This is a genomic window from Propioniciclava sp. LT294 (genome assembly GCF_059516005.1).
Map to the genome: position 1 here is coordinate 112,612 of NZ_JCAKNG010000005.1, position 54,826 is coordinate 167,437.

Genomic DNA, 54,826 nt, shown 5'->3' on the forward strand with positions numbered 1-54,826 from the left:
CGATGAGCACGCCGAGCTCGATGGACGGCTTGTCGAACGAGTACCCGGCCCGGATGGCGTCGTTGGCGTCGGTCATGGCACGAGGCTAGCGCCTAGACTGGGCCCGTGATCTTCAAGCGAGTCGGCGAGGACCGCCCCTACCCCGACCACGGGTACACCATGCGTCAATGGGCCCAGATCGCGCCGCAGCAGGTGCGGCTGGACCAGCTCGTCACCACCAAGCGCTGGCTCGACCTCGAAGCGCTGCTGGAGGAGGACTCGACCTTCTACGGTGACCTCTTCGCCCACGTCGTCTCCTGGCAGGGCGACCTCTACCTCGAGGACGGGCTCCACCGCACCCTCCGGGCGGCCCTGCAGCAGCGCCAGTCGGTGCACGCGCGGGTCCTGGACCTCCAGTAACCTGTCGCGGACACCTGAGGAGGGAGCCGGCATGGACGCACGCCACGTCATCCGTAGGCTGAAGACGCCGGTGACCCTCCTGATCCTGGTGCTGTTCGTCTTCCTCGCGGGCCGCTGGGGCCTCGACGCCGCCCGCGACCCCATCCCCCCGCGCCCCACGGAGCCGTGCGTCGTCAAGGAGGTCGGCCCGGTCCTCAAGCCCGAGCACGTCTACGTGATGGTCTACAACGGCTCCCAGCGCGACGGCGTCGCCAAGCGCCTGGGCTCGATCCTCTCGGCCGACGGGTTCAAGGTCTACAAGCGCGTCAACGCGGATCGCGACGACTACCCCACCTCGTTCGTCCGGGGCCACTCCGAGGACGCTCCCGAGGTCGTCCTCGTGCGCCAGGCCTTCGAGGGCATCGCGTTCGAGGCGGACGGCCGGGTCGACCGCTCCGTCGACGTGGTCATCGGCGCGCAGGCGCCGACCCCGCACCCGAACCCCGAGTTCGGCGTCCCGCTGCCCGACGGCAAGGCCTGCCTGCCGGCCCTGCGGATCGTCGACCTCGAGGGCTGACGAGCCTCCCGGGCAAACAGCGCTGCGGCGTGCGCGCGGGGCCGATCCACGGTGAGATGGAGCCATGAGCACCGCGTCCCTCAACAGCGCCCAACGGACCGACCACCTCGCCACCATGACCGACCCCGCCGGGGTGGACGTCCTCGTCATCGGCGGGGGCGTGACCGGTGCCGGCATCGCGTTGGACGCCGCCACCCGCGGCCTCACCACGGCGATCGTCGAGGCACAGGACTGGGCGTCCGGCACGTCGTCGCGCAGCTCCCGGCTGGTGCACGGCGGCCTGCGCTACCTGTACAACCTCGACTTCAAGCTCGTCGCCGAGGCACTGCATGAGCGCGGGCTGCTGCTCAGCAAGCTGGCCCCCCATCTCGTGAAGGCCCAGCCACTGCTGTGGCCCTTCAAGCAGCCGGTGATCGAGCGCGGTTACTCGACCCTGGGCGTCGGCCTGTACGACGCGATGGCGGTGATCGGGTCCAGGTTCCACTCGGCCGTCCCGATCCAGCGCCACCTGTCGAAGAAGCGGGCGTTGGCCGACTCGCCCTCGCTCGACCCGGCCTCCCTGGTGGGCGCGATGGTCTACCACGACGCCCGCGTGGACGATGCCCGGCTCGTCATCACCCTGGTCCGGACCGCCGTCGCGAACGGTGCCCTGGCGGCATCCCGGACGTCGGTCGTCCGCCTGACCAGGGACGACACCGGCCGGGTGGACGGCGCGGTCATCCGCGACCACGAGGCCGGCGCCGAGCACCGCGTCCGGACTCGCCACGTGATCGGGGCCACCGGTGTCTGGACCGAGGAGACCCAGGCCCTCGCCGGCGCACGCGGCGGCCTGAAGGTGCTGGCGTCCAAGGGCATCCACATCCTCGTGCCACGCGAGCGGATCAGGTCGAGGACCGGCATGTTCCTGCGCACCGAGAAGTCGGTCCTGTTCATCATCCCGTGGCCGCGGTACTGGCTGATCGGGACGACCGACACCGCGTGGCACGAGCAACTCCGCCACCCGGTGCCCACCCGCGACGACATCCGGTACCTGCTCGACCAGGCCAACAAGGTGTTCACGGACAAGCTCACCGAAGGCGACGTCATCGGCACCTGGGCGGGCCTGCGCCCGCTGTTGCAGCCCGGCACCCTCGACCCGTCGTCGTCCACGAAGGTCTCCCGGGAGCACACCGTCACCGAGGCCGCTCCCGGCCTGACGATGATCGCGGGCGGCAAGCTCACCACCTACCGCGTGATGGCCGCCGACGCGGTCGACTTCGCCCTCGGCAAGGAACGCGCCAAGGCGCAGCCGAGCATCACGCACGAGGTGCCCCTGCTCGGGGCGGACGGTTGGTCGGCCTCCCTGGCCCGGGCGGGTACGTTCGGCCAGCGCTACGGCTGGACGGACGCCAAGGTCGCCGAACTGCTCGAGCGGTACGGCTCGGGCCTGAACGACTTCTGCGCCGCGCTGATGGCCGAGCCGGACCTCAACACCCCGCTGGCGGGCGAGCCCGCCTACCTGCGCGGCGAGGTCGCCTGGTCCGTCCTGCACGAGGGCGCCCTGCACCTGGAGGACGTCCTGGTGAACCGAGTCCGGGTCAACGTCGAGCGCCCTGACCGGGGCGAGGCCGTCGTGGACGAGGTGGGCGACCTCGTGGCGTCCCTGCTGGGCTGGAGCGACGAGCGGACGACACGGGAGAAGGCGAACTACCGCGCCCGCATCGCGGCGGAGCTGGCCGCCCAGGAGACGACATCGGACGCCGAGGCGTCCACCGCGCGTCTGGCTGCGGGAGACCTGCTTCCCATGTGAACGAAATCCCGGGGGGCGAGGCCGATCCGGGTGCGCCGGTGCCATGATGGAGCCGTCAGTTCCTCCAGCGAAGAAGGGATCCACCATGGACCACGTGGCAGACGTCGCCCAGTACACCGACTCGGTCGATGAGACCGTCGTCAAGGCCATGGAGAAGGCTTACCGCCTTGTCCTCAGCAACGCCGATACCGCCAGCGTGGCCTACAGCGACCCCGAGGAACTGGAGACCGTCAAGAAGAACTTCCTGATCAAGAAGCTGGGCCTGACCGAGGCGGACGGGCTGGACGAGGGCATCGCCGCGGTCGGCGACAAGCTGAAGGGGGTCCGCCGGAAGTCGCGCCTGACGGTCTACTACCTGCTGGCCGAGCACTTCGGGAAGCTCGACGCGCTGAAGTGACGCGGGCGGCCTGACACCGGCCCACCAAGCGAGAACCGGACCCACGAGGGTGGGTCCGGTTCACTCGGCGGTGGCGGTGGGATTTGAACCCACGGATGGGAGACCCATCACGCGCTTTCGAGGCGCGCTCCTTCGGCCGCTCGGACACGCCACCGTCTGTCAGCTTATCGTGGCGTGTGCCCCCGAATCCAATCGGGCTCAGGGTGTGAGCCGGTGCCCGGCGAAGAAGGCGCGCAACAGGTCGGCGCTCTCGTCGGCCAGCACGCCCCCGATGACCTCGACGCGGTGGTTCAGGCGCGGGTCACGCACGATGTCGAAGACGGACGCCACGGCCCCCGCCTTCGCGTCCAGGGCGCCGTAGACGAGGCGGCCCACGCGGGCGTTGACGATGGCGCCGGCGCACATGGCGCAGGGCTCGAGGGTGACCACCAGGGTGCAGTCCTCGAAGGACCAGCCGCGGTCGGTGCGCGACCGTCCGGCGGCCGCACGGCGCAGGACGAGCGCCTCGGCGTGTGCCGTGGGGTCCCCGGTGAGTTCGCGCTCGTTGCCGGCGGCCGCCAGGAGCGTGTCGTCGGGCCCCAGCAGCACGGCCCCGATGGGGACGTCCCCGTGGGCCGCGGCCGCGGCCCCCTCGGCGAGGGCACGGCGCATGGCCGGGAGCCAGCGCGTCCCACCGGTCACGGACGGCTCACAGGCCGAAGCCGCGGGCCACCTTGTCGTAGACGCTCGCGAAGCCGAGCTTCTCGACGATGGCCTCGATCGACTCGAGCGGGTCGGCCTCCTCATCCGACGTGAGGGACTCCAGCTCCATCTCGGAGAAACCGGCGTCGGCGAAGAGGTCGAAGTCACCCACGGGCTCGGAGTCGTCCTCTTCGTCGGGGAGGTCGAGACCGAGGAAGTCGACGGCGTCGCGGGCGATCGGCCAGTCCAGCGACGCGGAGATGTCGGAGAGCAGCAGTTCGATCTTGCGGCCGCGCACCCGGACGATGACGAAGAAGTCGGAGTCGATGCTGACGACGCCCACGGCGCCGGCGTCCCCGGGGACGCGCCGCAACTCGTCGATCAGGCCGTCGAGGTCGTTGGCGAGTTCCTTGTCGAGCGCGATGGCGGCCGGCTCACCGTCCTCCCGGTACAACGCCGCGATGATGTCGATGTCGTCCTCGCCCGCGTCCTCGGGGTAGTCGTCCTCATCATCATCATCATCATCGTCGCCATCGTCATCGTCGTCATCATCGACGTCTTCTTCGTCGTCGTCGTAATCGCTCTCGTCGCGACGCGGGGCGAGGGCGGAGTAGTCGTTCTCCTCGGCCTCATCGATACCCGGCCGGTCGTCGCCGCGGTCAGCGAGCTCTGCGTCGAATTCGTCGTCACGTCCGGCCATGGTGGTCTCCCTTCCCCGGCCCCCATCGTGTCAGACTCCCGGGCAATCGGCACTCCCGTTGCGCCCACTGGCACGACTCGGAACGCGGAGACTCCCCCGCCTGCAAGAATGTCCCCGTGGAACTCATCGCCGTGGATCATCCGCTCGTCGCCCACAAGGTCCGCCTGTTGCGGGACGTCGAGACCGACTCCCCCACCTTCCGTCGCCTGGTCGACGAGCTGGTCACGCTCCTCTCGTACGAGGCGACCCGCGAGGTGCGCATCGAGGAGGTCGCGGTCACCACGCCGGTCACCACCACGACCGGGGCCCGCCTGTCCCACCCGCTCCCCCTCGTCGTCCCCATCCTGAGGGCCGGTCTGGGGATGCTCGACGGCATGATGCGCGTGATGCCGACCGCCGAGGTCGGGTTCGTGGGCATGGTCCGCGACGAGGAGACCCTGGAGCCGTTCACGTATGCGGAACGGCTCCCGCACGACCTGTCCGGACGCCAGTGCTACGTCCTCGACCCCATGCTGGCCACCGGCGGCTCGCTGGGCGGCACGGTCAAGTTCCTCGTGGATCGGGGTGCCGACCACATCACCTGCATCTGCCTGCTCGCCGCACCCGAGGGCATCGAACGCATGCGCGCACTGGTCGACCCCATCGGCGTCCCGTGCACCCTCGTGGTTGCCGCGGTGGACGAGAAGCTCAACGAGCACGGCTACATCGTGCCGGGCCTCGGTGACGCCGGCGACCGCCTCTACGGGCTGGCTGACTGACCGGCCCACGGCCCGGCCAGGTCGCGGCGCCTCTCCGCCTCCCGGCCGGCCAGGGCCAGGCCCAGTAGGGTCGCACCCACGCTGCCCAGGATCCCGGCGATCAGGCCGGGGCCGACCCACCAACCGCCCTTGCCCAGCGGGCGCACCACGGTCACCGTCGCCGCCCCGGCCGCCGCGCCCACCGCGATGGCGAGTCGTGCCGCACGGCCGGCACCGTGCGTCCGGGAACCGGCGGCCGCCGCACCCAGGGCAGCCGCCCCCAGCGACACCGCCAGGTCGGTGGCGGCGGCCCGGTCCTTGCCGATCCAGGCGTCCGGGCGCCCGGCCAGGTCCCAGTGGTTGGGGAGCCGGTCGGGCAACGAACGCCCACGGACCACGTAGTGCGCGACCACCGCACTCGCCAGCAGGGTCGGCACCGCCGCCCCGAGCACGAACGCGTCGTGCGGGGTGTTGGCGAAGGGCTCGCCCTCGGCGTCCGGCTCGTCGGATCCCTCGGGAGAGACCGGGCCGAGGTCGGCCGCCGCGGACGTTCCGGGCTTGAGCCGGTCGAGTGAGGAGATCATCGGGAGGACTCCTTGATCAGGTCGTCGAGCGTGTCGCGGACGGAAGCCCAGGCCGCGAGCTGGTCGGCGTGGGCGGACTGTCCGGCCGGGGTGAGGCGGTAGTACTTGCGGGGAGGGCCGATGGGCGACTCCTCCCACGAGGACGCGATGAGCCCGGCCTTGAGGAGGCGGGACAGGAGCGGGTACACCGTGCCGCCGGTGAGGGCGAGCGCGGGGCGGGATGCCAGCTCGTCCACGACCTGCGAGCCGTAGCGCTCCCCCCGAGCCAGCAGGCCGAGCACCGCGAGCTCCACCACGCCGCGGCGGATCTGGGCGGTTCGGTCGCCTGCCATGTGTACATGGTACCACCCAGTACCTTGTAGCGCATGGCTGCTGGTGTTGCCGCGGCTGCGTTCGGCACGCCTGCGCGCCGGAGCGGAGCCGCCCTTGGCTGCGGGCCGACGCCCTGACAGGATCGAGGCATGCATTCGCGTCTGGCGGAGATCTTCCCGCCCCTGGGCCTGCGCATCACGTGCGGGCCGCTGGAGCTGCGCGGCATCGGCGACGTCGAGATGCTCGCGCTGCTCAAGGTGGTCCAGGGTGGGATCCACTCCCCCGAGCGCATGCCCTTCCTGTTCCCCTGGACGGACGCCTCCGACGAGGACCTCCCGCTCAACTACCTGCAGTGGTGGGCGCGCGGCATGGCCACGTGGACCACCGAGGCCTGGGCACTCGATCTGTGCGTCCTGTGGGAGGGCGAGGTCGTCGGCGTCCAGGGCGTCGCGACCCAGGACTTCCTGACCTTCCGCTACGGCGAGACGGGCTCCTGGCTGGGAACCGCGTTCCAGGGCCGTGGGATCGGGACATTGATGCGCCGGGCGTTGTGCGCGTTCCTCTTCGACCACCTGGACTTCGAGTTCATCACCTCGTCGGCGTTCGACGACAACCCCCTGTCCCTGCGGGTCAGCGAGAAGCTCGGCTACCGCGAGAACGGCGTCGACTGGAAGCAGCCGCGCGGGGAGCGGGTGATCTCGCGCCGGCTGCTCCTGTTGCCGGAGGACTTCGTGCGCGGCGACCCCATCAGCGTCGAGGGCGCCGCATCCATGCGCCGGTTCATCGGCCTCGACACCCCAGCCCCACACTGATCCGACTCCACTGGATCGGCGGGGTCAGCCGATGAGCGAGCGGGCCACGTTGGGGTAGTTCGTGATCACGGCGTCCACCCCGAGGCGGACCATGCGCTTGATGTCGTCCGGCTCGTTGACCGTCCAGACATGGACGCCGAGACCGTGATCGTGGCTCTTCTCGACGACCTTGCGGCGGGTGGCCGCCACGGACGGGTGCAGCGCCGAGGCGCCCAGCCTGCCAGCGTACTGCCAGGGCTTCCAGAGGGGTTCGGAGTAGAGCGCCCCCAGCGTGAGCGGCGTGCCGAGGCGGACGAGGTGGCGGATCGAGTAGTGGTTGAACGTCGAGATCACCACCCGGGACGCCATGTCGAACGCGTCGACCAGGGCCAGGACACGCTCCTCAAGACCCTGGTAGGCCATGCGCGAGTTCTTCAACTCGACGTTGACCACCGTGTCGAGGTCGCGCACGAGCTCGAACACCTCACCCAGGGTCGGGATGCGCGTGCCGGCGAACTTCTCGAACCCGTGGCCGGCGTCGAGGCGGCGGAGGTCCTCGAGACTGTGGTCGGCGACCCAGCCGGTGCCGTTGGTCGTCCGCTCCAGCGTCTCGTCGTGGATGACGACCACCTCGTCGTCGCGCGTCAGCTGGACGTCGAGCTCGAACGCGTCGGCGCCCTGCTGCAGGGCGAGCTCGAAGGCGGGGATGGTGTTCTCCGGCGCGTAGCCGCTCGCGCCACGGTGGGCCCAGACCTCGGTCATGGCGAGCATCGTGGCAGGGCCAGTCAACGAAACGGTTAACGGTCCGGCCCACAAGCACTGAACTGTGAACGAGCCCACCCTCACCCTCGTGGGAGCGGGGGGACGATAGTTTCCCCCTCGTGAGAGAAGCCACTCCGATCGATGCCATCGCCGAGGACCACACGCGCGCGCTGATCGATCTCAGTCCCCTGCTCGGAACCATGCTGGGCGTCCCCGGCCGCGACCACCTGTCCGACGACCTGTCGCCGGCCGGCCACCAGGCCCTGGCCGACCTGGACCGGAGCACCCTGGCGCGACTCGACGCCGCCCCCGTGTCGGACGCCACGGACGAGGTCACCCTCGCCGCGATGCGCGACCGGCTGGGGCTGGAGTTGGAGTCCTTCGAAGCGGGCGACCACCTGCGGAACCTCGACAACATCGCGTCACCGATCCAGAACCTGCGGAACGTGTTCGACCTGATGCCCACGGCCACCGCCGAGCAGTGGGCTGACATCGCCGGACGCATGGCAGCGCTGGCGTCCTCGATCGACGGGTACATCGAGACCCTGCGCTCCGGTGTCGTCGCCGGCAACACCCCCGCGATCCGCCAGGTGGAGCTGGCCGTCGCCGAGACCCGCGGCCTCGCCGACGAGGGCACCTCCTTCTTCACCACCTTCGCCCGCGGCGCCCGGCCGCACGGCGCGGCCCCCACCGGCGCGTTGGCCTCCGACCTCGCCCGGGGCGCCGCCGCGGCCCGCGAGGCCCATGGCCGCCTGGCGGAGTTCCTCCGCGACGAACTCGCGCCGGCTGCCCGTCGGGAGGACGCCGCCGGCCGGGACCTCTACCAGCGCATGTCACGGCGGTTCGTGGGAGCCACCATCGACCTGGACGAGACCTACGAGTGGGGCGTCGAGGAACTCGCACGGATCACCGCCGAGCAGGAGTCCCTGGCCCGCGCGATCGCGGGGCCGGGCGCAGGCGTCGCCGACGCCGTCCGCGTCCTGGACGAGGATCCTGCACGCACGCTCCACGGGACCGACGCCCTGCGCGCCTGGATGCAGACCACCGCTGACGAGGCCGTGACGGCGCTCAACGGCGTCCACTTCGACATCCCCCAGAAACTGCGGACCATCGAGGCGATGATCGCCCCGACGCAGTCCGGCGGCATCTACTACACGGGGCCGACCGATGACTTCAGCCGTCCGGGCCGGATGTGGTGGAGCGTCCCCCCGGGCGTCACCACGTTCAACACCTGGCGCGAGAAGACGACCGTCTACCACGAGGGCGTCCCCGGCCACCACTTGCAGATCGGGCAGGCCGTGCACAACGCGGACCAGCTCAACTGGTGGCGGCGCCAGATCTGCTGGCTGTCCGGACACGGCGAGGGCTGGGCGCTCTACTCGGAGCGCTTGATGGAGGAGTTCGGTTTCCTCGAGGATCCGGGCGACCGCTTCGGGATGCTCGACGCCCAACGCCTGCGGGCGACCCGCGTGGTGCTGGACCTCGGCGTCCACCTCGGCAAGCCCGCCTTCGACCGCTACGGCGGCGGCACCTGGGATCACGACAAGGCCTGGCAGTTGCTGGTCGACAACGTGAACATGGAGGAGGGTTTCCTCCGCTTCGAGTTGCACCGCTACCTCGGTTGGCCGGGACAGGCGCCCTCCTACAAGGTGGGGCAGCGGATCTGGGAGCAGATCCGGGCCGACGTGGCCACGGCCGCGAAGGCGCGCGGCGAGCAGTTCTCGCTCAAGGAGTTCCACTCCGGGGCGCTGAACCTCGGCTCACTGCCCCTGGACGTCCTGCGGAGTGCCTTGGTCGGCTGACTGCTTCGGACTCACTCCGGGCGTAGCGCCCCCTGGACCACATGGCGCTACGCGCGATACCTCAGGGTGAAGGACGTCTGGATCGGTTGCCTCTGGCCGCCCACGTGGACGACGTCGGCGCCTTCGACGGTGAGCTGACTGGCGTGGTGGCGGAGTGCCCGCTGGAGCAACACCAGGTGTTGGGGGGTGTCGATGCGCTCGCCGGGTTCGGTGTCGGGGTCGGATGCGACCTCCCAGAAGGGAACGCCCAATGCGGCCGCCGCGGCACGGCTCGGCTCATGGAGGGCGACGTGGTCCGGGTGGCCGTAGCCACCGTGCGAGTCGTAGCCCACGACGGCGTCCGCGTGGACCGCGCGGGCATACGCGACGATGTCGGCGGCCACTTCGGCGGGGGGCGCGTTGGTCAGGGAGTCCGGCCCGGCCTGGTCGCCCGGTCCCGCGACGGTCTGTACCTCATCGAGCCACCGCATGCCGGAGTCGGTGTAGCGACGCGGCGCCAGCGCCTCGGCGCGGGCGGGCGGCTCGCCCAGGAAGCCGTGCTCACGCACCCCCAGGACGCGGCAGGCCGCGGCGACTTCGCCCTCGCGGTGGACCGTGAGCTCGGGCGTCCCGACCAGGGGGGACAGCGGGCCGTCCACCACCTCGCCCTGCTCGCCGCGCGTGGCGGTGAGAACCGCCACCCGGACGCCCCGGGCCGTGAGTTCGGCGATCAGGCCGCCTGTGGCCAGCGTCTCGTCGTCGGGGTGCGCGTGGACGAGGAGGACGCCAGCCCGGTCGAAGATCGAGTCAGCCATGGCGCCACCTTACGGCCACGGCTCTTCGTGCGCCGCCCCACCGGCTGAGCCGGGGCCCGTCACCGGTGCTGCTGGGTACGTGCTAGGCAGCGGGGTCGGGTTCCAGCGCCTCACCCAGCAGCCGCACGGCCTCGGAGTCCGCCAGGCCAAGGGCTCGAATCCGGCTCAGGTAGTCACGGGCGGCCGCGGCGCCTTCCCGGCGAGCGGAGGCATCGGTGCCGACGATGAAGGAGCCGAGACGTCCGCGGGTCTCGAGGATGCCGGCGGCCTCGAGCTCGCGGTAGGCACGGGCGACGGTGTTGGGGGCGACGCCGAGTTCGGCGGCGAGGTGACGGACGGGCGGCAGGCGGTGGTTGGCGGGCAGCTCACCGGAGGTCCGCTGCTCGATGATCTGCTTCTTGACCTGCTCGTACGGCGGGGTCGGGAGACCCGGGTCGACGATCAGCACGCGGCACCTCCCTGGGGACGCCGATACTGTAGCAATACAAACCCGCGCCGCGCGATAGATTGGTCCCGTGAACCAGCCTCTCCTCTTCGAGCCCCTCCGCCTGCGCGAGCTGACCGTCCGCAACCGCGCTTGGGTGCCTCCGATGTGCCAATACTCCGTGGACGCCCAGGACGGCGTCCCGAACGCGTGGCACAGCGTGCACTACGGCAGCTTCGCCATCGGCGGGTTCGGGCTCATCATCGCCGAGGCGACCGGCGTCAGCCCCGAGGGCCGGATCTCCCCGTTCGACACCGGCCTCTGGAACGACGAGCAGGTTCAGGCGTGGGCCCCGATCGTGGACTTCGCCCATGCCCAGGGCGCGGCGATGTCCGTCCAGCTGGGCCATGCCGGCCGCAAGGCCAGCACGAACCGCTGGTGGCCGGGTCACCCCGACCGCGTGCTGCCCCCCGAGGAGGGCGGCTGGCGTCCGGTCGGCCCCGTCGACGAGGCGGCCGCCGACGCCCTGACCGAACCGGAGATCGAGGCGGTCATCGAGGCGTTCGCCCAAGCCGCGCGCCGCGCGGACGCCGCGGGTTTCGACGCCGTCGAGATCCATGCCGCGCACGGCTACCTGCTGCACCAGTTCTACTCGCCGCTGTCCAACACCCGCACCGACGCCTGGGGTGGCGACCACGCGGGCCGGACGCGCCTCGTCCGCCGGGTCGCCGAGGCCGTGCGCGCGTCGTTCCCGCAGAACAAGCCCGTGCTCATCCGCCTGTCCGCGACCGACTGGGTGGAGGGCGGATGGACGATCGAGGACTCGGTCCGGCTGTGCAGCGACCTGCGCGAGCTCGGCGTCGACCTGGTCGACGTGTCCTCGGGCGGCGTGGCCCCGGCCCGCATCCCGGCCGGACCCGGCTACCAGGTCGACTTCGCGCAACGCATCCGCGTGGCCACGGGGCTGCCGACCGCGGCCGTGGGCCTCATCACCGACCCCACCCACGCCGAGGCGATCATCGCGAACGGTCGCGCGGACGCCGTGCTGCTCGGCCGGGCGGCGATGCGCGAACCCAACTGGCCCCTGCGCGCGGCGCACGCCCTCGGCGTCCGGCCCGAGGACGCGCCCTACGCGCCGGCCCGCTGGCGCAGCCACTACGGCAGCTGAGCCCGGCGTGCAGCGGAGTCAGTTGTCGTGGAACAGGTCTCGGGTGTAGACCTTGTCGGCCACGTCGGCGAGTTCCGCGTGCATCCGGTTGGCGACGATCAGGTCGGCGCGCGCCTTGAACTCGTCGAGGTCGCGGACGACCTCGGAGCGGAAGAACTCGTCGTCGGCCAGCAGCGGCTCGTAGAGGATCACCGGAACGCCCTTGGCCTTGATCCGCTTCATGATCCCCTGCACCGAGGACTCGCGGAAGTTGTCCGAGCCGGCCTTCATCGCCAGGCGATGGATGCCCACCACCTTGGGCCGACGCTTGAGGATGTCGAAGGCGATGAAGTCCTTCCGGGTGGCGTTGGAGTCCACCACGGCCCGGATCAGGTTCTGGGGCACGAACCGGTAGTTCGCGAGCAACTGCTGGGTGTCCTTGGGCAGGCAGTAGCCGCCGTACCCGAACGACGGGTTGTTGTAGTGGCTGCCGATGCGGGGGTCCAGCCCGACGCCCTCGACGATCTGGCGGGTGTCGAGCCCGTGCTGCAGGGCGTAGGAGTCGAGTTCGTTGAAGTACGCCACGCGCAGCGCCAGGTACGTGTTGGAGAACAGCTTGATGGCCTCCGCCTCGGACGCCCCGGTGAACAGGACACGCACGTCCGGCTCCAGCGACCCCTCGGCGAGCAGCGCCGCGAACCGTTCGGCATCCGGGCCCGGGTCGGCCACGATGATGCGGCTGGGGTGCAGGTTGTCGTGCAGGGCCCTGCCCTCACGCAGGAACTCCGGGGAGAAGAGGATCGTCCGGCCGGGGTGCCGCTCCCGGATCCCCTCGGTGAACCCCACCGGGACCGTCGACTTGATCACGACCACGGCGTCCGGGTTGACCGCCGACGCCTCGACCACGGACTCGACCGTGGAGGTGTCGAAGTAGTCCAGCTCCGTGTCGTAGTTGGTCGGGGTGGCGATGATGATGAAGTCCGCACCCGCGTACGCCTCGGCCGGATCGGTCGTGGCCCGCAGGGAGAGGTCGCCGCGCGCGAGGAAGGAGCTGATGTCGGCATCCTCGATCGGGGACCGGCCGGCGTTGACCTGGGCCGCCCGGTCCGGGTTGACCTCCAGGGCCACCACGTCGTGGCGTTGCGCGAGCAGGACGGCGGACGCCATGCCGACATAGCCGAGCCCGATGACGGTGATGCGGGAGCGATTCATGGGAAACACACTAGGGATCGCGCATGAGCGGAAGGTGAACGATCCACGATGCCGGGGTCATTGATTACTCTCGGCCCATGAGTCACCACGATTCCGGCAGGAGAGCCACATGATCGACCCCCGCAAGCTGGGCGCGTTCGTGGTGGTCGCGGAGGAACTCCACTTCGGACGCGCTGCCGACCGGCTCATCGTGGCCCAGCCCGCCCTCTCCCAGACGATCAAGGCCCTCGAGGCGGACGTGGGCGTCCGGCTGTTCGACCGTTCCACCCGCCGCGTGGAACTGACGCCGGCGGGGGCGCGGTTCCTCGACCGCGCCCGTACGATCCTGAAGACGATCGATGAGGCGCTGGACGAGGCCCGGCGCATCGACTCGGGCGAGGAGGGGGCGCTGCGCCTGGGCTTCATCGGGTCCGCCAGCTTCGGGCTCATGCCGGCGCTGGCGCGCGCCCTCGGCGAGGAACTGCCGCGCCTGCAACTCGACCTCACCGGCGACCTCCTCAGCAGTCAAGTGGCGATGCGGCTGGCGGACGGATCCCTGGATGTCGGGATCCTGCGCCCGGTTGAGCTGGCCCCGGGCCTGCGAAGCCGCGTGCTGCGCTCCGAGCCCCTCGTCGCCGCGCTCCCGACGGGCCACGCCGCGAGCGCACCGGTCGCCCTGGCCGACCTCGCCGGGGAACCGTTCGTCGCCTACCCCGCCTCGACGTCCGCCATGGCCACGGCCTTGGCCGAGGCGTGCCGGGCCGCGGGCTTCACCCCGAGGATCCGCGCGGAGGTGCGGGAGACGGCCACGTTGGTCGCCTTCGTCGCCTCGGGCCTGGGCGTCGCGCTGGTGCCCCAAGGGGTCGCACACCTGCGGATCCCGGGGGTGGAGTACGTGCCGTTGGCCGACGAGACGACGATCGACCTCCTCGCCGCGTGGCCGTCGGACGCCCCGGCCGCGGCAGACCGCGTCGTCGCGCGGCTCACCCAGCTGGCCGCGGACCAGGCCTGACGGGATCCGGGACGGCCGGATCGATCAGAGCACCCCACCGAAGACCTGCACCAGCAGGATCTTCACGATGATGCCGAGGGCGAACAGCGCGGCGTAGCCGTTCTCGATCCGCTCGTCGTCGAGCCGGGACGTCGCGTAGGTCAACACGGCGGGCTGGCCGACGAAGCCGGCGAGCCCACCGGCGGTCCGCGGGGCGCTCAGGCCCAGCACACGCCCTCCGATCGCGAACGCGGCCGCGCTGATGCCGACCACCGCGACGCCGACGGCGCCGGCACGCAGGCCGGTCGGGGAGAACGCGGACGCGGCGAAGGCCGGTCCGGACGCCAGCCCGACGGCCGCGAGGAACAACAGCAGGCCCAACTGCCGAATGGTCAGGTTCGCCGACAGCGGGACCTCCCAGTTCAGTGGACCGGTCCGGTGCAGGGCGCCGAGCACCATGCCGACGACGAGGGGGCCGGCCGCCGAACCCAGCGAGAAGTGGGCACCGCCGCCGAGCGGGATGGACACCGCACCCAGCAGCAGGCCCAGCGACAGCCCCAGGCCGAGGGCCAGCGCGTCCACCTCGGACACCTTGCGCTCGGAGTCCCCGAGGTGGCGGGCCACGGCGTCCATCTCGGAGCGCGGAACGACGGCCAGCACGCGGTCGCCGAGTTGCAGGACGAGGTCGTCCCGCGCGAGCAGGTCGGTGTCGCCCCGCAGCACACGCGTCAGGACCCCGCCGTGGCGACTGGGCAGGTTGAGGGAGGCGACCGTCCGGCCGGCGACCGAGGGGTCGGAGACGAGGAAACGGCGGAAGTCCACGTCCTGGCGGTCGTCGGTCAGCGTGCCCTCCGAGGCTTGCCCGAGGAAGGCGACCGCGGCGTCCACCGCCGCCGGGGCACCGACGACCAGGACGAGGTCGTCCGGCTGGAGGAGCTCGCCGGGGGCGAGCACACGCGTCCGGCCGCCGCGGACGAGGTAGCTCATCTTGATGGTCTCGTCGGACCACCCCGGCACCTCGCGCAGGGACGCCTCCCGCTCGACATGGGTCGACGTGGCGACGATGCCCTCCGCGGCGGCACTGCGGGGGTCCTTGGCCTCGGGCCAGGTGCGGGTGACCAGCGCCCCCACGGCGATGATGGCGAGCACGACGCCCACCGGGTACCCGATCGAGTAGCCGACGGCGGCGTTGGGGCTGCCGGTGCTGGCGGTGGCCGCCGCCAACGCGGGCGTCGACGTGAGCGCGCCGGCGAAGGTGCCGGCGATGAAGCCGGCGTCCAGGCCGAGGCCCGTTCCGACGGCGACGGCCGTGGCGAAGGCGAGGAGTGCCGTCACCACGGCGAGCGACAGCAGGGGCAACTGCCGGCGCAGGTCGGCGAAGAACGTCTCGCCGGCGGCCAGTCCGACCATGTAGACGAACAGCCCCAGGCCCAGTTGCTGGACGCCGGCAAGGCCCTGGCCCACACCCGGAACGACCGACCCCACCGCCAGTCCGACGAAGAGCGCGCCTGCGGCACCGAAGCGGATGGGGCCGAACGGGATCATCCCGACTGCCGCTCCCAGCGCGACGACGACCATGATCGCGAGCAGCGGCGAGCCGGCCAGCAGTTCCATGTTTCGACCCTATTCCACCGGGCGCCCCGGTGTCGGGCACAGAAATCCCCCGACACGGTTCCGATACCCCTGCCGGGTATGTAAACTACAGGGCGTCGTAGTGGCCCCTTCCTGGCCCACCACGCAGCCATCACCAAGGAGCCATCCATGCAGAAGCCCCTCATCGCCCTGTCCCTGGCCGCGCTGGTCACGCTGGCGGGGTGCGCGGCCCAACCGACCGCCCCGGCCTCCACCGCGCCCGCCGCCCCGGCGGCGTCCGCCCCCGCCGCCGGGGCCCAGAGCGACGTGCTCGCCACGGTCGGCCTCGCCGGCCTGACCGGAAGGCAGATCGTCGACAAGCTCGACCAGGATCCGGCCGCCCGCCCGCTGAAGATGAAGGCCTCCGTCCGCCCCGACCACGTCGTGATCGGGAGCGAGGCGGGCGAGGTCAACGTCCCGATCGAGGGCGAGAACTCGTTCTACCTGTCCATCGCGCCGTACGCCACCCAGACCCACGAGTGCCACTTCCACAGCCTCGCCTCCTGCCGGGGCGAGATGAAGTCCGCGCCCGTGCACGTGAAGATCGTCGACTCCGCGGGCAAGGTCCTGGTCGACGAGGACGTCACCACCTACGCGAACGGCTTCGTCGGCTTCTGGCTGCCCAAGGGCATCAAGGGCACCGTCACCGCGACGGCCGATGGCAAGACGGGTTCGGTCCCGTTCGCCACCGGCCCCGAGGACGCCACCTGCCTGACGACCCTGCAGGTGAGCTGACCCCTTCCCGGCTCAGCGCGCCCGGTGGTTCTCGATCGACTCGATGATCGCCGGGCGCAGCTGGGCCGGAGTGATGACGCGGTCGACCGACCCCACCTCCACCGCACGGTGGATGTTGTGCACCCCGTCGAACTCGGCCGCCACCTCGGAGATCTTCTCCGCGCGCACCGTCGCCCGGACATCGGCCAACTCCAGCTGGAGCGCGGCCTTCTCCTCGGGGGCGGCGTCACGAAGCCGGGTCTCCAGGGCTGCGACCCGCGCGTCGGAGGCCGTCCGCTTGTCGACGTCGCCCGAGAAGACGACCGCGGCGGCGGGCGCCCCGCCCAGCACGGACGCGAACGAACCCTCGATCGCGAGCACCGTCAGGTTCTCGTTCAGCTGCTTGGAGAACACCACGAACGCGCCACCGTGGTAGCGGGAGATCACGACGAACACGATCGGGCCGGAGAAGTTCACGATCGCCCGGCCGATCTCGGCGCCGTACTCCAGCTGGAGGTTGCGCATCGACTCCGGTGACCCGTCGAAGCCCGACAGGTTCGCCAGCACGACGAGGGGGCGGTTGCCCGAGGACGCGTTGATGGCGCGGGCGACCTTCTTCGACGAACGCGGGAACAGGGTGCCGGACGTGAACGTGTCGGGGCCGTCGGCGGGCGGGAACCCGGCCCGCGGGATCGCCTTCGACTCGATGCCCACCACACACACCGAGTGGCCGCCGATGCGGGCGTCCATGACGACGGCGGTCTCGGCGTCCCCCATGCCCGCCCAGCGCTCGACGCGCTCGTGGTCGGCATCGCACACCGCCGCGATGACGCTGCGGATGTCGAACGGCTTCTTCCGGTCCCGGTTGTGCTCGGCGGAGAAGATCTCGCCCACGGTCCTGAACGCCTCCCCGGCGTGCGGGTAGTCGGAGACGTCGCGGTCGACGGGGTCGGTGGTCGGCGCGCGCCGCGGCCCGTCCTCGCCCCGCGCACTGTAGGTCGCGTCGTAGTGCTGCATGAGCAGGTGCATGGCCGCACCCAGGTTCGGCGCCCAGTACTGGGCCTGGCCGTTCGGGCCCATGACGCGGTCGTAGCCCCCGATGCCGAAGTTGTCCTCGGCCGACACGCCGCCGGAGAAGTCCAGGGACTGCTTGCCGGTCAGCACCATGGCCGAGTCCGGCGTCATGATGAGGATGCCCTTGGTGTGCATCAGCATCGTGGCCTCGGCGTTCCAGTAGGGCTGGGCGCCGACGTTGATGCCGGCCACGACGATGTTGATCTCGCCGCCGGCCTGGGTGAACTCGACGATGCGGCGCAGGGCGGCACCGACCCAGTCCATGTTCTCGGTGCCCGACTCCATCGAGATCCGCGCGCCCGAGGACAGGGCGAACCACTCCACCGGGACGCCGGTCCGTTCGGCCAGGTCGATGGCCGCGATGATCCGGGAGCACTCCGGCTCGGCGACCGCGCCCAGGCCCTTCGTCGGGTCGCCCGACAGCACGATGCGGGTGACGCCCTCGGGATGCAGTGCGGTCGGTGTGGTGACGCGGGCGACGATGATGCCGGCCGTGTTGCGCCCCGGCTCGCGCGAGACCTCCACCAGCGTCCCGGACTCGTCGAGGTCGAGCTCCACCAGCGTCCCACCGCGTCCGGCCAGTGAGGCCGACAGCTCGTAGGGGTAGACGAGACCGCGCCGGCGGGCGCGCAGCACCTTGGTGGCGTAGTCGTCCAGCGGCTTCAGCGGCTCGGTCGGGGGCTCGGTGACCGTGGCCAGGACGCCGGCGCCCGGCGCCGCGTGGAACCGGATCGCCATCGGCACCGGGGCCTGTCCCGGACGCACGAAGCGGCCCTGGGTCAGCACCTCCTCGATGCCCGCGCCGTCCGACAGCGGGGTGATCTTGTGGCGCAGTTGCCCGATGTCGGCGATGTCGAGGTCGATCTCGGGCCACACGTGGACCCAGACGTGGTTCATGTCCAGCTTGGAGCCGGCCGACCCGCGCGCGGCGCGCGTCCGCCGGATCGCCTCGAGGCAGTTCTCCACGGCCCGCTCGGCGTGCGGCAGGGCGATCAGCTTGCCCTGGTCGTCGCGGACGGCCGCGAGCTGGCGCACCTGCGCCATCGCCACCAGCCGCCGGTCGGCGGGGTTGGATCGGGCGATGCACTCGAACAGCAGGACGTCGCGGGGCGCGGGGATGCGCGTGACCTCGAAGTCACGCAGGCGCCACAGGTCGAGCTGTCGGCCCGCCATCGGGTGCAACCCGCGGATCCGCTCGTCCTCCAGCAGCACCTCGTCGGCGAACCGGTAGCTGTGGTACTCGACGTCGCCGTCGGCGCGGCACACGCCCACCGCCACCCGGCGGACGCCGGAGTCCCAGCTCCACGACGACAGCACGTCGCCGAGTTCCTCGGGGTCGGGCTGCTCGTCGAACAGCACGTAGAGCTCCACCACCGCGTGGTCACCCGGACGTCGGCGTCCCAGCTCGCCGGCCACGACGCGAGCGAGCGGACCGTCGGGGCCCATCTCGTCCGCCCGGCCGATCGTGCTGATGAACCGGGTCGGAAGCGACTCCACCCGGTAGTCGGCGACCAGGACGGCGCGGCCCTCGACCGCGAAGCGCTGCACCCCCTGGAGGTGGTAGTCGCTGTAGTACTTGCGCAGCAGCACCTCGAGCATCGGCTCGTGCGGCGTGACGCCGGCGCCCAGGCGCCGGGCCAGGTTGTGGACCGTCCACTCCGGGATCGCGGCGAGCCGGTCGATGCGTTCGTCGTAGTCCGCCGGTTCGGGGTCGGACGCCAACGCGTCCACCTCGTCGGCCACCCCCGCCAGCACCGAGGCACGCTCGGCGTCCACCAGGGGCTGGTCGAACCAGCGGAACCGGACGGACCGCGCCAGGTCACCGACCGCCGGGAACCGCAGTTGGGTGGCGCGCACGAGGCGCTCCAGGTTGGCACGCGCCGACGCGCCACGGTCGGAGTCGGGGGCGGGCTCGTTGATCCAGCGGTCGAGGATGCCGAGGATCACCGACACGTCGCCGGCGACGCGCTTCTGGGCGAGGAAGATCCGGAAGACCGCCTCTTCCAGCTCCGGCGTCCGGTCGAGCGAGTTCACGCCGTAGTGGGCCAGGGCGGTGGTGAGCCGGTCGACGAAGGTCTGGGGCACACCGGCGCGGGTGGTGTCGAGCGTGGTCAGGTACCGGTGGAAGTGCTCGCGATCCGAGTGGACGCGCAGCTCGGTGTTGACCTGCTCGCCGACGGGCCGGTTGCGGCTCAGCTGCGCCAGGTCGGCGAACAGGGCGATGAGCTCGACCTCGCCGGTCAGGACGTCGCCGCCGGCGGCGCGCACCTCGTCGCGGGCAGCCAGGTACTCCTTCAGCGTGTTCCGGCTCGGGTCGACGTCGTAGCCCATCAGGGTCGCCGACAGGTCGCCGAGCAGGCGGTCCGCACGGAGATCCGGGCTCCCGTTCGCGGGGGGCGGGGGCAGTTCGACGGACGCCGCGTGCTCGGCCTCGGCCTCCTGGGCCCCGTCACCGACCGGCTCCAGCCGCAGGAGGGGGGCCATCGTCTCGACCTGGGAGCCGGTCATGACGTGGAGCTCCTTGACGCGCGCGGAGAACGGCGCCCCGATGACGGTCTCCATCTTCATCGACTCCAGGACGATGACCGGTGCGCCGGCCTCGACGGTGTCACCGACCGCGACGGGCGTGGCCACCACCAGCGCGGGCGCGGGGGAGCGCAGGACGCCGCCCTCGTCACGCGCGATGCGGTGCATCACGTCGTCGACCTCGATCAGGTGGACCGGGCCGTACGTCGCGCTGACCGTGCGGTACCGGGCGCCGTTGACCCAGAGCCGGCCGTGGACGTTGTCGAGCCGTCGCACCTCGGCCACGCAGGCCTGGCCGTCCACGACGACACGGAAGCGCTGCGGGGCGACGGCGAACGCCGTCACCGTGTGCACCACCCCGCGCAGCTTCAGGTCGACGGACACGCCCGAGCGGTGCTGCGTCTGGGGACGCCCGCCGCGAGCCGTCTCGTGGAGGCGCTCGGACTCGATCCGCGTCTCCTCCTCGTACGCCTCGATGGCGGCCGCCACGAGGGCGATGCCGGCGTGGGCGTCCGCCACGAGGCCGCCATCGGCGCGCGTCCGGTCGACCCACCCGGTGTCGGCCCACGGGGTGCCGGCGTCCGGGCCGATCACCTCGGGCTGCTCGAGCAGCTCCAGGATGAAGCTCTTGTTCGTGGCGCCACCCTCGATCACGACGGTGGTCTCGGCCAGCGCGCGGCGCAGGCGGGCCAGCGCGACCGACCGGTTGGGTCCGTAGGCGATGATCTTGGCGACCATCGAGTCGAAGTCGGCCGGGATCGTGTCGCCCTCGGAGAAGCCCGTGTCGACGCGGACGCCGGGACCGGCCGGCAGGTCCAGCCGCGCGATGCGTCCGGGGGCCGGCGCGAAGTCACGGTCGGGGTCCTCGGCGTTGAGGCGGGCCTCGATGGCGTGCCCCTCCTCGGTGGGCCGCGTCGCCGGGAGCTTCTCGCCGGCGGCGATGCGGAGCTGCGCCTTGACCAGGTCGTAGCCGGTGGCCACCTCGGTGATGGGGTGCTCCACCTGGAGGCGCGTGTTGACCTCCAGGAAGGCGAACTCCCGCTGCTGCGGCTGGTACAGGAACTCGACCGTCGCCGCGCCCCGGTACCCGACCATCCGCGCCAGCCGCTCGGCGCTCCGCGCCACCTCATCGACCTGCTCGTCGTTCAGCAGCGGGGAGCGGGACTCCTCGATGATCTTCTGGTTGCGGCGCTGGACCGTGCAGTCGCGGACGCCGAGCGCCCAGGCCGTCTCGCCGTCGCTGATGAGCTGGACCTCGACGTGGCGCGCCCCCGTGACGAGCTTCTCCAGGAACAACACACCCGAGCCGAATGCGCGCAGCGCCTCATCGGAGGTGCGCTGGTAGGCCTCGGTGAGGTCCCCGGCCGACTCGACCTTGCGGATGCCGCGCCCACCGCCGCCGGCGGTCGCCTTGAGCATGAGCGGGTAGCCGATGCGCTCGGCCGCCTCGAGCGCCTCCTCCAGCGTGTGGACGCCGCCGTTCGACCACGGCGCGACCGGGACCCCGGCATCCTCGGCCAGCAGCTTGCTGCCGATCTTGTCGCCCAGCTTGCGCATGGCCTCTCCGGAGGGGCCGATGAAGGTGATCCCGAGCTCGTCCATCCGGTCGGCGAAGGAGGCGTCCTCGGCCACGAAGCCCCAGCCGACCCACACGGCGTCCGCGCGGGCCTCGGTGAGGACCTCCGCCAGCAGGTCGTGGTTGAGGTAGGGGCGCTCGGACGCCGGGCCCAGCGGGAAGGCCTCGTCGGCCTCGCGGGCGAACATCGCCGAGCGCTCGCCGTCGGTGTACAACGCGATCGTCGTGATCGGCTCCATCCCCCGCCGCTCGGCGTTCATCTCCCGGACAGCATGGATGAGCCGCATGGCGGCCTCGCCCCGATTGACGATGGCGATGCGCTTGAACACGAGTACTCCTTAGGGCACGACGAGACATCCCGGAGGGGATGGGACGAATCTCCCACCTGTCGGCGAGCCGCGCACCCCGGCTCGGCACCTTTTCGGAGAAATGGCCCAAATCAACCGCGTCCCACCCAAGGAGGTGTGGTGAATCTTGTGGGTTCCCCACAAAGGGGCATCATGGAACCCATGCCTGCTCGCTACCTGATCCTCAATCCGTGTCAGGACGCCTGCGGCACCCTCACCACGGACCGCACCGTCGAGGGTGCCCCCGTCTACCTGTGCCCGGGCTGCGACTCGGAGTGGATCGAACTCCACGAACGCACCGAGCCCGCCGAGGATGCGAGGCCGGCCACCGACCAGTCGAGCAGGGCAGGGTCCATCGAGTAGTACAGCGCGTACCAGCGCCGGTAGGCGTCGACGAGCCACGCGTCCGTACCGAGCCGCTCGGCCAGCCGCGCCGACAACCAAGCGGCGTCCGCGCCGGCATCCGGGTAGTCGACCAGCTCCACGAAGCAGGCCGCGCCCACCTCGTCCATCACCGGGTCGGCCGCGAGCGCGTGCACGGACACGTCGATGACCCCCGTGATCCGTTCGCCGTCGGTCATCACGTTGCCGGGGAAGTAGTCGTTGTGGACGAACGCCGGCACGGCGTCCCGCCGGCCCAGGTCGGCCCACAGGCGGGCGAGGATCGCGTCCAGGTCGGGGAGGACGCCGCGCAGCAGGTTCCCCCCGAAGGCCATGCCGTACTCGGCGCGCTCCTGCAGCAGCTCGACGAGGGTGGCGCCGGCCGGGACCGCGTCCGGCACGAAGAGCGCCCGGAACCCCCCGGAGGCGATCGGGAGGCGCCGCAGGCATCCGGCCACGTCGAGGTACTCGGCGAGCACCGCCCGGCGACGGGCCTCCCGCTGGCCGCGGCCGAGCCAGCCGGCCAGCGACTCCCCCGGGACGCGCACGTCGACCGTCCAGTGCTGGCCGCCGGTGCGGCCCACCTCGAGCACCGCCGGCACGCGGACGCCGCGGTCCACGCCCGTCCAGCCGCGGACGAGGTCGACCACCGCGAGGTCGGGGGGCCCACCGAGGACGCGCAGCACGCGTTCGGCGTCCAGCGCGAAGACTCGCGACTCGCCGCCCGCTCCGATGAGCGCGTCCGTGCCGATGCCGAAGCGGTCCAGGATGGCGGCCTCGTCCGGGCCGGGCCGGCTCGGGGTGCCCAGGACGCTCACGGCATCGCCCGCCGGGGGAGCAGCTCGGCGTGGTGGTGGCCGTCCTCGTCCGACCCCACGACGGTCAGCGCGGCGACCGCCGTCGTGAGCGGCACGCTGAGGACCAGCCCGATGCCGGATCCGATCGTGCGAACGATCTCCTCGGCGAACGGCTCGGTCGAGAGCAACAGGTCCAGGGGCTGGCGGTACATGGCCAGCAGCACGAGGGTCGACAGGGCTGCACCCGCGTAGGCGAAGACGATGGTGTAGATCGTGGACGCGATGTGGTCGCGGCCGATGCGCATGCCCGAGGCGAACAGCTCCCACCGGGACAGGTGGGGGCCCGCCGCGCGGAGCTCCCAGACCGCCGACGACTGCGTGATGGTGGTGTCGTTGAGGACGCCCAGCCCCGCGATGACCAGGCTGCAGGTGAGCAGCGCCGTGAACGAGAGGCCATCCGCCTGTCCGGCGAGGGCGATGTTCTCATCCGTGGAAAGACCGCTCAGGCGGGCTCCCCACACGCCCACCGCCCCCAGCCCCGCGGTGGCGAGCAGGCTGATCAGGGTGCCGACGAACGCCGAGGTCGTCCGCATGGAGATGCCGTGCGCCAGGTACAGCACGGCGAACATGATCGCCGCCCCGCCCACGAGGGCAACGGCGACCGGCGGGCGCCCGGTGGCCAGGGCCGGGAGCATGAAGACGAAGAAGATGGCGCCGGCCACGACCAGCCCGAGCAGGCCGCGGACACCCTTCCACCCGGCCACGGCGATGACGACGGCCACGAACGCCAGGGCGAACCAGAACAGGGGCACGAGGCGATCGATCGTGATCAGGGCCCACGCCGGGCCCTCGGGCCCGCCCACGTCCGACACGAGCACCGTGTCCCCCGCGACCAGCCCGGACAGCGCCGACACGCCGATGAGCTCGACCACCACGAACTGCCCGGCCAGCGACCCACTGGTCACCTGCACGGTGGCCTCCTGGCACGCGTGCTGGATCGACGAGCTCTCCTCGACCGCCTGCTCCGCGCCGGGGCACGTGACCAGCGACACCACGCGCGCCGTCTCGATCGGGGCGACGGACGCCGTCATGCCCGGCGCCGGCTGGTTGAGGAGGGGACGCTCCCCCGGCCAGAGCAGCACGACCCCCACCACCGTGACCGCTGCGACGACGACCAGGAGGACCGTGCTGGTGATGCGGGCAACCCGCGAGATGCCGACGGCCGGTGGCGGCCCGTGGTGATGTCCTGCTCCCATGGGCACCTACCCTAGGCTGGCGGTGTGGGCGATCTGGTCATCCTCCCCGGCCCGGGGATTCCGTCCGGCCTCACGATCCCGTCGTCCGAACTGATCGAGCGGTTCGCGCGGTCCTCCGGCCCGGGCGGCCAGGGCGTCAACACGACGGACTCGCGGGTCCAGCTAGGCTTCGACATCGCCGCGTCCACCCTGCTGACGGACGCCCAGCGCCTCCGGCTCCTGAGGAATCTGGCCGGACGCCTCGTGGGCACCACCTTCACCATCGACGCCTCCGACCAGCGCTCGCAGTTCCTCAACCGGCGCGCGGCGCGCGAACGGATGGCGGACGCCCTGCGCACCGCACTGGCCCCGCCGCCCCCGCCGCGTCGGCGGACCCGCCCCACCCACGGGAGCGTGGAGCGCAGGCTGACGGCCAAGAGGCACCGGGCCGAGAAGAAGGCCTCACGGCGTTCCCACGAGGAGTGATTCTCTACTACTGTGTGTCGGAGCAAGTCGTCCTGGATCACCCACAGGAGGACCCCATGATCAACGACAGCTCTCCCACCGGGTCTCGCCTCCGTCGCCTGCGCCTCATCGGGCTGACCATGCCGCCCGTGTTCGTCGCTGCCCTGGTGTGCCTGCACCCGGCCGTGACCGCCCGCCTCGACAGCCAGGTGGCACACATCGTCCTGAGCTGTGTCCTGATCCTCAGCGCAGCCCTCTTCGGGTGGACCATGTACTGGTCGCTGGGCCGGGCCCACGAGGCGGCCGTGGACGCCGCGGTCGAGGCCGAGCACCTGTCTGCGGCCCTGCTGGAGCGGGATCGCATCGCCCGCGAACTCCACGACAGCCTCGCCCAGGTGCTGGGCGTCGCCCACCTCCGGCTCCGCTCGATCGAGGCCCGACCGGTGATCGCCGTGGACGAGCGCACGCGCGCCGAGGTGGCCGACCTCGCCGACCTGTGCCGGGAGGCTCACCGGGACGTCCGCGAGGCCATCCTCGCCCTGAAGGACGCACAACTTCCCCAGCGGTCGCTGCTGGAGCGCCTCGACGACTACGTGCGGCTCTTCTCCCGGACCAGCGGCGTCCCGACCACGCTGGAGTGGTGCGCCGACCGCGATCCCTGCTTGGCACCCGGTGCCGAGGTGCAGGTCATCCGTGTCATCCAGGAGGCCCTGACCAACGTCCGCAAGCACGCGGGCGCCCGGTCCGCGACCGTGCTGGTCAGCGCCGACGCCACCCACGTCGACTTCGTCGTGGCCGACGACGGCCACGGGTTCGTCCTCGCCGGAGCGAGACACGCCGACGGCTTCGGCCTCACCACGATGCGCGAGCGGACGGAGTCCGTGGGCGGACGCCTTCGCATCGAGTCCCGGACGGGTGAGGGCACCCGGGTGATCGTCCACCTGCCCCGCCCGGCCCCCGCGCCGAGCCGGCTCGAGGAGTTGACCGCGTGAGCCCGGCCGACAACGGCTCCCCGTGCGGACGCCCGGCCCGCATCCTCCTCGCCGACGACCTCGCCCTGTTCAGGCGGGCCATCGCCACACTGCTGGACGAACAGGACGACCTGGAGGTGGTCGGGCAGGCCGGCAACGGCGTGGAGGCGGTCGAGATGGCGCAGGCGCTCAGGCCCGATGTCATCCTACTGGACGTCGAGATGCCGGTCATGGACGGCATCACCGCCGCCGGGCGCCTGCGCGAGGTCGCCCCCGAAGCGCGCATCATCATGCTGACCGTCCTGGACGACGACGACACACTGATGTCGGCGATCCGGCTCGGGGTGCACGGCTACCTCCTCAAGGACCTCCATCCCGAGGAGCTCTACGCGATGGTCCGGGCCGCGGTCCGCAACGAGTCCCCCCTCGCCCCCTCCCTCGTCGGACGCCTCATGGCCGCCCTGCGGGGGAACGGCCACCAGGTGGCCGTCCCGAAGACCGATGACGCCGCGCTGTCGGCCCGTGAGCTGGAGGTCCTGCGCCGGGTGGCGGACGGCCTGTCCAACAAGGAGATCGGCTCCGCGCTGTCCATCACCGAGGGCACGGTGAAGAACCACGTGCACAACGCGCTGGCCAAGCTCGGGATGGACAACCGGATCCAGGCCGCCGCTTACATCGTCCGGCAAGGGCTGGCGACGCCCCGGGCCTGAGCGTTCCCCGCGCGGGCACGGCACGGCCGAACGGCACACCCACCACCGGCGGCTGTGCCCGGAATGTACCTCTCGACGGATGGGCAACCGTCCCGCTCGACGACAAGCTGGAGGAGACAGCGGACGACTGTCGTGCGCGCGAAGGGAGGGAGGAACCGTGGCCGATCGACGGACGGGTCTCATGGGCGTCCTCACGAGCTTCAGTGGCATCGCCATCACGATCGCGGGAGCGCTCATGGGCGTCCTGCTGGGCATCGCCATCTTCACGTTCGGCTACGCCGGCGGGTGGGCCTACCTGGGCAACGACCCGGCCACCTGCAACCAGTGCCACGCGATGAACGAGCAGTACCAGGGCTGGCTGAAGGGGAGCCATACCAACGTCGCCACCTGCAACGACTGCCACTCGCCGCACGACAACCTCGTCGCCAAGTACGTGAACAAGGCCGACAACGGCTTCTGGCACGCCCTGAAGTTCACCACGCGCGACTACCCCGAGAACATCAAGATCCGGGAGATGAACCGTCAGATCACGCAGGAAGCCTGCCTCTACTGCCACGGCGCCCTCGTCCAGGACATCTCCGAACCGCGCCAGTTCGCCACGACCGTCGGTGCCCACAGCACCAGGATCGACTGTCTCCAATGCCACGCCGAAGTCGGACACATGAGGTGATCGAGATGCAAACCGAGAAGAAGAAGGATCGCCAGCTGCTGGCGGCCGGGGTGTTCCTCATTGCAGGAGCCCTGGTCACGGTCGGCATCGCGTCGATGCTGATGAGCATCTTCGAGCGGCGGGCCGAGGGGGAGAACCCGTACTTCCGCGTGGCAGAGCTCTCCGAGAAGACCTACGACCCGGCGGTGTGGGGCCAGAACTTCCCCCTGCAGTACGCCGCTTGGTTGAAGACGGCCGAGATGCCCGCCGACGAGCAGGTGTCCCGGGTGCCCACCGCCGACGACCCGCGCACGGTGAAGTCCGCGAGCAAGCTCGCCCACGACCCGCGCCTGGTCACCATGTGGCAGGGCTACGCGTTCGCCGTCGAGTACAACGAGCCGCGCGGCCACGCCTACATGCTCGAGGACCAGCGCCTCGTCAAGCGCGTCAAGGACCCCTTCAAGCAGCCGGGCGCCTGCCTCAACTGCCATGCGTCCACCCCCGAGATCGTCGACGAGCTCGGCAAGGGCGACAAGGCCGCCGGCTGGGCCGCGATGAACAAGATGCCGTACGCCGAGGCCACCCAGTTCGCCAAGCACCCGGTCGCCTGCATCGACTGCCACGACCCCAAGACGATGCAACTGCGCGTGACGCGTCCGGCGTTCGAGGCGGGCATCAAGGAGTACAAGGCCGGCCAGGGCATCGCCGACTACGACGTCACCACGATGGCCACCCCGCAGGAGATGCGGAACTTCGTGTGTGCCCAGTGCCACGTCGAGTACTACTTCAAGGGCGATGAGAAGACCCTCACCTTCCCGTGGGACAAGGGCCTCACCGCAGACGACGCACTCGCCTACTACGACGAGATCGGGTTCAGCGACTTCACCCACAAGCTGACCGGCGCCAAGGTCGTCAAGGCCCAGCACCCCGACTTCGAGACGTTCGCCCAGGGCATCCACTACAAGTCCGGCGTGACGTGTGCCGACTGCCACATGCCCTACCAGCGCGAGGGCGCCGCGAAGGTGTCGAACCATCAGATCGCCAGCCCGATGCGCAGCGACGAGACGATCAACGCCTCCTGCCTCACCTGCCACCACGCCACGGAGCAGGCCATGCGTGACCGCGTCGAGGGCATCCACGACACCTACGAGCAGACCAAGGATGTCGCGTTCGACGCCCTCACGACGTTGATCTACGACATCGAGGCGGCCACGAAGGACGGCACGCCCACCGATCGCGTGGACGCAGCCCGCGGCTTCCAGCGCAAGGCCCAGTTCTTCCTGGACTTCGTCGTCTCCGAGAACAGCCGTGGCTTCCACGCCCCGGCGTACGCCAACCGCCTGCTGAACGACGCGACGGACAGCGCGCGTCGTGGGCAGATGGCCCTGCGCGGCGTGACCTACGCCCCGGCAGGACCTGCCGAGTCCGTCCCGGAGGGGACGTTCCCGGTGCCACTGGCCCCGAACAAGGTGGGCTGAGCGCCCGGTTCGGCGGCGGACGGGGATGGGGAGGGTGACCCCATCCCCGTCTCGCTTTTCCGCTGAGGCCGACGCCGGCCCCCCGGAACGGCTGTATCCCCCGGTCAGTACTGTGCCGGGGGATACAGCCGTTCCGGGCCGGATGTGCCCTCTTCATGCCCGAGGGAGGATGGTCCGCGACGGTCGGTGGCGGACAGAGTGGTGACCGTGGGTCGGACAATCACCCGGTCCCCCACGAGGAGTTTGCGATGAGCCCCGCCCGCACCGGCGACGACGGCACGTACTTGGACGTGTCGGCATGGACCGACGATCCCGTCGAGACCACCGAAACCACCCCGTCCCCACCCGCGACGCCCGTCGCCGCGCGCCGACGCAAGCCGTGGCTCTTCGGCGCGCTCGGCGTGCTGCTCGGGCTGGGCGTCGTCTGGGGTGTGTGGTCACTCGGCGAGGATCCGGCGACCCAGATGCCGGCCAACCACCCGCCGACGAACGCTCCCGCCGCCGCGGCCACCCCGACCCCGATCACCGACGCCCAGATGGCGGAGTTGAAGGCCAAGGTGGACGCCGACCCCACCAGCTTGGACGACCGGCTGATCTACGGCGTGGCGCTCTACAACGAGGCGCGCTACGCCGAGGCCGAGGAGCAGTGGCTCGCGGCGTCCGAGCTCGCCCCCACCGACCCGGGCCCCTGGTACAACCTCGGCTTCCTCTACCTGAGCACCGATCCGCCGTCGGACGAGAAGGCCGAGGCGGCCTGGCGCAAGGTGGTCGAGGTCGCCCCCGGCACGAGCATGGCGGCGACCGTCAGCCAGCACCTCGACCGCCTCGACACCGTCCTGCCCGGCGGTGCGGCCCCGTCCCCGTCGCCGACACCGAACGAGTGAGGCCGCGATGAGCATCGAGATCCGTCCGGAGGCGAGCCCGAGCGAGTCGGCCGCCCCGGAGCGGCACGACGGTCACGACCTCAGCGTCGTCGACCTGCTGCGCCGGCTGTACCAGCTGTTCCACAACAAGCGGTTCGGCCTGCTGCTGATCCTGGCCATGGCGGTGCTGACGCTGGTCGGCGTCCTGTTCCCCCAGGCACCCGGCGAGGTGCTGGCCGACCCGGCCGTCCGGGACGCCTGGCTGGACACCATGCGGCCCCGCTACCGCGGCTGGACCGACATCCTCGCCACGCTCGGCGTCTTCGCCGTGTTCGGGTCGATCGGCTTCAAGGCGGTCACGATCCTGCTGGCGCTGAGCATCATCGCGTGCACGACGCACCGGTTCCCGCAGTTGTGGGCCCAGGCGATGAGGCCGCACGTCCACGTCCGGGACCGCTTCTTCGACCACGCCCGCGTCAGCGCGACGACCGTCGTCCGTCTGGATGAGATCCGGACGTCCGCCCTGCTCAAGTCCGAGCTTCACAAGCTCCGCTTCCGCACGATGGCCGACACCGAGGGTAGGCCCCTGTACGCCGACCGCAACCGCTTCGCCCCGTTCGGCACCGTCGTGGCGCACGTCGCCTTCGTCGTGATCCTCGGCGGCGTGTTCGTGACGACGACCTTCGGCTTCCGCGCCGACGACCTGTCCGTCCCGGTCGGCAGCCGCATCGAGGTGGGCCGCGGCACCGACCTGGCCGTCGAGGCCCGCTCGTTCACCGATTCCTACAACCCGGACGGCAGCCCGTCCGACTACGTCAGCGACGTGGTCCTGTACGCCGGGGGCCGGCAGGTCGCCGAGCAGGTGCTGCGGGTGAACGCCCCGCTGCGCTGGGACGGCTGGTCCCTCAACCAGGCGAGCTTCGGCATCGCCGCCGATCTCCGCGTGACGGACGCCGCGGGCGCGGTCCTGCTCGACCGAGCCCTGCCCCTGGAGTACCAACTCGAGAGGCGGTACGCCTACGGCAAGGTCGAGGTGCCCGGAACCGACCTGCTCGTCTACCTGATCACGCCGGCGTCCGGCAAGGTCGTCCCTGACATCCCCGCCGGCAAGGCGCAGGTCGAGGTCTACCGCGGCGGGACGGACACCCCCGTGTTCACCACGACCATGACCCCGGGCGACCCGGTGCAGGGGGTCGACCTCACGTGGACCTTCGAGCGCGAGCGCCAGTACACCGGGCTCATGCTCAGTCGCGACCCGGGCGCCCCCATCGTGTGGATCGGCTGCGCGCTGCTGGCCATCGGGACGTGCTGGACCATGTTCCTCCGACACCAGCGCCTCTGGATCCGCCTGGAGGCGATCCCGCAGGGCACCCGCGTGACCCTCGCCTCCCCGGACCGGCTCGACTCGGTCTTCGCCCGCCAGGTCCACAGCTTCGTCGCCGGACTCGGTGACACCGACACCAGGAAGAAATAGCCATGCTGGAGCTCTCCCGCACCCTGTTCGCAGCGGCGACGGCCCTGCTCGCCCTCGCCCTGCTCATCAACGTGATCGTGGTCGCCACGCGGCATCGCGCCCCGGCCGGGGCCGTCAGGCCCGTCGCGGCCGGACGCGGTGGGTCCCACCCGGTCTCGCCGCTCAGCCCCGCCGCAGGGGAGGAGGACGACGCCGTCGCCCCGGCACGCGTCACCCCGACCCGCGGGGTCGCGTGGGCGGCTGACCGTGGCGTCGAGCTGGCACTGCTGGCCATGACCATCGCCCTGGTCGTCCGGTCCATCCACACCGGGCACGCGCCGTTCGCCAACCAGTACGAGTTCGCGTGCTCCTTCGCGTGGGGCATCACCGCCGCCTCCGTGTTCTTCCAGCGCCGCTACGGCATCCGCGCGCTGTCGCTGATGGTGCTGCCGCTGCCGTTGGCCATGCTGGGGTACGCCGCCACGGTCGGTTCCGAGGCATCCGCGTTGATGCCGGCCCTGCAGAACCACCTGCTGCTCACCGCCCACGTCGTCACCGCGGTCATCGCCTACGGCGCCGCCGGCGTCTCGGCCGGGGCCGCCGTGCTGTACCTGCTGCGCCCCCACCTCAGGTTCAACGGCCTGCCGGGCGAGGAGTTGCTCGAGGAGATCGGCTATCGCGCGATCGTCATCGCGTTCCCGATGCTCACGATCATGATCATCCTCGGTGCCGTCTGGGCCGACATCGCCTGGGGCCGCTACTGGAGCTGGGATCCGAAGGAGACCTCCGCGCTGGTGACCTGGCTCATCTACGGCGGCTACCTGCACGCCCGTGTCGTCCGCGACTGGCGCGGTGGGAAGGCTGCCGCGCTCCTGCTGCTCGGCTTCGCCGCCGTCCTGTTCACCTTCTTCGGCAACCTGTTCTTCGGCGGGCTGCACAGCTACGCGTGATCGGAGCCCACCACCCATGAGCGCACCCACCCAGGACCGCCCGTCCGTCGTCGAGGAACGGCCGGCCGGTTCACGCCTGCGGACCCTGCTGGCCATCGCTGCCGTCACCGCCGTCGTGGTCGGCGGCGGGTGGTGGCTGTCCCGGCCCACCACCTACGGCGGGTCGGACACCGTGACGTCGGTCAGCATCGCCGGTGCGACCGGCGCACCCCAGGTCGGCGCACTGGCGACGGACTTCACCGCGCCGACCACGGCGGGCCCCAGCGTGACCCTGTCGCACCTGCGTGGCAGGCCCGTGTGGTTGACCTTCGGCGCCACGTGGTGCGCGCCCTGTCGGGTCGAGGCGCCCGACATCCAAGCGGCCCACCTGGCCGGGACGCACGGCGTCCAGGTCGTCTCGGTGTACCTCGGCGAGGACGCCGAGGCCGTGGGCCGGTTCGCGGACGCGCTCGGCCTGACCTACGTCCACGTCCCGGACCCCGATCGTGCGTTGGCGTCGGCCTGGGGGGTGAGCGGGATCCCGGTGCACTACTTCATCGACTCGTCCGGCACGATCCGGGCCAGCCGGGTCGGCATCGTGGGTCCGGCCCAGATCGAGGGTGTCCTCGCGACGTTGACCTGAGGGATTCCCGACGGCTCGCCTGCGGCCTCCTGTGGAGCGGCCCGGCCCCGGGGTAGAACAGGTCCATGAGAGCGCTGACCGAGACGGAGGTCCGGGACAGCTTCGTGAACGCGACCGAGACCGAACTGGGTCGCCTCGACCTGCCCTGGTGGTTCGGGGCGACCCTGTGGGAGTCCCTGGACTACCTCGGTTGGGTCGACCCCGCACTCCCCGAACGCGGGTACCTCGTGGCCGAGACGTCCTTCGGCCTCGTCGGCGTGATCCTGCGCCTGCCGAAGAACCGTCCCCACGGGCGGCGCTCCCTGTGCAACCTGTGCTGGACCCAACACCCCGGGCAGGGCGCGCTCCTCATGGTCGCGCGGCGCGCCGGGCGGGCCGGCCTCAACCACAACACGGTCGGCACCTACATCTGCGCGGACCTGGGGTGCTCCCTCTACCTGCGCGGGCTGCGCCGCTCGTCCGGCGGCGGCCGGCTGCCCGAGACGCTCGATCAGGACGCCCGGATCCGCCGCCTCGCCGAGAACGTCGAGGACTTCCTGTCCCGCATCGTCGACAGCGACGCCCCGCGACTGGCCTAGGCTGGGCCACCATGGAGGACCAGCCCCGCCGCCCCCTGTTCGCGGTGGACACCCCGACGAAGTACATGCTCTGGGTGGCCGCGATCTTCATGCTGCCCATGGTGAACACGTGGCTGTTGTACGGCGGGACCATCACCAAGGAGGACATCACGTTGTCCGCCTACGCCAGCCTGCTGTTCCTCAACCCTCTCGTCGTGCTGGTCGCGGGCGCGCTGTACGCGTGGCGCCACGGATTCCACCCCCTGCTGCCCTGGCTGTTCGGGCTGGCGTTCATCCCGGCGGCGCTGGTCGTCTACAACGACACCGCCCTCCCCTACGCCATCCTCTACGCGGCTCTCGCCTACCTCGGCGAGGGCATCACCCTCCTGACGAAGCGCCTCGTCAGTCGTCGCTAGGGATTCGTACTTTCGGACGAGTGGAGTCGCACTTTCGGGCGATCCGCCGGCGCATGGGATGGCGTAACGTCCCGTCTGGAGCCACAGGCCCAACCCCACTGGCCCGATCACAGGAGACGTCCCATGAAGTCCGCACTGGCCGCCATCACCGCCGTGGTCGTGCTGTCCACCGGCATGGCCAACACCGTCCAGCCGATGGCCGACTTCCCGCCCTGGGTCTGCAGGCTCATCCCGATGCTCTGCAGCTGAACCACCTCGACGGCACCCCGCCACCCGCCCCCGAAAAAGCCCTGACGCCCCGGCCGAACACGGCCGGGGCGTCTCGGCTGGTGAGGGCGGGGCCACCTCGACTCGCACGAAGCGCCCCGCCCTCGGTGGCCGTCAGCGCCGGCGCCAACGGCCGGGGTCCGGCGGTGTCCTCTTCGCCCACGGGGGGAGGACGGTCAACAGACACCCGACGACGAACCCCGCCATCGCTCCCGCTCCCCCGAACGTGCGGGCGCCGCCCACCAGCAGTCCGACCGTGAGGCCGACGACCAGTCCGACCGCCAAGCAGGCCACGACCAGTGCGTCGGCTCGCAGCGTCACGCGTACTCCTAGCTGGAACAGGGGATTGGGGTGCTCCCTCACGCTAGCCGGGGGGGGCTGCCCAACGGATCGGGCAAAGGTGCGAAATCAGTGGGACGAAAGTACGAACCCCGGCCCTGCCCGAGCCGTGCCACACTTGCGCCATGACCGACCCAGCCCCCTCGGCCGGCCCATCGCGGGCCGGTGGTCGGCTGCCCGTCTGGGTGGGACGGGTCGGGAGCAGTGGCATCCCCGAGGCCATCTTCGGGTTGAGCGCCTTCGTGTACAACGAGGCCTTCCCCGACAGTGGCCGGACCCCCTTGAGCGGAGCACTCGAGTTCGCCATCTGCCTGTTCGCGGCCGTCACCGGCCGCTGGCCGCGGGTCGGAACCTTCGGTGCCGTCGCCTGCCTGGTCGGGCTGACGGTGCTGGCCGACTACCTCAGCATCACCGTCTTCGTCATGTGGATCCCCATCGTGTCGAACGGAGCACACGGCCGCACGATCCTGCGCGACGTCGCCGCCACGGCGTTCCTCGTCCTGATGCTGGTCAAGACGATGCCCACCAACGAGACGGTGAGTGACCACGTCCAGACGGTCATCCTCTGGCTCCTGCTCGTCGGCGTGCCCTGGGCGACCGGTCGGATCGTCAACCGGCTGCGCGAGGAGGGGCGGCAGCAGGCCCGACTGCGCACCCATGCGCTGCGCTCCCAGCGGCGCAGCATCGCCCGCGACCTCCACGACACGGTCTCCTACGCGACGACGACGATGATCATGCGGGCGGAACAGATCAAGCTCCGGTCGACCGGCGACCCCCAACTCATCGAGGACCTGGACTTCATCATCGCGACGGGGCGCCGCTCGGTGCGGGAGCTCCGCGGCATGATGGAGACCCTCCGGCGCAATGATCCGGAGCTGGACCTGGAGGCCGAGGCCCCGTGGCGCCTCGTCACCGTCGGGGACGTGATCTCCGAGCGCAGGGCGGAGCTGGCCGCCCACGGGCTCCGGCTCGACGTCAGCTCCGACGCCGATCTGGACTCGCTGCCCAACTCCGTCCGCGAGGCCTTGGCCAAGCTCATCGTCGAGGCGACGTCGAACATGGTGAAGCACGCGGGCCGGGGGCCGTGCCGTCTCATCATCGAGGTGGGCGACGACACCGTCGAGGCCGTCTTCACCAACCCGATCCGACCGGGTTCCGTGCAGGCGGGCGATGCGGCCGGTCTCGGGCTCGTGGGGGCGCTGGAACGGGTGGAGGCCCTGGGCGGTGAGCTCGAGGCCACCACCGCGTCGGGCACGTGGATCCTCCGGGCCCAACTGCCGCTGGGGGGATAATGGGGCCCATGACCCCAGCCGTGACCGTGGCGATCGTGGACGATGACGCACTCGTCCGAGCAGCCCTCGGCGCCTACCTGGCCGCGACCGACGACTTCGTGGTCCGCCACGAGATCAGCAACGGCGCCGAGGCGGTGACCACGATCACGCGCGATCCGGTCGACATCGTCATCATGGACGTCCGCATGCCGAAGCTGGACGGCATCCAGGCGACCGCCGCCCTGCGCAGCACCCTGCCGGACGTCAAGATCCTCGTCATCACGTCCTTCGACGAGGACGGGGCCGTCCGCGATGCCCTCCGTGCGGGGGCGAACGGCTTCCTGCTCAAGGACACCTCACCCCAGGGTCTGGTCGACGCCCTCCGCGCGGTCATGCAGGGGACGGCGGTGGTCTCGCCGGGTCCCATCACCAGCCTCCTGCTCAACGACAAGGCCCCCACGCGTCCGCTGTCGCCCCCCGAACTCGGGTTGAGCCCCCGCGAGCTGCAGATCCTGCGCCTGCTGTGCGCGGCGTACAGCAACACCGAGATCGCCGGGGAGCTGTTCGTCAGCGAGTCCACGGTCAAGACGCACGTGTCGGCGATCATGTTGAAGATGGGCGTCCAGTCGCGCCTGAAAGCCGTGGTGCGCGCCTACGAGTGGGGGCTCGTCGACCGCGCCTGACTGGGGCAGGATGGAGCCATGGACCTCCACCCGAACGTCGCCCCACTCGAAGCCCTCCTCGGCTCGTGGCGCGGGCTTGGCCGGGGCGAGTACCCGACCATCACCAGCTTCGAGTACGCCGACGAGTGGGTGTTCAGCCACTCCGGCAAGCCCTTCATCGCCTTCGTGCAGCGGACGCGCTCGCCGGCCGGCCAGCCGATGCACACCGAGTCGGGCTACCTGCGCGCCATCGGCGAGGCCGCCGTCGAGATCGTGACCGCCATCCCGACCGGACAGGTCGAGATGGGCGGCGGCCGCGCGGTGTCCGAGAACGGCATCCTCACCGTCACCACGGACGCGAGCGTCACCAGGACGCCGACCGCGAAGCAGGTCGATCGCATCACCCGCAGCTTCACCGTCCGCGGCGACACCCTCGAGATCGAGATGTGGATGGCAGCCGTCGGCCTGGGGTTGACCCACCACCTGTCCTCCCGCCTCGAGCGCGCCGACGACGCACGCTGATGCCAACGGCGGGGCGATGGGGCCGACCTGCCAGAATGAAGGAGTGAACGCCGACCAACCCGGCACCTTCGCCGGTGTCCTGACTGCCGCCATCCAGGCCCGTGGGCTCTCCCTGGAACGCATCCGCGCGCGCCTCGACGCCGCGAACGTCCCGGTGAGCATCGCCACCTTGAGCTACTGGCAGTCGGGGCGTTCCCTGCCCACCCGATCGCGCAGCTACCACACGCTGGTCGAGCTGGAGCGGATCCTCAACCTCGAGCCGGGGCACCTGACCCAGCACACGCACACCGCGGACGGCCGCACCCGTCGCGAGCTGTTCGAGTGGCAGAACGTCATTCCCTCCCGCGACCTGGCCACCCAGGTCATCGAGGACCTCGGCATCGACATGCAGGGGCAGCTCACGCGCGTGACCATGCACGACCTCCTCGACGTGGACGCCGACCGCGCCGAGGCCTCCCTCGAGGTCCGCGTCGTGTGGCGGGCCGAACGCCATGGCCTGCACCGCTGGGCGGTCGTCAACGAGTCGGACGCGGAGTCCGAGGAGACCCAGTCGATCGAGCCGCTCTTCGGGTGCACCCTGGGTGAGGTCATCGGCGTCCCCGAGCGGAGGCTGCTCGTCGCCGAGATGCTCGCCCCACGACCGATGCAGCGCGGTGAGCTGTTCACGTCCGACTACCGCCTCACGTTCGGACCCTCCTCCGAGCCCGCGTACCGTCTCGAGCGGGCGGTCTCCGATCCGGTCAAGGTGCTCTCGTTGGGCGTCCGGTTCGATCCCCACATCCTGCCCCGGCACGTGTTCGCCAGCTTCCGCGCGACCATCGAGGAGGAGGAACCGCGCGAGACGATCCCGGTCGAACTCGCCCGCAACGAGGCCCAGTTCGTCTGGGCCGAGGCCAAGCCCGGCGTCTACTCCCTGTCCTGGGAATGGGACTGACCGGTCTCCACGCCATCGCCGACGCCCTGGACGTCGACGTGGCGGCCCGGACCGAGCGCGAGCCCTAGGCTGCCCGCATGCTCCCCTACGACCACCTGTCCGAGCCCGGCAAGCGCCAACCCGTCTTCGCCCGACGCGGCGCCGTGTCCACCTCGCAGCCCTTGGCCGCCTCCGCGGGCCTGAGGATCCTGCAGGCCGGCGGCAACGCCCTCGACGCCGCGATCGCGACCGCCGCGTGCCTCACCGTCCTCGAGCCGTGTTCGAACGGCCTCGGGTCCGACGCCTTCGCGCTCATCTGGGCCGACGGGCGCCTGTACGGGTTGAACGGCTCCGGCCGCGCACCCGCTGCCCTCTCGGCCGAGGTCCTGCGCGAGCGCGGTCACACCACGATGCCCGAGCACGGGTGGGACGCCGTGACCGTCCCGGGCATGGTGCGAGCCTGGGCGGACGCCCACGAACGGTTCGGACGCCTGCCGTTCGCCGAGGTGCTGGCCCCGGCCATCGAGTACGCCGAGGGTGGCGCCCCGGTGTCCGGCATCGTCGCCTGGGGCTGGGGCCGCGGCGTCCGGGCGGTGGAGCAGCGCCTCGCATCTCGCCCGGACCCGGCCCAGGACCACTTCCTGCCCCTGTTCGGGCCGGCGCCGACGGTGGGCGAAGTACGCGCCCTGCCGGACATGGCCGAGACCCTCCGCGCGATCGCCGGGACGCGGGGCGAGGCGTTCTACACCGGGTCGCCGGCGGAGCGCACGGTCGCCTTCGCGGCCGCGACGGGTGGGTGGTTGTCCGCGGACGACCTCGCGAACCACACCAGCCAGTGGGTCGAGCCGATCCGGGCGCGCTACCGCGACCACGAGGTGTGGGAGATCCCTCCGAACGGGCAGGGCATCGCGGCCCTCGTCGCACTCAACATCCTCGACGGCTTCAGCCCCGAGGAGGTGTCCGACTGGCACACCCAGATCGAGGCGGTGAAGCTCGCGCTGGCCGACACCCACGCGCTGGTCGCCGACCCCGACCGGGTGGACGTGCCGACCGAGCCCCTCCTGTCCGCCGAGCACGCCGCCCGGCGTCGGGGACTCATCGGCGAGCGGGCGCTCGACCCGGTGGCGGTCGACCCCCGGGCGTCCGACACCGTCTACCTGTGTGCCGCCGACGACGAGGGGATGATGGTCAGCTTCATCCAGTCGAACTTCGCGGGGTTCGGCTCGGGTGTCGTCGTGCCCGGGACCGGCATCTCGCTCCAGAACCGCGGCTGGGGCTTCTCGCTCGAACCGGGGCACCCCAACGAGCTGGCGCCGGGCAAGCGCCCGTTCCACACGATCATCCCCGGCTTCCTGACCCGCGGCGGGGACCCGGTCGGCCCGTTCGGCGTGATGGGCGGCCACATGCAAGCGCAGGGCCACGTGCAACTCACCCTGCACACCGTCGACGGCCGGCTCGACCCGCAGTCCGCGCTCGAGCGGCCCCGCTGGTTCTGGGACGCCACGACCGGCCAGGTGCTGGTCGAGGAGACCGCCGACCCGGCCGCCGTCGCCGCCCTGCGAGCCCGCGGCCACGACGTCGAGATCGCCCCGCACCGCGGCGTGTTCGGACGCGGTCAGGCCATCTGGCGGATCGACGGGGGCTACGTGGCCGGGAGCGAGCCACGAGCCGACGGCGTCCCGATGGCTTGGTGAGTCAGACCCCCGGCACCGGACGCAGCAGCAGGGGACGCAGCGCCGGCACGGTCTCGACGACGGCCACCGACGGCTCGGCACGCAGCGCGTCCGGCACACCGGCGCCCCACGTGACACCGATGGCGGCCATGCCGGCCGCCCGCGCGGCCGCCAGGTCGACCACCGCATCGCCGACGTAGACCGCCTCGGACGGCGTCGCGCCGATGCGCTCGGCGGCCAGCAGGAGGGGGTCGGCGGCGGGCTTGTGGGCTGCGGTGTCCTCCATGGCCACCAGGACCGGCAGGTGCTCGTGCAGACCCAGGATCCGGGTGAGGCGCTCCGCGCTGTCGCGCCGGCGGGAGGTGGCGATGCCCATCCGAGCGCCGGCGGCGGCGAGCTCACCCACCAGCTCGTCGATGCCGGCGTAGGGCTCGAGGTACTCCTCGGCGTGGTCGGCCTGCCACGCGGAGTACGCCGCCATCAGGCCCGGGGCGGCGTCCGCCCCCGCGAGCTCGGTGAACATGTCGGGCAGGGTCCGGCCGATCCAGGACCGGATGGTGTCGTCGTCGGCGGGGGCGAGGCCGAAGGTCGCGATGGTGTGCCGGTACGAGGCGAGGATCAGCGGGATGGTGTTGGCGAGCGTGCCGTCGAAGTCGAACAGGACGGTGCTCCAGCGGAGATTGGTCACACCGACACCGTAGCGACAAGCCGTCAGAGCCAGTCGACCCAACCGCCGTGCGGGCTGCACCGCGCCACCGGCTCGCCGTCCAGCGCCAGCACGAAGTGAGGACGCCCATCGTCTCGGACCCGCCCGTACAGCGCCGGGACCACCTTGCCGCCCTCGAACGCCACCCAGGGGACTTCCGCGGCCATCAGCGCCGCCTGGACGGCCTCGCGTCCTTCCCGGTCGAGGTAGGCCAGCGTCGCGGAGTGCATGAGGACCGGTGTCGCGCCGAGCTCGGCCGCACGGGTGCGGGCCTGGTCGAGGAACGCGGGCAGGTCGGCCGGCAGCCGCCCCGCCCGGATGGTCGGCGGGTCGGCGGCCGCGAGGTCCAGCGCCGCACCGAGGCGCGCCTCACGGGCCTCCTCCCCCGGCCAGACCAGCGAGCGCAGCCACCGGGCGTCCTCCGGGTCGTCGGCCGTCAGCGGGTTGGCGTCCATGCCTTCGCGGTGGGCGATGTGCAGGTCGGCCGGAGAGGCGGGCGGCGTGCCGGTGGTGGCGCAGTCCAGGACCGGGGCGTCCGGGGCGGCGGCGGAGCCGGCGACGGGGGACCCGCCGTCGAAGCGGTAGCGGTAGCGGTCGGGCAGGAGGACCAGGCCGGCAGACGCGCCCACCTCGAACAACGCGACCGGTTGCGGGAGCGACGCCAGCAGCGGCGCGAGGACCGCACACCGTCCGGGCTCGTTGGTCTGCGTGGCCCGGGTCAGGATCGTCCGCTCCACCGCGGGCCAGTGCCGGTCGAGCCAGGCGACGAGATCGGGCCCACCGACCAGGGGTCCGTCGTGGAAGCGCAGCGCGCCGAGGAAGAGATTCGGCTGCCGCTTGGCACCGGGCAGCGCGTCGAGGCGGGCGGCGACGGCGGGGGTCCCGGCGACCCAGCGGCAGAGTGCGGCCCAGGTCGGCGAGGTCGGCTCGGCCTCGCCCGCGAACCAGCGGTACAGCTCCTCGATGGGCTTGCGCGCGTAGGCGTGGGCGTCCTTCACCGGGCACAGCCTAGAGTCGTCCGTTCGTGACAACTAAGGTGGCGCCATGACGCAGCCGGTCCCCGACCCTGACATCTGGCCCACCATTCGCGCAGAGGCGGAACGCGACATGCGCGCCGAACCCTGTCTGGGCGGATTCCTGCACGAGTCGGTCCTCCGCCACACCACGTTGATGGCGGCGCTGGGCAGTCTCTTGTCCCACAAGCTCTCCAATCCGGTGATGTCGCCCCTGACCCTGCTCGACCTGGCCGAGGAGGCGTTCGCGGGCGACCCGTGGATCGAGGAGTCCGTCGTGGCCGACCTGCAGGCCGTCGTCACCCGTGACCCGGCGACGCGCGGCTACAGCCAGCCGCTGCTCTACTTCAAGGGTTTCCACGCGATCCAGAGCTTCCGGATCGCCCACCACTTCTGGGTGAACGACCGGCAGCCGCTGGCCCTGTGGCTGCAGAGCCGCATCTCGGAGGTGTTCGCGGTCGACATCCACCCCGGGGCGCGGATCGGGCGGGGCATCATGTTCGACCACGCCACCTCGGTGGTGATCGGCGAGACCGCCGTGATCGAGGACGACTTCTCGATGCTCCACGAGGTGACCCTCGGCGGAACGGGCAAGGTCGGCGGGGACCGCCATCCGAAGATCGGCAGGGGCGTGATGATCGGCGCCGGCGCGAAGGTGCTGGGCAACATCCACATCGGTGAGGGCGCCAAGATCGGAGCGGGTTCGGTCGTGCTGGAGGACGTTCCTCCCCACACCACCGTCGCCGGCGTCCCCGCCAAGCCGATGAGCCGCACGAAGGAGCCGTTCCCGGCCCTGTCCATGAACCAGGACTTCACCCACGAGGAACCGGCATGACCGAACAGCCCGGCTCCGCACCCGAGCCGGCCGTCCCGGACGTGAAGGACTGGACGTGGGTGTTGGAGCGTCCCTGTCCCGAGTGCGGGTTCGACCCGTCGTCCGTCGTGCCGAGTTCCATCCCGCGCATCGTCACCGAGGTGGCCGCCCGCTTCGCGCTCGCCCTCGAGCGGCCGGACGCCGCCGTCCGGCCCGCGCCGCACACGTGGTCGACCATCGAGTACGGCCAGCACGTCGCCGACGTGCTGGAGGTCATGACGCACCGGCTGCGGCTGATCCTCGGCAGCGAAGGCGCCGGGGCATCGTTCGCCGACTGGGACCAGGACGCCGCCGCCGTCGAGAAGGAGTACTGGAGGGCCAACGCCCACGTGACGGCGATCCTGATCAAGGAACGTGCCGCGTCCGCGGCCAAGGCCTGGGCCGAGCCGTCCGGCGCGCAGTGGGGCTGGCCGGGGCTGCGCAGCAACGGGTCGCAGTTCACCGCGGCTTCCCTGGGGGGCTACCTCGTCCACGACCTCATGCACCACCTGCACGACGTGGACGCCTGACCCCGGTCACCCATGCTGCCGATCGCGCTCCCCTTCGAGCCGATGCTGGCGCGCGCCGTGCCGACCGTGCCGCGCCCGCGGCACCCGGGGGAGCTCAGCTACGAGCCCAAGTGGGACGGCTACCGCTGCATCGTCGCCCGCGACGGTGACCATGTCGACCTGTGGAGCCGCAGCCGCAAGCGGTTGACGGACTACTTCCCCGAGGTCGTCGCGGCGTGCCTGGCCCACCTGCCGCCCCAGGTGGTCCTGGACGCCGAACTGGTCGTCCGCACGGGTGAGCCCCGCGCCCAGCGCCTCGACTGGGAAGCGCTCAGCGTGCGGATCCACCCGAGCGCGAAGCGGGTGGCCCAACTCGCCGCCGAGACCCCCGCCGAGCTCGTGTGCTTCGACCTGCTCGCGATCGCCGACCTCGACCTGACCCCGCTCCCCCAGCGCGAACGGCGCGACGCGCTGGTGGCGTTGCTGTCCGGGTTGTCCGACGGGGCCCCGATCCACGTCACCCGGGCCACCGACGACCCGGACGAGGCGCAGGCCTGGTTCGATTCGTTCGAGGGAGCCGGCCTCGACGGCGTCGTCGCCAAGGCCACCGGCGCGCCGTACACCCCGGGGCACCGCACGATGATGAAGGTCAAACACGCCCGCACGGCCGAGGCGGTCGTGATCGGGTACGGCCTGTCCAAGTCCGGGTCGGGCGTGGGTTCGCTCCACGTGGGACTGTACGACGACGGCGTCCTGCTGCCGGTCGGCGGCATCGGCGCCTGGCCGGACGCCGTGCGCTCCCAGCTCGCCACCGTGCTCGCCCCGCTGGTCCTCACCGGGGACGAGGCCGGGGACGCTCCGCGCCCGAAGGACCTGACCCGAACGGGGCTCCGGGAGTTCGTGCCCGTCCGCCCGGAGCTGGTCGTCGAGGTGGCCTTCGACCAGATGGAGGGCAAGCGGTTCCGGCACGCGGTGCAGTTCGTGCGTTGGCGTCCGGACCGCGCCCCGGAGTCGTGCACCTTCGACCAGGTCGAGCGGGCGCCCGCCTACGACCTCGACGCGGTCCTCCGCGCCGACGGGTGACCCGGACGCAGGAGGGTCAGGCGTAGGGGGTCAGGTCGGACTCACCCCGGGCCATGGCCTGGAACAGGGCGGCGGACTTCTTCTTGTCCCACAGCACGCTCGAGCCGGCGCTCGTGTGGGCGTTCGGGTTGCCCACCGGCACCATGAGCGTGTCGCCCTGGCCCGTCGCCATGCGGACACCGCCCTGGGCCAGGCCGAGGAACTCCCCCGGTCCCGTGCCCCGGCCGACGGTGATGCCACGCGACAGGGACCAGTTCAGCCCGAACCAGCGCGGCGGGATCAGGATCGTCAGGGGCGAGAGCGCCTTCTTGGCCAGCGCGCCGATCATCTCGCGTTGGCGCTTGGCGCGTCCGAGGTCGCCCTCCGGGTCGACCTTGCGCATCCGGACGTAACCCAGCGCGGTGGGGCCGTCCATGCGTTGGCACCCCGCCTGGATGTCCAGGTTCGACGGCGGGTCGTTGATCGCCTTGTCAGGGCACATCTCGATGCCACCCACGGCGTCCACCACGTTGGCGAAGCCGCCGAAGCCGATCTCCGCGAAGCCGTCGACGCGCAGGCCCGTGTTCTGCTCGACCGTCTGGACCAGCAACGTCGGGCCGCCGATCGCGTAGGCGGCGTTGATCTTGTTCTTGCCGTGACCGGGGATCGGGACGAACGAATCCCGCGGCACGGAGACCAGCGCGGCCCGGCCACTCGGCGGCACGTACAGCAGCATGATCGTGTCCGTGCGCCGGCCGGCGTCGCTCCCGGTGCCCAGCCGCGCCCGCTCCTCGGCGGACAGGCCTTCGCGCGAATCCGAGCCCGCCAGCACGAACACGTGTCCCGGGGTGTCCGCGGGCCGGTCGCCGGACGGTGTGGCCTCCACCCGCGGCATGAACGGCCACGTCACCAGCGGGATGCCGATGAGGTAGGCCAGGACGAGCACCAGCACCAACGTCAGGGCCCGACCCCGGCCGCGGGGCCGGGCGCCGGGCGGGGCCGGCGGCGGGGGTACCGGCTGTCGGGGCGGGGGTGGTGCCTGTGGCGGCGGGGGTGGCGCCGCGGAACCATGGTGTCCGACCGGCGTGGGGGGTCCGTACCCGGACGGCTCCCCCTCGGGTGCCGGGCCGGTCGCCCGCTGCGGTGGCGGGGACTGCTCGTTCTCGGATCCGGCGGCGTAGCGGCCGCGGCGGTAGAGCCAGTCCTCGTCGTCGGTGGGATTCACCCCACCACGCTAGCCGCCCGCGCCGGAGAGGACATCAGACTCCGGACCGAAAGTCAGACCGTGGCCACGACCGATCCGACGCGCTCCCCGTGCCCGAGCACCGGGACGTCCCCCAGCCGGGCGACGGCGTCCGCGTCCAGCCCCAGGCCGGCGAGGATGCCCGCCGCGACCACCCGTGCGGCACGAGACCCGTCGGCGATCTTGACCGCCACTCCCCGACCGTCCGGCAGGCCCACCGCGATCACCGCCTCGGCGCCCTCCTTGGCGATGACGCCCGGCACCTCCGCCATGAGGACGCTGTCGGGCCGACCGGTGCCGCCCACGAGGAAGGGATGCGCCACCATGGCCGCCGCCACCTCGGCCTCATGCCCCTCGGTGGCGGACGCCAGCCGTCCGAACGCCCGGGCGAGGCCGCTCAGCGCGAAGGCATGGACCGGGGCACCGCAACCGTCGACGACGGTCGCGACGATCGGCGCACCCGAGAGGTCCTGCACCACGTCGCGGATCAGCCCCTGCAGCGGGTGGTCCGGGTTGAGGTAGGTGTCGGTGTCCCAGCCGGCTGCCACACAGGCGGCGAGCATGCCCGCGTGCTTGCCCGAGCAGTTCTGGGCGATCCGCTCGTCCCGGTGTCCGGACGCCAGCCACGCGACCAGCGCCTCCTCGCCGATCGGACGACCGGGGGTGTTGCGCAGGGCGTCCTCCCCCAGGCCGGACGCCCGGAGCGAGGCCCGGACGCCGCGCAGGTGCCGTTCCTCACCCGAATGGGACGCGCAGGCCAGCGCGAGGGTCTCCCCCGTCAGGGGCGCACCCGCACCGAGGAGCGCGACGGCCTGGAGGGGTTTGAGGGAGGAGCGGGGCAGGATCGGGGTCTCCGGGTCACCCCACGCCCGGACCACCTTCCCGTCGGCATCGACGACCACCGCCAGTCCGTGATGGACCGACTCGACGAAGGATCCCCGGACGACGTGCGCCAGGACCGGCGCCTCCACCAAGCTCATGGTCGGCAATGTAGCCCCGCGGGGAGATCCGGGCCATTCACGCGGTTGCCATCCTGAGATTTTCCTTAAGGTTCTCACTGTTCTACCATCGTTGTGTGCGTTTTCTGACCCCGCTCCGCTCCCTCGCGGCCTCCACGGTCGCCCTCGCGGTCACCGCGACCGGCGGTCTGGTGACGGCGTACGGCCCTTCGCCCGTGGTCGATGTGGCCGTGCCCGCAGCCCGGGACGCCGCCGCCCTCACCGAGACGCAGACGCTCGAACGTGAGGCGCTCATCACGAGCCGGACGGCCGAGCGCGAGGCCATCCAGGACGCCCTGATGCTCGCGGTCCGGGAGCGCAACGCCTCCCTCACCTCCACCTCGGGCGCGATCGACGCCACCGAGGCCGCCATCCAGCAGCAGAGGGCCGCGGAGAAGGCGGCGGCCGAGAAGGCGGCCGCGGACAAGGCGGCAGCCGCGAAGGCAGCGGCGGACAAGGCGGCGGCCGAGAAGGCTGCCGCGCCCCGGGGTGGGAGCCCCGCCGCCAACAAGGAACTGGGCCGCCACCTCGCGTCGACGCTCTACGGATGGACCGGCCAGCAGTTCACCTGCTACGACAACATCATCATGCGCGAGTCCCTGTGGAACGAACGGGCGGACAACCCCACGTCGAGCGCCTACGGGATCCCGCAGGCCCTCCCCGGGAGGCGCATGGCCACCGCGGGTGCGGACTGGAGGACCAACCCCGCCACGCAGATCAAGTGGGGCCTGAAGTACGTCAAGGAACGCTACGGAACCCCGTGCCGCGCCTGGACGTTCAAGCGCGCCAACGGCTGGTACTGAGCCCCGGACCGCTCCGCAGCACCGGCTAGGCTGTTCGGGTGACCGATCGACCGACCTGGCCGCCCCAGCAGCAGCCACCGGCCGGCTACCCCACCGCCTGCGCCTACCATCCCGGTCGTCCTGCGGGCGTCCGGTGCCAGCGCTGCGGCAACCCCATCTGCGGCGAGTGCATGGTCGAGGCGCCCGTCGGTCACCAGTGCGTCCGCTGCCTCGCGCAGGGAATGGCGATGACCCGGCAGGCCGAGGGGCCCTACGGTGGCCGTCGCTCCACGAACCCCGCACTCACCACCCTCGTGCTGATCGCGCTCAACGCCATCGCGTGGCTGGGCATCACGTTCAGCGGCGGCCTCGGTGGGCGCCTGGGCAACCTACTGGCCCTGACGCCCGGGGGTCTCTGCGAGGTGGGTGCCGAGGTCTACGTCGGCGTTCCCGAAGCCGTCTGCTCCGCGCAGGGCACCTTCCTGCCCGGGCCGCTGGACGGCGGGTGGTGGCAGATCATCACGTCCGCCTTCACGCACGTCAACCTGCTCCACATCGGCATGAACATGCTGGCGCTGTGGGTGCTGGGGCCGGCCATCGAGCGCGTGCTCGGGCGCGGCCGCTTCCTGGCGGTGTACTTCGTGTCCGCCCTGCTCGCCTCGGCGTTCATCATGTGGCTCGCCCCGCCCACGACCATGACGCTGGGGGCTTCCGGTGCGATCTCGGGCCTGATGGGTGCCCTGCTCGTCCTCGTGCTGCGGCACCGGGGCGACGTCCGGACGGTGGTCATGTGGATCGGCATCAACGTCGTCATCACGGTCGTCGGGAGCGCGGGCATCTCCTGGCAGGGCCACCTGGGTGGTTTCGTCGGGGGTGTGGCGGTGACACTCGTGCTGGTGGCCCTGCGCAAGCACCGCCCGTGGCAGTGGATGGCCGTGGCGGCCGTCGGCGTCCTCGCCCTCGTCGCGATGGCCGCCCGGACGCTCGTCGGCTGAGTCAGCCGGTCACGGGCTGGACACTGACGACGACCGACCAGGCCCGGACGTCGCCCTCGCCCTCGACCTCGTACTCGGCCAGCAGGGCACGCATGCGGCACTGCAACTCGGTGCGTCGCTCGTCGTCCGTGTACACCACCGTGCGGAAGACATCGGCGCCACCGGGGCCGACCTCTCGGGGAATGGTCTCCAGCATGAACTCGCCGAACCCGGCCGCACTGCGTCCCGCCTGCCACACCAGGCTGGTGGTGCGGTACGGGATCTCCACCGCGTTGCGTGAACCACGCCGCGGCTCCTGCGGCTCGAGGAAGCCCGTGGAGACCAGGGTGCGCACGTGGTGCAGCATCGACCCCGGGTTCACCCCCAGCAGGTCGGCGAGTTCCTTGTTGGTGAGCGCGCCGTCCAGGCATGCACGCAGCACGCGCCAGCGCACCGGCGAGGCCATCGCCCGCGCGCGGGCGGAGATGGTCTCGACGTCGACGACGTCGACGGTTTCTTCAGGCTGGCGCTCCAGCTGGGCGGGCATGTTCTCCTCAAGCGGCTGCGAAGGGGGGGGGATACGTCCTCCCCCTAACGCAATCTTGCCACATCAGCGGCCGCTGCAAACAGGAATTCGCCATCGTGGGGCCGCGTCAGGGGGATCCCCGGTTGACCTCCCCCCTCAGTCTGACAGGGTGGTTCTCGTTCGGTCGCCCGGGCTTCCGCCCGAACCGGACCGACGAACCCGAAAGGACATCATGGGACTCTTCGACGCAATCAAGGACGCCCTGACCACTGACGACGCCGAGCGTCTCGCGGCCGCCCAGAAGGGCCTCGAGAAGGCGCAGGCCGACTTCAACCGGGTCAAGCAAGAGGTGGGCACCAAGGCCGACCCGGCCTCCCGCGAGAAGCTCGAGAAGGCTGAGCAGGCCGTCGCCGAGGCCCGCGCCGAGGTGGAAGGACTGGCCGCGAAGACCGGCACCGACGTCCCTGACCCCGGCGCCGATGCTGCCGCGTCCCAGGCCAGTGCCGAGGCGGACGCCCAGGCCCAACGCGACGCGGACGCGGTCGCCCGCATGAAGGAGCAGCAGGCCCAGTACGCCCAGGAGCAGGCCGGTGCCCAAGCCGCCCCGGTGGAGGCCGAGCCGTTGGCAGCCGAGCCGCAGTACCGCGAGTACACGGTCGTGAAGGGCGACACCCTCTCCGAGATCGGCCAGCGCTTCGGAGTGAAGTGGCGCGACATCGCCGCGCTCAACGACATCAAGAACCCGGACCTCATCCACCCGGGCCAGGTCTTCCGCATCCCGAACGCCTGACACGCGGTGCACCACGACGCCCGCCCCCTCGGGGGCGGGCGTCGTGCCATGCTGGCGGGCATGATCCTCATCGATGCGCCGGCGTGGCCGGCCCACGGGACGGTGTGGGGCCACGTGGTCTCCGACGCCTCCCTGGAGGAACTGCACGCCTTCGCGCGCCGCACGGGCCTTCCCGCCCGAGGCTTCGACCACGACCACTACGACTACCCGTTGTCCCGCCGCGACGACCTGGTGGCGGCAGGGGCGTCACTGGTGCCCTCGACAGACCTCGTCCGTCGGCTGATCAGGGCGGGTCTGCGCGTCCGGCCCGCACAGAAGACCCCCTCGCGCCCCGTGGCAGCCGACCGGGCGCGGGCCGCCTGGTCGGCCGTGCTGCCCGGACGGGAGACCCTGCGGGAGGAGCTCATCGGGCGCTGGAGCGAGGAACACCGCCGCTACCACGACCTGCGCCACCTCTCGTCGTGCCTGGCGGCGCTGGGCTCGCTCGGCTGCACGGACCGACTGGTCCACCTCGCCGTCTGGTTCCACGACGCCGTGTACGCAGGCGTCCCGGGAGCCGACGAGGAGGCATCAGCCGTCCTCGCCGAGGAGCGCCTCACGGGCGTCCTGCCCCCTGAGGAGGTCGGGGAGGTGGCCCGCCTGGTCCGGCTCACGGCGTCACACGCCCCCGCGGCCGGTGACGAGCGGGGCGCCACACTGGTGGACGCCGACCTCTCGATCCTGGGGGCGCTGCCCGGCCGCTACCACGTGTACACCCGCGACGTCCGGCTGGAGTACGCCCACGTGCCGGACGCCGACTTCGTCGCCGGGCGCGCCCGGGTCCTGCGCCACCTGCTGGCCCTCGAGCCGCTCTACCGCACCCGGACCGGCACCCACCTGTGGGCCGCCCGGGCCCGGACGAACATGGCAGCCGAGCTGGCGGGCCTGACCGGATGACGGGAAGAGTTGCCAGCCGAGTGGCACGGGCTCGCGCCGAACTGGCACGGTGAGCACCATGACGTCACTGAGACCGCTGGGGGAGAAGACCTGGGCCACCGCCACCTGGCAGCTCGGGGCACACATCGACCCCGCTGACGGCACCACCACGTTCGCGGTGGCCGCACCCAAGGCCACCCGCGTGTCCTTGGAGTTCTTCCCCGAGGCCCTGGACGCCGACAGTGAGCTGAGCGTCCCCCTGGCTCGGGGTGCGGACGGCGTGTGGCGCGGCCGGGTGGCCGGGGCCCGCCACGGCACCCTCTACGGCTTCCGTGTCTGGGGCGAGAACTGGCCCCACGTCGCCGACTGGGAGCCGGGCACGACGGCCGGCTTCGTGGCCGACCGCGACGACGAACTGAACCACTTCAATCCCAACAAGGTGCTGTTCGACCCGTACGCACGCGAGGTCACCCACAACCCGATGGGCGTCGGCCCGCGCCGCGCGTGGTTCGGCAGCGGTCCTGTCGACGTCGACGGACGCCCCGGACGCACCATCGACACCGCCCACATCGCCCCCAAGGGCGTCATCATCGAGGACGAGTCGTCCTACGGCACGCACCCGAAGCACCCCGAGGAGGACAACGCGATCTACGAGGCGCACGTGAAGAACCTCACGTTGCACCCGTCCTCGGCGAAGCTCGGCGACCTGCTCGCGGGCACCCCCGGCTTCGCGGGTCTTCCCAACGTTCCGGACGCGCTGCGCGGCACCTATGCGGGGGCCGCCCTCATGGCGCCCTACCTGAAGGCGCTCGGCATGACGGTGATCGAGCTGCTTCCCGTCCACGAGACCGACTCCGACCAGGTCGGCCCGATCGCCGGCACCACCAACCACTGGGGCTACCAGACACTCGCGTTCTTCGCCCCCAACCGCGACTACAGCTCCGACAAGAGCCTCGGCGGCCCCACGCGCGAGTTCAAGCAGATGGTGAAGGCCTTCCACGACGCCGGCCTCGAGGTGTTCCTCGACGTGGTCTACAACCACTCGGCGGAGGGCGGAAACTGGGGCGGTGACCTCGACTCGGCCGGCTTCACGACCCTGGGTGGTTTCGCCACGACCGAGTACTACGCCCTGACGGCCGATGGTGGGCTCATCGATGGCGCCACGGGCACGTCGAACCAGATGAACTTCTCCTCCGAGATCACCTGTCGGCTGGTGCTCGACTCGCTCGTCCATTGGCACGACACGATGGGCATCGACGGTTTCCGCTTCGACCTCGCCCCGGTGCTGGGCCGTCGGCCCAACGACGCCGAGGCCGAGGACTGGGAGGCCCAGCGCCGTTTCTTCCCCGAGCACCCGCTGCTGCGCGAGACCCGCACGTGGGCACGCCAGAACCAGGTGGAGGTCATCGCCGAGGCCTGGGATCTCTGGGGCTACGAGGTCGGCAACTTCCCGTCCGGCTGGGGCGAGTGGAACGGCCGGTTCCGCGACGCGATGCGCGGCTACCTGAAGGGCGACGGCAACACCGACGACTTCATGGCGCTGTTCAACGGCGACTGGCTGCACTTCAACGACTCCGGGGGCCCGCAGAAGTCCATCAACTTCGTGACGGCCCACGACGGCTTCACCATGTTCGACCTGGTCTCCTACAACGACAAGGTCAACGAGCAGGAGTACCCGTTCGGACCCTCCGACGGCGGCTCGGACGACAACATGAGCTGGGATTCGGGTGGGGACCAGGCGCTGCGGCGCACCCGCTGGCGGAACTTCTGGCTGGTCACGTTCCTGGCCCGCGGCGTCCCCATGATCGTCTCCGGCGACGAGTACGGCCGCACCCAGAACGGCAACAACAACCCGTGGTCGCTGAACACGGTCGGCATCTGGAACAACTGGGCCCAGGCCGGGTCGAACGCCCCCACCCTGGAACTGGTCGACCCCGGGCAGCCCGACCTGCCGGGGTATCACGATGTCGTGGGCACCACGAACGCCGCGGAGGGCGTCAACCCCCTGCTCGGGTTCGCCCGGTACGTGGCCCACCTCCGGGCCTCACAGCCGACGTTCCGCCAGCGCGCGTGGGGTGAGACCGAGATCGGCGGCGAGGGCGTCGGCTACGTCTATTTCGGGACCGCGCTGAACGACGCGCCGCGCCCGGGCGACCGCCAGATCGCGGTGGCCATCGACTCGGGCAAGACCGAGGGCGACGACTTCTGGGTACTGCTCAACATGTACGACGAACCCGCCACCTTCGACCTGGCCGAGTGGCAGGAGCACTCCGACAACGCGCACGACTGGCACCGGATCATCGACACCGCACCCTGGGCGGAGGCCGAGGGCAACTGCTGGCCGATGGAGGAGGCCCTGCACGTCACCGGGGAGTACACGGTGGAGCCGTGGTCGATCGTCGTGCTGCAGGCCCGTCCGAGCAAGCTGCCCGACCCCGAGCCCCAGAACTTGTGGGGCCGTGGCGGCGGCCTGCAGGTCGACCGGGCCGGACGCCCCTACAAGCGCGGTTTCTTCGGCATCCTCATCCCGCGCCTGCGGCGCGAGAAGACCGAGGAGACCCCGACGGAGGTCACGCCTCCAGCAGGGACCCCAGACGGGACAGACTGAGCTCCCAGCCCTGCCGGGTGCCGGCCGCGTCCTCGTCGTCGGTGAAGTCGGCGTGCGTCAGCACCAGGTGCGTCCCGCCGTCCTCGCTGGGCCGCAACTCGACGAGCAGCGCCGTGGTCAGGGTCTCGTGCTCCCACCGCCACGTGCACTCCAGTACGGCGGGCTCCTCGAGCCTCACATACGTGCCGGTGGCGATGTACTCCCCACCCATGTTGATGCGGTAGACGCCACCCTCCCGGGCGTCCGCGTGAGCCGAGACCGCCAGGTCGGGGTTGGGACACATCCAGCGGTCCATGAGGCTGGGGTGCGTCCAGGCCTCCCAGACGCGGGCCGGTTCGGCGGGCAATGAGCATTCGATCCGGATCGAGGTCATGGCGTCTCCTCTCCTGGGCTCGACCCTAGACGCGGGCGCCGCCCTCCGGGAAGGGCCGCCCGTGCCGCGACGAAGGCGTCCACGCACCGACGGACGTCGTCCGTGCTGTGCGCCGCCGACAGCTGGACGCGGATGCGCGCCTTCCCGCGCGGCACCACCGGGAAGCTGAACGGGATCACGTAGACGCCGTGGGCGAGCATGTGGTCGGCGATCGCGCCCGCCTGGCGGGCGCCGTCGTCCCCCGGGAACATGACCGGCGTGATCGGGTGGGGCGGCACGTCGTCGGGTCGGACGACCCCCTCGCCCACCACACCGGCGAAGGGGTCGAGGTCGAAGCCCGCCTCGGTCATCAACCGGCGGAACAGGAGGGTGTTCTCGACGAGGCGCGCCCGCGCGTCCGCGCTGCCCTCGATGGAGGCCAGCGCCGCCAGCGAGCCGGCCACGACGGTCGGCGCCACCGAGTTCGAGAACAGGTACGGACGGGCGCGCTGGCGCAGCAGCGCGACGATGGCGGCGTGCGCACTGACGTAGCCGCCGGACGCCCCGCCGAGGGCCTTGCCGAGGGTGCCGGTGAGGATGTCCACCCGGTCGGCGACGCCGAACAGCTCGGGCGTACCGCGTCCGCCCGGGCCGACGAAGCCGACGGCGTGGGAGTCGTCGACCAGCACGAGGGCACCGTGGGCGTCCGCCAGGTCGCAGATCTCGCGGAGCGGGGCGTAGGCGCCGTCCATCGAGAAGACACCGTCGGTGACGATGACCTTGAACCGGGCGTCCTTGGCCGCCTCGAGTTGCACGGCGAGGTCGGCCATGTCGGCGTTGCGGTAGCGGAAGCGTTGCGCCTTGGACAGGCGGATCCCGTCGATGAGGGAGGCGTGGTTGAGCTCGTCAGAGATGATCGCGTCCTCGGGGCCGAACAGCGCCTCGAAGACGCCGCCGTTCGCGTCGAAGCAGCTGGAGAACAGGATCGTGTCCTCGGTGCCGAGGAAGGCGCTGACCCGCCGCTCGAGGACCCGGTGCGGGGTCTGGGTGCCGCAGATGAACCGGACGGACGCCATCCCGAAGCCATAGGCGTCCAGGCCTTCGTGGGCCGCCGCGAGGACGGTGGCGTCATCGGCGAGGCCGAGGTAGTTGTTGGCGCAGAAGTTCAGCACCGCCCGCTCGGCGTCCTCCACGCCGATCGTCGCGGCCTGCGGGGTGGTGATCACCCGCTCACGCTTGGTGAGGCCTGCCGCCTCGATCTCGGCGAGCGTCTGCGACAGGTGGTCCTCGAAAGCCCCGTACATGGCGTTCCCTCCTCGGTTCAGGCACCAACCTAGGTGGCCGGGGCCTCCTCGTACAGACGCAGGTGGTCGGCGACCCTGCGGCGGCCGCGATGCAGTGGGACGCCCTCAGCTCCAGTCGAGGATGACCTTGCCGCACTGCCCGGACCGGGCCGTGGCGAAGGCCTCCTCCCAGTCCTGGGCGGCGAAGCGGTGCGTGATGACCGACCGCACGGCGTCCTTGAGGCGATCCGACGTCGAGAGCATCGACGTCATCAGGTACCAGGTCTCGAACATCTCCCGACCGTAGATCCCCTTGATGGTGAGCATGTGGGTGATGACCTTGCCCCAGTTGATCGCGTAGTCGGCCGCCGGCAGGCCCAGCATGGCGATCTTGCCGCCGTGGTTCATGTTGTCCAGCATCTCCGCGACGGCCGCCGGGGCACCCGACATCTCCAGGCCGATGTCGAAGCCCTCCTTCATGCCCAGTCCCAGCTGGACGTCCTGCAGGCGGGTCGTGCCGGAGTTCACCACCAGGTCGGCGCCCGCGGCGTCCGCCAGCCCGAGCCGGTAGTCCGACAGGTCGGTGACCACGATGTTGCGCGCCCCGGCGTGCCGGGCGATGGCGGCGGCCATCACCCCGATGGGTCCCGCGCCGGTGACGAGGACGTCCTCGCCCACCATGGGCCACTGCAGTGCGGTGTGGGTGGCGTTGCCGAGCGGGTCGAAGATCGCGCCCAGGTCGGGGTCGACCCAGTCGCGGTGCTTCCAGACGTTCTCGACGGGGAGCACCACGTAGTCCGCGAACGCGCCGTCGGTGTTGACGCCCAGGCCGATGGTGCGGATGCACAGGTGGCGGCGTCCGGCCCGGCAGTTGCGGCAGTAGCCGCAGACGATGTGGCCCTCGCCGGACACCCGGTCGCCCGGCTGCAGTTCCTTGACGTCGCGTCCGACCTCGACGATCTCCCCGTAGAACTCGTGCCCGATCGTCTGGGGCACCTTCACCATCGAAGCGGCCCAGTCGTCCCACTGCTGCAGATGGAGGTCGGTTCCGCACAGGCCCGCCCGCATCACCCGGATCTTGACGTCCCAGTC

At 71.3% G+C, this 54,826-nt stretch carries 57 protein-coding genes and 1 tRNA gene (2 of these 58 running past the window's edge); 35 read left to right on the plus strand and 23 right to left on the minus strand.

Annotated elements, in window-relative coordinates:
* A protein-coding gene (locus AC5YDA_RS08300; protein ID WP_496188922.1) for a helicase HerA-like domain-containing protein crosses the window boundary here: on the minus strand, nt 1-76 show its 5' portion. 1,499 nt of this gene lie to the left of the window's left edge; the window shows 76 of its 1,575 coding nt (coding positions 1-76); the start codon lies at nt 74-76; the stop codon falls past the left edge of the window.
* Between the two features lie 29 nt (nt 77-105).
* On the opposite strand from AC5YDA_RS08300, the gene AC5YDA_RS08305 reads away from it, so the two are divergent.
* From AC5YDA_RS08305 to AC5YDA_RS08320, 4 genes are all read left to right on the plus strand, one after another.
* Complete coding sequence (locus AC5YDA_RS08305) at nt 106-399, plus strand: type II toxin-antitoxin system VapB family antitoxin (RefSeq protein ID WP_496188923.1); 294 nt, start codon at nt 106-108, stop codon at nt 397-399.
* 31 nt (nt 400-430) lie between these two features.
* A complete protein-coding gene (locus tag AC5YDA_RS08310) occupies nt 431-955 on the plus strand; it encodes a LytR C-terminal domain-containing protein (protein ID WP_496188924.1) in 525 nt (174 codons plus the stop codon).
* Between the two features lie 64 nt (nt 956-1,019).
* Nucleotides 1,020-2,744, plus strand: a complete 1,725-nt coding sequence (locus AC5YDA_RS08315; protein ID WP_496188925.1) for a glycerol-3-phosphate dehydrogenase/oxidase — start codon at nt 1,020-1,022, stop codon at nt 2,742-2,744.
* An 85-nt stretch (nt 2,745-2,829) separates the two neighbouring features.
* The gene (locus AC5YDA_RS08320; protein WP_496188926.1) at nt 2,830-3,141 is read left to right on the plus strand and encodes a DUF2853 family protein; all 312 of its coding nucleotides are present in this window, start codon (nt 2,830-2,832) and stop codon (nt 3,139-3,141) included.
* A gap of 68 nt (nt 3,142-3,209) precedes the next feature.
* On the opposite strand, the gene AC5YDA_RS08325 is transcribed toward AC5YDA_RS08320, so the two are convergent.
* From AC5YDA_RS08325 to AC5YDA_RS08335, 3 genes are all read right to left on the minus strand, one after another.
* Nucleotides 3,210-3,295: transfer RNA gene (locus AC5YDA_RS08325), tRNA-Ser, on the minus strand.
* Between the two features lie 44 nt (nt 3,296-3,339).
* On the minus strand, nt 3,340-3,792 hold the full coding sequence (locus AC5YDA_RS08330; RefSeq protein ID WP_496188927.1) for a nucleoside deaminase: 453 nt from the start codon (nt 3,790-3,792) through the stop codon (nt 3,340-3,342).
* A 37-nt stretch (nt 3,793-3,829) separates the two neighbouring features.
* Nucleotides 3,830-4,522 (minus strand): tRNA adenosine deaminase-associated protein, encoded by a 693-nt coding sequence (locus AC5YDA_RS08335; protein WP_496188928.1) that lies wholly within the window; start codon nt 4,520-4,522, stop codon nt 3,830-3,832.
* Between the two features lie 131 nt (nt 4,523-4,653).
* Here AC5YDA_RS08335 and upp point away from each other — a divergent pair, with 131 nt between their 5' ends.
* Nucleotides 4,654-5,280, plus strand: a complete 627-nt coding sequence (upp, locus tag AC5YDA_RS08340; protein ID WP_496189085.1) for a uracil phosphoribosyltransferase — start codon at nt 4,654-4,656, stop codon at nt 5,278-5,280.
* On the opposite strand, the gene AC5YDA_RS08345 is transcribed toward upp, so the two are convergent.
* Both AC5YDA_RS08345 and AC5YDA_RS08350 read right to left on the minus strand, forming a co-directional pair.
* Nucleotides 5,262-5,843: a hypothetical protein gene (locus AC5YDA_RS08345; protein ID WP_496188929.1), complete on the minus strand. Its 582-nt coding sequence runs from the start codon at nt 5,841-5,843 to the stop codon at nt 5,262-5,264. The two genes, upp and AC5YDA_RS08345, sit on opposite strands and share 19 nt — an antisense overlap.
* On the minus strand, nt 5,840-6,175 hold the full coding sequence (locus tag AC5YDA_RS08350) for a PadR family transcriptional regulator (RefSeq protein WP_496188930.1): 336 nt from the start codon (nt 6,173-6,175) through the stop codon (nt 5,840-5,842). The genes AC5YDA_RS08345 and AC5YDA_RS08350 overlap by 4 nt, the downstream gene beginning before the upstream one ends.
* A gap of 129 nt (nt 6,176-6,304) precedes the next feature.
* Between AC5YDA_RS08350 and AC5YDA_RS08355 the strand changes: the two genes are divergently transcribed.
* Nucleotides 6,305-6,967, plus strand: coding sequence for a GNAT family N-acetyltransferase (locus AC5YDA_RS08355; protein ID WP_496188931.1), 663 nt, complete (start codon nt 6,305-6,307; stop codon nt 6,965-6,967).
* A gap of 24 nt (nt 6,968-6,991) precedes the next feature.
* Here AC5YDA_RS08355 and AC5YDA_RS08360 read toward each other — a convergent pair whose 3' ends face one another.
* Complete coding sequence (locus AC5YDA_RS08360) at nt 6,992-7,708, minus strand: glycerophosphodiester phosphodiesterase (RefSeq protein WP_496188932.1); 717 nt, start codon at nt 7,706-7,708, stop codon at nt 6,992-6,994.
* A gap of 119 nt (nt 7,709-7,827) precedes the next feature.
* Here AC5YDA_RS08360 and AC5YDA_RS08365 point away from each other — a divergent pair, with 119 nt between their 5' ends.
* On the plus strand, nt 7,828-9,510 hold the full coding sequence (locus AC5YDA_RS08365; RefSeq protein ID WP_496188933.1) for a DUF885 domain-containing protein: 1,683 nt from the start codon (nt 7,828-7,830) through the stop codon (nt 9,508-9,510).
* A gap of 47 nt (nt 9,511-9,557) precedes the next feature.
* Here the strand turns inward: AC5YDA_RS08365 and AC5YDA_RS08370 are convergent, their stop codons facing one another.
* The gene (locus AC5YDA_RS08370) at nt 9,558-10,304 is read right to left on the minus strand and encodes a PIG-L family deacetylase (RefSeq protein WP_496188934.1); all 747 of its coding nucleotides are present in this window, start codon (nt 10,302-10,304) and stop codon (nt 9,558-9,560) included.
* A gap of 82 nt (nt 10,305-10,386) precedes the next feature.
* Nucleotides 10,387-10,752 carry a GntR family transcriptional regulator gene (locus AC5YDA_RS08375; protein ID WP_496188935.1) on the minus strand — a complete coding sequence of 122 codons (366 nt, stop codon included), beginning with the start codon at nt 10,750-10,752 and terminating at the stop codon, nt 10,387-10,389.
* Nucleotides 10,753-10,819: 67 nt separating this feature from the next.
* Here AC5YDA_RS08375 and AC5YDA_RS08380 point away from each other — a divergent pair, with 67 nt between their 5' ends.
* Nucleotides 10,820-11,896 (plus strand): NADH:flavin oxidoreductase/NADH oxidase, encoded by a 1,077-nt coding sequence (locus tag AC5YDA_RS08380; protein ID WP_496188936.1) that lies wholly within the window; start codon nt 10,820-10,822, stop codon nt 11,894-11,896.
* 18 nt (nt 11,897-11,914) lie between these two features.
* Here the strand turns inward: AC5YDA_RS08380 and AC5YDA_RS08385 are convergent, their stop codons facing one another.
* Entirely contained in the window at nt 11,915-13,087 is a 1,173-nt protein-coding gene (locus AC5YDA_RS08385) for a nucleotide sugar dehydrogenase (RefSeq protein WP_496188937.1), read from the minus strand.
* A 109-nt stretch (nt 13,088-13,196) separates the two neighbouring features.
* On the opposite strand from AC5YDA_RS08385, the gene AC5YDA_RS08390 reads away from it, so the two are divergent.
* Nucleotides 13,197-14,078 carry a LysR substrate-binding domain-containing protein gene (locus AC5YDA_RS08390; RefSeq protein WP_496188938.1) on the plus strand — a complete coding sequence of 294 codons (882 nt, stop codon included), beginning with the start codon at nt 13,197-13,199 and terminating at the stop codon, nt 14,076-14,078.
* Between the two features lie 24 nt (nt 14,079-14,102).
* Here AC5YDA_RS08390 and AC5YDA_RS08395 read toward each other — a convergent pair whose 3' ends face one another.
* Complete coding sequence (locus tag AC5YDA_RS08395) at nt 14,103-15,671, minus strand: aspartate:alanine exchanger family transporter (protein WP_496192922.1); 1,569 nt, start codon at nt 15,669-15,671, stop codon at nt 14,103-14,105.
* A gap of 147 nt (nt 15,672-15,818) precedes the next feature.
* Here AC5YDA_RS08395 and AC5YDA_RS08400 point away from each other — a divergent pair, with 147 nt between their 5' ends.
* Nucleotides 15,819-16,424, plus strand: a complete 606-nt coding sequence (locus AC5YDA_RS08400; protein ID WP_496188940.1) for a CueP family metal-binding protein — start codon at nt 15,819-15,821, stop codon at nt 16,422-16,424.
* Nucleotides 16,425-16,436: 12 nt separating this feature from the next.
* Here AC5YDA_RS08400 and AC5YDA_RS08405 read toward each other — a convergent pair whose 3' ends face one another.
* The 3 genes from AC5YDA_RS08405 to AC5YDA_RS08415 all read right to left on the minus strand — a co-directional run bounded on the left by AC5YDA_RS08405 (nt 16,437) and on the right by AC5YDA_RS08415 (nt 24,360).
* Nucleotides 16,437-21,908, minus strand: coding sequence for an ATP-binding protein (locus AC5YDA_RS08405; RefSeq protein ID WP_496188941.1), 5,472 nt, complete (start codon nt 21,906-21,908; stop codon nt 16,437-16,439).
* A gap of 266 nt (nt 21,909-22,174) precedes the next feature.
* Nucleotides 22,175-23,125: a phosphotransferase family protein gene (locus AC5YDA_RS08410; protein ID WP_496188942.1), complete on the minus strand. Its 951-nt coding sequence runs from the start codon at nt 23,123-23,125 to the stop codon at nt 22,175-22,177.
* Entirely contained in the window at nt 23,122-24,360 is a 1,239-nt protein-coding gene (locus AC5YDA_RS08415) for a YibE/F family protein (RefSeq protein ID WP_496188943.1), read from the minus strand. Before AC5YDA_RS08415 ends, AC5YDA_RS08410 begins: the two co-directional genes overlap by 4 nt.
* A 24-nt stretch (nt 24,361-24,384) precedes the next feature.
* On the opposite strand from AC5YDA_RS08415, the gene arfB reads away from it, so the two are divergent.
* From arfB to AC5YDA_RS08475, 12 genes are all read left to right on the plus strand, one after another.
* Entirely contained in the window at nt 24,385-24,825 is a 441-nt protein-coding gene (gene arfB / locus AC5YDA_RS08420; RefSeq protein ID WP_496188944.1) for an alternative ribosome rescue aminoacyl-tRNA hydrolase ArfB, read from the plus strand.
* Nucleotides 24,826-24,881: 56 nt separating this feature from the next.
* Complete coding sequence (locus tag AC5YDA_RS08425) at nt 24,882-25,796, plus strand: sensor histidine kinase (RefSeq protein ID WP_496188945.1); 915 nt, start codon at nt 24,882-24,884, stop codon at nt 25,794-25,796.
* Nucleotides 25,793-26,485, plus strand: coding sequence for a response regulator (locus AC5YDA_RS08430; protein ID WP_496188946.1), 693 nt, complete (start codon nt 25,793-25,795; stop codon nt 26,483-26,485). The genes AC5YDA_RS08425 and AC5YDA_RS08430 overlap by 4 nt, the downstream gene beginning before the upstream one ends.
* 157 nt (nt 26,486-26,642) lie before the next feature.
* Nucleotides 26,643-27,155 (plus strand): cytochrome c nitrite reductase small subunit, encoded by a 513-nt coding sequence (gene nrfH / locus AC5YDA_RS08435; RefSeq protein WP_496188947.1) that lies wholly within the window; start codon nt 26,643-26,645, stop codon nt 27,153-27,155.
* 5 nt (nt 27,156-27,160) lie between these two features.
* A complete protein-coding gene (locus tag AC5YDA_RS08440; RefSeq protein ID WP_496188948.1) occupies nt 27,161-28,612 on the plus strand; it encodes an ammonia-forming cytochrome c nitrite reductase subunit c552 in 1,452 nt (483 codons plus the stop codon).
* Between the two features lie 248 nt (nt 28,613-28,860).
* Nucleotides 28,861-29,496, plus strand: a complete 636-nt coding sequence (locus AC5YDA_RS08445; RefSeq protein WP_496188949.1) for a tetratricopeptide repeat protein — start codon at nt 28,861-28,863, stop codon at nt 29,494-29,496.
* A gap of 7 nt (nt 29,497-29,503) precedes the next feature.
* Complete coding sequence (locus AC5YDA_RS08450; protein WP_496188950.1) at nt 29,504-30,949, plus strand: cytochrome c biogenesis ResB family protein; 1,446 nt, start codon at nt 29,504-29,506, stop codon at nt 30,947-30,949.
* A gap of 2 nt (nt 30,950-30,951) precedes the next feature.
* Nucleotides 30,952-31,878, plus strand: a complete 927-nt coding sequence (ccsB, locus tag AC5YDA_RS08455; protein ID WP_496188951.1) for a c-type cytochrome biogenesis protein CcsB — start codon at nt 30,952-30,954, stop codon at nt 31,876-31,878.
* Between the two features lie 16 nt (nt 31,879-31,894).
* On the plus strand, nt 31,895-32,500 hold the full coding sequence (locus AC5YDA_RS08460; protein ID WP_496188952.1) for a TlpA family protein disulfide reductase: 606 nt from the start codon (nt 31,895-31,897) through the stop codon (nt 32,498-32,500).
* Nucleotides 32,501-32,565: 65 nt separating this feature from the next.
* Nucleotides 32,566-33,078: an FBP domain-containing protein gene (locus AC5YDA_RS08465; RefSeq protein WP_496188953.1), complete on the plus strand. Its 513-nt coding sequence runs from the start codon at nt 32,566-32,568 to the stop codon at nt 33,076-33,078.
* Nucleotides 33,079-33,089: 11 nt separating this feature from the next.
* Nucleotides 33,090-33,473, plus strand: a complete 384-nt coding sequence (locus AC5YDA_RS08470) for a hypothetical protein (protein ID WP_496188954.1) — start codon at nt 33,090-33,092, stop codon at nt 33,471-33,473.
* A 123-nt stretch (nt 33,474-33,596) separates the two neighbouring features.
* Nucleotides 33,597-33,722 carry a hypothetical protein gene (locus AC5YDA_RS08475; protein WP_496188955.1) on the plus strand — a complete coding sequence of 42 codons (126 nt, stop codon included), beginning with the start codon at nt 33,597-33,599 and terminating at the stop codon, nt 33,720-33,722.
* Between the two features lie 132 nt (nt 33,723-33,854).
* On the opposite strand, the gene AC5YDA_RS08480 is transcribed toward AC5YDA_RS08475, so the two are convergent.
* Complete coding sequence (locus AC5YDA_RS08480; RefSeq protein ID WP_496188956.1) at nt 33,855-34,061, minus strand: hypothetical protein; 207 nt, start codon at nt 34,059-34,061, stop codon at nt 33,855-33,857.
* Nucleotides 34,062-34,204: 143 nt separating this feature from the next.
* Between AC5YDA_RS08480 and AC5YDA_RS08485 the strand changes: the two genes are divergently transcribed.
* From AC5YDA_RS08485 to AC5YDA_RS08505, 5 genes are all read left to right on the plus strand, one after another.
* Nucleotides 34,205-35,371 (plus strand): sensor histidine kinase, encoded by a 1,167-nt coding sequence (locus AC5YDA_RS08485; RefSeq protein WP_496188957.1) that lies wholly within the window; start codon nt 34,205-34,207, stop codon nt 35,369-35,371.
* Between the two features lie 8 nt (nt 35,372-35,379).
* Complete coding sequence (locus AC5YDA_RS08490) at nt 35,380-36,033, plus strand: response regulator (RefSeq protein WP_496188958.1); 654 nt, start codon at nt 35,380-35,382, stop codon at nt 36,031-36,033.
* A gap of 18 nt (nt 36,034-36,051) precedes the next feature.
* Complete coding sequence (locus AC5YDA_RS08495) at nt 36,052-36,534, plus strand: heme-binding beta-barrel domain-containing protein (RefSeq protein ID WP_496188959.1); 483 nt, start codon at nt 36,052-36,054, stop codon at nt 36,532-36,534.
* A gap of 43 nt (nt 36,535-36,577) precedes the next feature.
* Nucleotides 36,578-37,468 (plus strand): hypothetical protein, encoded by an 891-nt coding sequence (locus tag AC5YDA_RS08500; RefSeq protein WP_496188960.1) that lies wholly within the window; start codon nt 36,578-36,580, stop codon nt 37,466-37,468.
* A gap of 77 nt (nt 37,469-37,545) precedes the next feature.
* Nucleotides 37,546-39,141 (plus strand): gamma-glutamyltransferase family protein, encoded by a 1,596-nt coding sequence (locus AC5YDA_RS08505; protein WP_496188961.1) that lies wholly within the window; start codon nt 37,546-37,548, stop codon nt 39,139-39,141.
* Nucleotide 39,142: 1 nt separating this feature from the next.
* Here AC5YDA_RS08505 and AC5YDA_RS08510 read toward each other — a convergent pair whose 3' ends face one another.
* Complete coding sequence (locus AC5YDA_RS08510; protein WP_496188962.1) at nt 39,143-39,808, minus strand: HAD family hydrolase; 666 nt, start codon at nt 39,806-39,808, stop codon at nt 39,143-39,145.
* Between the two features lie 23 nt (nt 39,809-39,831).
* A complete protein-coding gene (locus AC5YDA_RS08515) occupies nt 39,832-40,824 on the minus strand; it encodes a DUF2332 family protein (RefSeq protein WP_496188963.1) in 993 nt (330 codons plus the stop codon).
* Between the two features lie 46 nt (nt 40,825-40,870).
* Here AC5YDA_RS08515 and cysE point away from each other — a divergent pair, with 46 nt between their 5' ends.
* The 3 genes from cysE to AC5YDA_RS08530 are packed head-to-tail and all read left to right on the plus strand — an operon-like array spanning nt 40,871 to nt 43,284.
* Nucleotides 40,871-41,674: a serine O-acetyltransferase gene (gene cysE / locus AC5YDA_RS08520; RefSeq protein ID WP_496188964.1), complete on the plus strand. Its 804-nt coding sequence runs from the start codon at nt 40,871-40,873 to the stop codon at nt 41,672-41,674.
* Entirely contained in the window at nt 41,671-42,222 is a 552-nt protein-coding gene (locus AC5YDA_RS08525; protein WP_496188965.1) for a DinB family protein, read from the plus strand. Before cysE ends, AC5YDA_RS08525 begins: the two co-directional genes overlap by 4 nt.
* A gap of 12 nt (nt 42,223-42,234) precedes the next feature.
* A complete protein-coding gene (locus AC5YDA_RS08530) occupies nt 42,235-43,284 on the plus strand; it encodes an ATP-dependent DNA ligase (protein WP_496188966.1) in 1,050 nt (349 codons plus the stop codon).
* A gap of 16 nt (nt 43,285-43,300) precedes the next feature.
* Here the strand turns inward: AC5YDA_RS08530 and AC5YDA_RS08535 are convergent, their stop codons facing one another.
* Both AC5YDA_RS08535 and AC5YDA_RS08540 read right to left on the minus strand, forming a co-directional pair.
* Nucleotides 43,301-44,488 carry an LCP family protein gene (locus AC5YDA_RS08535; RefSeq protein WP_496188967.1) on the minus strand — a complete coding sequence of 396 codons (1,188 nt, stop codon included), beginning with the start codon at nt 44,486-44,488 and terminating at the stop codon, nt 43,301-43,303.
* Nucleotides 44,489-44,541: 53 nt separating this feature from the next.
* Nucleotides 44,542-45,486 carry an asparaginase gene (locus AC5YDA_RS08540; RefSeq protein WP_496188968.1) on the minus strand — a complete coding sequence of 315 codons (945 nt, stop codon included), beginning with the start codon at nt 45,484-45,486 and terminating at the stop codon, nt 44,542-44,544.
* A gap of 95 nt (nt 45,487-45,581) precedes the next feature.
* Here AC5YDA_RS08540 and AC5YDA_RS08545 point away from each other — a divergent pair, with 95 nt between their 5' ends.
* A complete protein-coding gene (locus AC5YDA_RS08545; protein WP_496188969.1) occupies nt 45,582-46,307 on the plus strand; it encodes an aggregation-promoting factor C-terminal-like domain-containing protein in 726 nt (241 codons plus the stop codon).
* Nucleotides 46,308-46,345: 38 nt separating this feature from the next.
* The gene (locus AC5YDA_RS08550) at nt 46,346-47,281 is read left to right on the plus strand and encodes a rhomboid family intramembrane serine protease (RefSeq protein ID WP_496188970.1); all 936 of its coding nucleotides are present in this window, start codon (nt 46,346-46,348) and stop codon (nt 47,279-47,281) included.
* 1 nt (nt 47,282) lies between these two features.
* Here AC5YDA_RS08550 and AC5YDA_RS08555 read toward each other — a convergent pair whose 3' ends face one another.
* Entirely contained in the window at nt 47,283-47,807 is a 525-nt protein-coding gene (locus tag AC5YDA_RS08555) for an ArsR/SmtB family transcription factor (protein ID WP_496188971.1), read from the minus strand.
* A gap of 211 nt (nt 47,808-48,018) precedes the next feature.
* Here AC5YDA_RS08555 and AC5YDA_RS08560 point away from each other — a divergent pair, with 211 nt between their 5' ends.
* Genes AC5YDA_RS08560 through AC5YDA_RS08570 form a run of 3 tightly spaced genes read left to right on the plus strand, consistent with a single transcriptional unit; the run spans nt 48,019 to nt 52,099 of the window.
* Nucleotides 48,019-48,576: a LysM peptidoglycan-binding domain-containing protein gene (locus tag AC5YDA_RS08560; RefSeq protein ID WP_496188972.1), complete on the plus strand. Its 558-nt coding sequence runs from the start codon at nt 48,019-48,021 to the stop codon at nt 48,574-48,576.
* 60 nt (nt 48,577-48,636) lie between these two features.
* Nucleotides 48,637-49,512, plus strand: coding sequence for a DUF4031 domain-containing protein (locus AC5YDA_RS08565; RefSeq protein ID WP_496188973.1), 876 nt, complete (start codon nt 48,637-48,639; stop codon nt 49,510-49,512).
* Nucleotides 49,513-49,570: 58 nt separating this feature from the next.
* The gene (locus tag AC5YDA_RS08570; protein ID WP_496188974.1) at nt 49,571-52,099 is read left to right on the plus strand and encodes an alpha-amylase family glycosyl hydrolase; all 2,529 of its coding nucleotides are present in this window, start codon (nt 49,571-49,573) and stop codon (nt 52,097-52,099) included.
* On the opposite strand, the gene AC5YDA_RS08575 is transcribed toward AC5YDA_RS08570, so the two are convergent.
* The 3 genes from AC5YDA_RS08575 to tdh form a co-directional block, all read right to left on the minus strand.
* Complete coding sequence (locus tag AC5YDA_RS08575) at nt 52,062-52,472, minus strand: SRPBCC family protein (protein WP_496188975.1); 411 nt, start codon at nt 52,470-52,472, stop codon at nt 52,062-52,064. The two genes, AC5YDA_RS08570 and AC5YDA_RS08575, sit on opposite strands and share 38 nt — an antisense overlap.
* Nucleotides 52,469-53,755: a glycine C-acetyltransferase gene (locus AC5YDA_RS08580; RefSeq protein WP_496188976.1), complete on the minus strand. Its 1,287-nt coding sequence runs from the start codon at nt 53,753-53,755 to the stop codon at nt 52,469-52,471. The genes AC5YDA_RS08575 and AC5YDA_RS08580 overlap by 4 nt, the downstream gene beginning before the upstream one ends.
* Nucleotides 53,756-53,860: 105 nt before the next feature.
* A protein-coding gene (tdh, locus tag AC5YDA_RS08585) for an L-threonine 3-dehydrogenase (protein WP_496188977.1) crosses the window boundary here: on the minus strand, nt 53,861-54,826 show its 3' portion. The gene runs 72 nt beyond the window's last position; 966 of the gene's 1,038 nt are visible here — the last part of the coding sequence; its start codon lies beyond the right edge, outside the window — the gene reads right to left on this strand; its stop codon occupies nt 53,861-53,863.

What these genes read in the sequence shown, in the direction of transcription:
- AC5YDA_RS08310 (WP_496188924.1), top strand. Translation starts at nt 431, where the DNA reads ATGGACGCACGCCACGTCATCCGTAGGCTGAAGACGCCGGTGACCCTC.
- AC5YDA_RS08315 (WP_496188925.1), top strand. Translation starts at nt 1,020, where the DNA reads ATGAGCACCGCGTCCCTCAACAGCGCCCAACGGACCGACCACCTCGCC.
- AC5YDA_RS08320 (WP_496188926.1), top strand. Translation starts at nt 2,830, where the DNA reads ATGGACCACGTGGCAGACGTCGCCCAGTACACCGACTCGGTCGATGAG.
- AC5YDA_RS08330 (WP_496188927.1), bottom strand. Translation starts at nt 3,792, where the DNA reads ATGCGCCGTGCCCTCGCCGAGGGGGCCGCGGCCGCGGCCCACGGGGAC.
- AC5YDA_RS08335 (WP_496188928.1), bottom strand. Translation starts at nt 4,522, where the DNA reads ATGGCCGGACGTGACGACGAATTCGACGCAGAGCTCGCTGACCGCGGC.
- AC5YDA_RS08345 (WP_496188929.1), bottom strand. Translation starts at nt 5,843, where the DNA reads ATGATCTCCTCACTCGACCGGCTCAAGCCCGGAACGTCCGCGGCGGCC.
- AC5YDA_RS08350 (WP_496188930.1), bottom strand. Translation starts at nt 6,175, where the DNA reads ATGGCAGGCGACCGAACCGCCCAGATCCGCCGCGGCGTGGTGGAGCTC.
- AC5YDA_RS08355 (WP_496188931.1), top strand. Translation starts at nt 6,305, where the DNA reads ATGCATTCGCGTCTGGCGGAGATCTTCCCGCCCCTGGGCCTGCGCATC.
- AC5YDA_RS08360 (WP_496188932.1), bottom strand. Translation starts at nt 7,708, where the DNA reads ATGACCGAGGTCTGGGCCCACCGTGGCGCGAGCGGCTACGCGCCGGAG.
- AC5YDA_RS08370 (WP_496188934.1), bottom strand. Translation starts at nt 10,304, where the DNA reads ATGGCTGACTCGATCTTCGACCGGGCTGGCGTCCTCCTCGTCCACGCG.
- AC5YDA_RS08385 (WP_496188937.1), bottom strand. Translation starts at nt 13,087, where the DNA reads ATGAATCGCTCCCGCATCACCGTCATCGGGCTCGGCTATGTCGGCATG.
- AC5YDA_RS08390 (WP_496188938.1), top strand. Translation starts at nt 13,197, where the DNA reads ATGATCGACCCCCGCAAGCTGGGCGCGTTCGTGGTGGTCGCGGAGGAA.
- AC5YDA_RS08395 (WP_496192922.1), bottom strand. Translation starts at nt 15,671, where the DNA reads ATGGAACTGCTGGCCGGCTCGCCGCTGCTCGCGATCATGGTCGTCGTC.
- AC5YDA_RS08400 (WP_496188940.1), top strand. Translation starts at nt 15,819, where the DNA reads ATGCAGAAGCCCCTCATCGCCCTGTCCCTGGCCGCGCTGGTCACGCTG.
- AC5YDA_RS08415 (WP_496188943.1), bottom strand. Translation starts at nt 24,360, where the DNA reads ATGGGAGCAGGACATCACCACGGGCCGCCACCGGCCGTCGGCATCTCG.
- AC5YDA_RS08425 (WP_496188945.1), top strand. Translation starts at nt 24,882, where the DNA reads ATGATCAACGACAGCTCTCCCACCGGGTCTCGCCTCCGTCGCCTGCGC.
- AC5YDA_RS08440 (WP_496188948.1), top strand. Translation starts at nt 27,161, where the DNA reads ATGCAAACCGAGAAGAAGAAGGATCGCCAGCTGCTGGCGGCCGGGGTG.
- AC5YDA_RS08445 (WP_496188949.1), top strand. Translation starts at nt 28,861, where the DNA reads ATGAGCCCCGCCCGCACCGGCGACGACGGCACGTACTTGGACGTGTCG.
- AC5YDA_RS08450 (WP_496188950.1), top strand. Translation starts at nt 29,504, where the DNA reads ATGAGCATCGAGATCCGTCCGGAGGCGAGCCCGAGCGAGTCGGCCGCC.
- ccsB (WP_496188951.1), top strand. Translation starts at nt 30,952, where the DNA reads ATGCTGGAGCTCTCCCGCACCCTGTTCGCAGCGGCGACGGCCCTGCTC.
- AC5YDA_RS08460 (WP_496188952.1), top strand. Translation starts at nt 31,895, where the DNA reads ATGAGCGCACCCACCCAGGACCGCCCGTCCGTCGTCGAGGAACGGCCG.
- AC5YDA_RS08465 (WP_496188953.1), top strand. Translation starts at nt 32,566, where the DNA reads ATGAGAGCGCTGACCGAGACGGAGGTCCGGGACAGCTTCGTGAACGCG.
- AC5YDA_RS08470 (WP_496188954.1), top strand. Translation starts at nt 33,090, where the DNA reads ATGGAGGACCAGCCCCGCCGCCCCCTGTTCGCGGTGGACACCCCGACG.
- AC5YDA_RS08475 (WP_496188955.1), top strand. Translation starts at nt 33,597, where the DNA reads ATGAAGTCCGCACTGGCCGCCATCACCGCCGTGGTCGTGCTGTCCACC.
- AC5YDA_RS08485 (WP_496188957.1), top strand. Translation starts at nt 34,205, where the DNA reads ATGACCGACCCAGCCCCCTCGGCCGGCCCATCGCGGGCCGGTGGTCGG.
- AC5YDA_RS08490 (WP_496188958.1), top strand. Translation starts at nt 35,380, where the DNA reads ATGACCCCAGCCGTGACCGTGGCGATCGTGGACGATGACGCACTCGTC.
- AC5YDA_RS08495 (WP_496188959.1), top strand. Translation starts at nt 36,052, where the DNA reads ATGGACCTCCACCCGAACGTCGCCCCACTCGAAGCCCTCCTCGGCTCG.
- AC5YDA_RS08505 (WP_496188961.1), top strand. Translation starts at nt 37,546, where the DNA reads ATGCTCCCCTACGACCACCTGTCCGAGCCCGGCAAGCGCCAACCCGTC.
- cysE (WP_496188964.1), top strand. Translation starts at nt 40,871, where the DNA reads ATGACGCAGCCGGTCCCCGACCCTGACATCTGGCCCACCATTCGCGCA.
- AC5YDA_RS08525 (WP_496188965.1), top strand. Translation starts at nt 41,671, where the DNA reads ATGACCGAACAGCCCGGCTCCGCACCCGAGCCGGCCGTCCCGGACGTG.
- AC5YDA_RS08530 (WP_496188966.1), top strand. Translation starts at nt 42,235, where the DNA reads ATGCTGCCGATCGCGCTCCCCTTCGAGCCGATGCTGGCGCGCGCCGTG.
- AC5YDA_RS08540 (WP_496188968.1), bottom strand. Translation starts at nt 45,486, where the DNA reads ATGAGCTTGGTGGAGGCGCCGGTCCTGGCGCACGTCGTCCGGGGATCC.
- AC5YDA_RS08555 (WP_496188971.1), bottom strand. Translation starts at nt 47,807, where the DNA reads ATGCCCGCCCAGCTGGAGCGCCAGCCTGAAGAAACCGTCGACGTCGTC.
- AC5YDA_RS08560 (WP_496188972.1), top strand. Translation starts at nt 48,019, where the DNA reads ATGGGACTCTTCGACGCAATCAAGGACGCCCTGACCACTGACGACGCC.
- AC5YDA_RS08565 (WP_496188973.1), top strand. Translation starts at nt 48,637, where the DNA reads ATGATCCTCATCGATGCGCCGGCGTGGCCGGCCCACGGGACGGTGTGG.
- AC5YDA_RS08570 (WP_496188974.1), top strand. Translation starts at nt 49,571, where the DNA reads ATGACGTCACTGAGACCGCTGGGGGAGAAGACCTGGGCCACCGCCACC.
- AC5YDA_RS08575 (WP_496188975.1), bottom strand. Translation starts at nt 52,472, where the DNA reads ATGACCTCGATCCGGATCGAATGCTCATTGCCCGCCGAACCGGCCCGC.
- AC5YDA_RS08580 (WP_496188976.1), bottom strand. Translation starts at nt 53,755, where the DNA reads ATGTACGGGGCTTTCGAGGACCACCTGTCGCAGACGCTCGCCGAGATC.